This window comes from Microbacterium jejuense, assembly GCF_019511665.1.
Lineage (GTDB): Bacteria > Actinomycetota > Actinomycetes > Actinomycetales > Microbacteriaceae > Microbacterium > Microbacterium jejuense_A.
Map to the genome: position 1 here is coordinate 1 of NZ_JAEUAW010000016.1, position 57,671 is coordinate 57,671.

General features: G+C 72.0%; 43 protein-coding genes (1 of these 43 running past the window's edge). 21 read left to right on the forward strand and 22 right to left on the reverse strand.

The window, feature by feature from the left end:
- The coding region (locus tag JNB62_RS16325) for a beta-N-acetylglucosaminidase domain-containing protein (protein WP_220301960.1) at window positions 1-1,378 on the reverse strand (1,378 nt) is incomplete at its 3' end.
- A gap of 30 nt (window positions 1,379-1,408) precedes the next feature.
- Between JNB62_RS16325 and JNB62_RS16330 the strand changes: the two genes are divergently transcribed.
- The 9 genes from JNB62_RS16330 (at window position 1,409) to JNB62_RS16370 (ending at window position 14,077) form a co-directional block, all read left to right on the forward strand.
- Window positions 1,409-3,187, forward strand: a complete 1,779-nt coding sequence (locus JNB62_RS16330; protein WP_220301961.1) for a hypothetical protein — start codon at window positions 1,409-1,411, stop codon at window positions 3,185-3,187.
- On the forward strand, window positions 3,184-5,031 hold the full coding sequence (locus tag JNB62_RS19465) for an MBL fold metallo-hydrolase (RefSeq protein WP_220301962.1): 1,848 nt from the start codon (window positions 3,184-3,186) through the stop codon (window positions 5,029-5,031). The genes JNB62_RS16330 and JNB62_RS19465 overlap by 4 nt, the downstream gene beginning before the upstream one ends.
- A complete protein-coding gene (locus JNB62_RS16340) occupies window positions 5,028-6,047 on the forward strand; it encodes a LacI family DNA-binding transcriptional regulator (protein WP_220301963.1) in 1,020 nt (339 codons plus the stop codon). Before JNB62_RS19465 ends, JNB62_RS16340 begins: the two co-directional genes overlap by 4 nt.
- A 13-nt stretch (window positions 6,048-6,060) precedes the next feature.
- The gene (locus JNB62_RS16345; RefSeq protein WP_220301964.1) at window positions 6,061-6,936 is read left to right on the forward strand and encodes an aminoglycoside phosphotransferase family protein; all 876 of its coding nucleotides are present in this window, start codon (window positions 6,061-6,063) and stop codon (window positions 6,934-6,936) included.
- Between the two features lie 97 nt (window positions 6,937-7,033).
- The gene (locus JNB62_RS16350; protein WP_220301965.1) at window positions 7,034-8,023 is read left to right on the forward strand and encodes an ROK family protein; all 990 of its coding nucleotides are present in this window, start codon (window positions 7,034-7,036) and stop codon (window positions 8,021-8,023) included.
- Window positions 8,016-8,594, forward strand: a complete 579-nt coding sequence (locus tag JNB62_RS16355) for a D-sedoheptulose-7-phosphate isomerase (RefSeq protein WP_220301966.1) — start codon at window positions 8,016-8,018, stop codon at window positions 8,592-8,594. Before JNB62_RS16350 ends, JNB62_RS16355 begins: the two co-directional genes overlap by 8 nt.
- Window positions 8,591-11,365, forward strand: coding sequence for an alpha-mannosidase (locus JNB62_RS16360; protein ID WP_220301967.1), 2,775 nt, complete (start codon window positions 8,591-8,593; stop codon window positions 11,363-11,365). The genes JNB62_RS16355 and JNB62_RS16360 overlap by 4 nt, the downstream gene beginning before the upstream one ends.
- Window positions 11,362-13,224, forward strand: a complete 1,863-nt coding sequence (locus JNB62_RS16365; RefSeq protein WP_220301968.1) for a hypothetical protein — start codon at window positions 11,362-11,364, stop codon at window positions 13,222-13,224. The genes JNB62_RS16360 and JNB62_RS16365 overlap by 4 nt, the downstream gene beginning before the upstream one ends.
- Before the next feature lie 124 nt (window positions 13,225-13,348).
- Window positions 13,349-14,077, forward strand: a complete 729-nt coding sequence (locus tag JNB62_RS16370) for an alpha/beta fold hydrolase (RefSeq protein ID WP_220301969.1) — start codon at window positions 13,349-13,351, stop codon at window positions 14,075-14,077.
- Window positions 14,078-14,105: 28 nt separating this feature from the next.
- Here the strand turns inward: JNB62_RS16370 and JNB62_RS16375 are convergent, their stop codons facing one another.
- The 6 genes from JNB62_RS16375 to JNB62_RS16400 form a co-directional block, all read right to left on the reverse strand.
- On the reverse strand, window positions 14,106-15,134 hold the full coding sequence (locus JNB62_RS16375) for a Gfo/Idh/MocA family protein (protein WP_220301970.1): 1,029 nt from the start codon (window positions 15,132-15,134) through the stop codon (window positions 14,106-14,108).
- Window positions 15,131-16,138 (reverse strand): Gfo/Idh/MocA family protein, encoded by a 1,008-nt coding sequence (locus JNB62_RS16380; RefSeq protein ID WP_308291832.1) that lies wholly within the window; start codon window positions 16,136-16,138, stop codon window positions 15,131-15,133. Before JNB62_RS16380 ends, JNB62_RS16375 begins: the two co-directional genes overlap by 4 nt.
- Window positions 16,139-16,255: 117 nt before the next feature.
- Window positions 16,256-16,687 carry a nitroreductase family deazaflavin-dependent oxidoreductase gene (locus tag JNB62_RS16385; RefSeq protein ID WP_220301972.1) on the reverse strand — a complete coding sequence of 144 codons (432 nt, stop codon included), beginning with the start codon at window positions 16,685-16,687 and terminating at the stop codon, window positions 16,256-16,258.
- A 60-nt stretch (window positions 16,688-16,747) separates the two neighbouring features.
- Window positions 16,748-17,671 (reverse strand): S1C family serine protease, encoded by a 924-nt coding sequence (locus JNB62_RS16390; protein WP_220301973.1) that lies wholly within the window; start codon window positions 17,669-17,671, stop codon window positions 16,748-16,750.
- Window positions 17,672-17,771: 100 nt separating this feature from the next.
- Window positions 17,772-20,231, reverse strand: coding sequence for a X2-like carbohydrate binding domain-containing protein (locus JNB62_RS16395; protein WP_220301974.1), 2,460 nt, complete (start codon window positions 20,229-20,231; stop codon window positions 17,772-17,774).
- A gap of 103 nt (window positions 20,232-20,334) precedes the next feature.
- Window positions 20,335-22,521, reverse strand: coding sequence for an alpha-galactosidase (locus tag JNB62_RS16400; protein ID WP_220301975.1), 2,187 nt, complete (start codon window positions 22,519-22,521; stop codon window positions 20,335-20,337).
- A 133-nt stretch (window positions 22,522-22,654) separates the two neighbouring features.
- Between JNB62_RS16400 and JNB62_RS16405 the strand changes: the two genes are divergently transcribed.
- Genes JNB62_RS16405 through JNB62_RS16420 form a run of 4 tightly spaced genes read left to right on the forward strand, consistent with a single transcriptional unit; the run spans window position 22,655 to window position 28,349 of the window.
- Window positions 22,655-25,063, forward strand: coding sequence for a glycosyl hydrolase family 95 catalytic domain-containing protein (locus JNB62_RS16405; RefSeq protein ID WP_220301976.1), 2,409 nt, complete (start codon window positions 22,655-22,657; stop codon window positions 25,061-25,063).
- Complete coding sequence (locus tag JNB62_RS16410) at window positions 25,053-26,003, forward strand: acetylxylan esterase (protein WP_220301977.1); 951 nt, start codon at window positions 25,053-25,055, stop codon at window positions 26,001-26,003. The genes JNB62_RS16405 and JNB62_RS16410 overlap by 11 nt, the downstream gene beginning before the upstream one ends.
- Window positions 26,004-26,056: 53 nt before the next feature.
- Window positions 26,057-27,223, forward strand: a complete 1,167-nt coding sequence (locus JNB62_RS16415) for an ROK family transcriptional regulator (RefSeq protein WP_220301978.1) — start codon at window positions 26,057-26,059, stop codon at window positions 27,221-27,223.
- Window positions 27,224-27,260: 37 nt separating this feature from the next.
- Window positions 27,261-28,349, forward strand: a complete 1,089-nt coding sequence (locus tag JNB62_RS16420) for a mandelate racemase/muconate lactonizing enzyme family protein (RefSeq protein ID WP_220301979.1) — start codon at window positions 27,261-27,263, stop codon at window positions 28,347-28,349.
- A 28-nt stretch (window positions 28,350-28,377) separates the two neighbouring features.
- On the opposite strand, the gene JNB62_RS16425 is transcribed toward JNB62_RS16420, so the two are convergent.
- Window positions 28,378-28,971, reverse strand: coding sequence for a TetR/AcrR family transcriptional regulator (locus tag JNB62_RS16425; protein ID WP_220301980.1), 594 nt, complete (start codon window positions 28,969-28,971; stop codon window positions 28,378-28,380).
- Between the two features lie 74 nt (window positions 28,972-29,045).
- On the opposite strand from JNB62_RS16425, the gene JNB62_RS16430 reads away from it, so the two are divergent.
- The gene (locus JNB62_RS16430; RefSeq protein ID WP_220301981.1) at window positions 29,046-29,960 is read left to right on the forward strand and encodes an oxidoreductase; all 915 of its coding nucleotides are present in this window, start codon (window positions 29,046-29,048) and stop codon (window positions 29,958-29,960) included.
- Between the two features lie 88 nt (window positions 29,961-30,048).
- On the forward strand, window positions 30,049-32,661 hold the full coding sequence (locus JNB62_RS16435) for a penicillin-binding protein (protein ID WP_223231207.1): 2,613 nt from the start codon (window positions 30,049-30,051) through the stop codon (window positions 32,659-32,661).
- 59 nt (window positions 32,662-32,720) lie between these two features.
- Here JNB62_RS16435 and JNB62_RS16440 read toward each other — a convergent pair whose 3' ends face one another.
- The 10 genes from JNB62_RS16440 to JNB62_RS16485 form a co-directional block, all read right to left on the reverse strand.
- A complete protein-coding gene (locus JNB62_RS16440) occupies window positions 32,721-34,343 on the reverse strand; it encodes an extracellular solute-binding protein (RefSeq protein ID WP_220301982.1) in 1,623 nt (540 codons plus the stop codon).
- A 71-nt stretch (window positions 34,344-34,414) separates the two neighbouring features.
- Window positions 34,415-35,404, reverse strand: coding sequence for a carbohydrate ABC transporter permease (locus JNB62_RS19640; RefSeq protein WP_308291833.1), 990 nt, complete (start codon window positions 35,402-35,404; stop codon window positions 34,415-34,417).
- The gene (locus JNB62_RS16450; protein ID WP_220301984.1) at window positions 35,401-36,375 is read right to left on the reverse strand and encodes an ABC transporter permease; all 975 of its coding nucleotides are present in this window, start codon (window positions 36,373-36,375) and stop codon (window positions 35,401-35,403) included. Before JNB62_RS16450 ends, JNB62_RS19640 begins: the two co-directional genes overlap by 4 nt.
- A 182-nt stretch (window positions 36,376-36,557) precedes the next feature.
- Entirely contained in the window at window positions 36,558-37,040 is a 483-nt protein-coding gene (locus JNB62_RS16455; RefSeq protein ID WP_220301985.1) for a DUF892 family protein, read from the reverse strand.
- A gap of 95 nt (window positions 37,041-37,135) precedes the next feature.
- Complete coding sequence (locus JNB62_RS16460; protein ID WP_220301986.1) at window positions 37,136-38,767, reverse strand: glycosyltransferase family 39 protein; 1,632 nt, start codon at window positions 38,765-38,767, stop codon at window positions 37,136-37,138.
- Between the two features lie 55 nt (window positions 38,768-38,822).
- Window positions 38,823-40,367, reverse strand: a complete 1,545-nt coding sequence (locus tag JNB62_RS16465) for an ATP-binding cassette domain-containing protein (protein WP_220301987.1) — start codon at window positions 40,365-40,367, stop codon at window positions 38,823-38,825.
- Window positions 40,364-41,245 (reverse strand): ABC transporter permease, encoded by an 882-nt coding sequence (locus JNB62_RS16470; RefSeq protein ID WP_220301988.1) that lies wholly within the window; start codon window positions 41,243-41,245, stop codon window positions 40,364-40,366. The genes JNB62_RS16465 and JNB62_RS16470 overlap by 4 nt, the downstream gene beginning before the upstream one ends.
- A 1-nt stretch (window position 41,246) precedes the next feature.
- Window positions 41,247-42,278, reverse strand: coding sequence for an ABC transporter permease (locus JNB62_RS16475; RefSeq protein WP_220301989.1), 1,032 nt, complete (start codon window positions 42,276-42,278; stop codon window positions 41,247-41,249).
- Window positions 42,279-42,281: 3 nt separating this feature from the next.
- Window positions 42,282-43,832: an ABC transporter substrate-binding protein gene (locus JNB62_RS16480; RefSeq protein WP_220301990.1), complete on the reverse strand. Its 1,551-nt coding sequence runs from the start codon at window positions 43,830-43,832 to the stop codon at window positions 42,282-42,284.
- Window positions 43,833-43,972: 140 nt separating this feature from the next.
- On the reverse strand, window positions 43,973-44,788 hold the full coding sequence (locus tag JNB62_RS16485) for a DUF427 domain-containing protein (RefSeq protein WP_220301991.1): 816 nt from the start codon (window positions 44,786-44,788) through the stop codon (window positions 43,973-43,975).
- 181 nt (window positions 44,789-44,969) lie between these two features.
- Here JNB62_RS16485 and JNB62_RS16490 point away from each other — a divergent pair, with 181 nt between their 5' ends.
- Genes JNB62_RS16490 through JNB62_RS16510 form a run of 5 tightly spaced genes read left to right on the forward strand, consistent with a single transcriptional unit; the run spans window position 44,970 to window position 51,322 of the window.
- Complete coding sequence (locus JNB62_RS16490; protein WP_220301992.1) at window positions 44,970-46,022, forward strand: LLM class flavin-dependent oxidoreductase; 1,053 nt, start codon at window positions 44,970-44,972, stop codon at window positions 46,020-46,022.
- Complete coding sequence (locus JNB62_RS16495; RefSeq protein ID WP_220301993.1) at window positions 46,019-47,347, forward strand: LLM class flavin-dependent oxidoreductase; 1,329 nt, start codon at window positions 46,019-46,021, stop codon at window positions 47,345-47,347. Before JNB62_RS16490 ends, JNB62_RS16495 begins: the two co-directional genes overlap by 4 nt.
- Window positions 47,344-48,675 (forward strand): NtaA/DmoA family FMN-dependent monooxygenase, encoded by a 1,332-nt coding sequence (locus JNB62_RS16500; protein WP_220301994.1) that lies wholly within the window; start codon window positions 47,344-47,346, stop codon window positions 48,673-48,675. Before JNB62_RS16495 ends, JNB62_RS16500 begins: the two co-directional genes overlap by 4 nt.
- Window positions 48,672-50,000, forward strand: coding sequence for an O-acetylhomoserine aminocarboxypropyltransferase/cysteine synthase family protein (locus JNB62_RS16505; protein WP_220301995.1), 1,329 nt, complete (start codon window positions 48,672-48,674; stop codon window positions 49,998-50,000). Before JNB62_RS16500 ends, JNB62_RS16505 begins: the two co-directional genes overlap by 4 nt.
- Window positions 49,997-51,322, forward strand: a complete 1,326-nt coding sequence (locus JNB62_RS16510; RefSeq protein WP_220301996.1) for an NtaA/DmoA family FMN-dependent monooxygenase — start codon at window positions 49,997-49,999, stop codon at window positions 51,320-51,322. Before JNB62_RS16505 ends, JNB62_RS16510 begins: the two co-directional genes overlap by 4 nt.
- Window positions 51,323-51,406: 84 nt before the next feature.
- Here the strand turns inward: JNB62_RS16510 and JNB62_RS16515 are convergent, their stop codons facing one another.
- The gene (locus tag JNB62_RS16515) at window positions 51,407-52,321 is read right to left on the reverse strand and encodes a LysR family transcriptional regulator (RefSeq protein WP_220301997.1); all 915 of its coding nucleotides are present in this window, start codon (window positions 52,319-52,321) and stop codon (window positions 51,407-51,409) included.
- A gap of 76 nt (window positions 52,322-52,397) precedes the next feature.
- Between JNB62_RS16515 and JNB62_RS16520 the strand changes: the two genes are divergently transcribed.
- Window positions 52,398-53,420 carry a YeiH family protein gene (locus tag JNB62_RS16520; RefSeq protein ID WP_220301998.1) on the forward strand — a complete coding sequence of 341 codons (1,023 nt, stop codon included), beginning with the start codon at window positions 52,398-52,400 and terminating at the stop codon, window positions 53,418-53,420.
- Window positions 53,421-53,599: 179 nt separating this feature from the next.
- Here JNB62_RS16520 and JNB62_RS16525 read toward each other — a convergent pair whose 3' ends face one another.
- From JNB62_RS16525 to JNB62_RS16535, 3 genes are all read right to left on the reverse strand, one after another.
- Entirely contained in the window at window positions 53,600-54,607 is a 1,008-nt protein-coding gene (locus JNB62_RS16525; protein ID WP_220301999.1) for a zinc-dependent alcohol dehydrogenase, read from the reverse strand.
- A gap of 30 nt (window positions 54,608-54,637) precedes the next feature.
- Window positions 54,638-56,350 carry an IlvD/Edd family dehydratase gene (locus JNB62_RS16530; RefSeq protein WP_220302000.1) on the reverse strand — a complete coding sequence of 571 codons (1,713 nt, stop codon included), beginning with the start codon at window positions 56,348-56,350 and terminating at the stop codon, window positions 54,638-54,640.
- Window positions 56,351-56,780: 430 nt separating this feature from the next.
- Window positions 56,781-57,671, reverse strand: partial view of an aldo/keto reductase gene (locus JNB62_RS16535; RefSeq protein ID WP_220302001.1) — the 3' portion only. 45 nt of this gene lie beyond the right edge of the window; 891 of the gene's 936 nt are visible here — the last part of the coding sequence; its start codon lies off the right edge, out of view; the stop codon is at window positions 56,781-56,783.

Here is a 57,671-nt window from a genome sequence, read left to right on the forward strand (position 1 = left end):
CCCCAATCCCGACCCCGACCTCGACCTCGACCGACCCGGCCACCTCCGCCAGCCCGACGAGTTCCTCGAGCCGCGACCGCAGATGGTCGTCGCCGCGCCCGTCCAGCGCCTCATCGGCCGCGGCGGCGAGGTCGGCGTCCATCGCGGCCGACGGCGGCCAGGACGACAGCGTGCGCACGAGCGGCGCGAGGGCGGCGGCACCCTCTCCCGCCACGATCCGCAGTGACGCGGCCGCGGCACGCATGGGGTCGTAGGCGCCGGGATTCCACGCCCAGTCCGCGAACGCGGCGATGCCGAAGCACCCGGGCCAGAACTCGACCATCGGGTTCGACCACGCGCCGCGCAGTCCTGAGCCCGCGACGTCTGGCGTGCGGCCGAGGAGCGGGCCGAGGAACGCCCGGCCGCGGTCGAAGTCGTTGACGGGGAAGTTGTCCCACAGCAGCAGCCGGTCGCCGAACACCTCGGCGGCGGCGTCGATGTCGCCGCGCGTGACCTCGCCGACGACGATGTCGCGGCCCGTCCACCACACCAGCGCCTCGTCGGGCAGCCCCGCCGCGAACGCCGAGCGATACGGCGACGCGGCAGTCCCGGCGTAGTCGGTGGGGACGACGAGCAGGTCGGCTCCCGGTCGGCGTCGACGCAGCACCCGATCGGCGAACCGGCGCACCGTCTCGGCGTGCGCGGCGCCGAGGGCGGCGTCGCCCTCGCCGAAGCGCTCGCGATCGGCCGCGTGCCGGGGCTGCTGCGGGACGTCGTCGAAGAGCAGAGCGATCGCGGGGATGCCGGCATCCATGAGCTGCTCGGCCTTCGCAGCCAGCAGCTCGTGCTCCGCGTCGTCGGAGAAGACCATGGAGCCGGCGGGGTGCAGCGCGACGGTGACGTCGACGCCGACAGCCGCGCCGGCGGCCGCGAGCTCGACGAGCTGCGCGAGCTCGGTCGGCGGATACGGCTCCCGCCAGCGCTCCCGATGCCACGGATCGTCCTTCGGCGCGTAGACGTACGAGTTGAGCTTCAGCCGCCCCGCGAGCGCCAGCGCCGCCAGGCGCTCCTCGTGCGACCACGGCTCGCCGTAGAAGCCCTCGATGATGCCGCGATGCCGCAGCACCGGCGCATCCTCGATGCGGACGGCCGGCACCCGGCCGTCCGCCGCGTCCGCGAGTTCGTCGAGCGTCGCCCGCGCGTGACGCAGGCCGCGCGCATCGGATGCCTCGACCACGGCCCGGCCGTCGGCCACGGTCAGCCGGTACGCCTCCGTCGGCATCCCCTCGATCAGCCGTTCCTCGACCACGAGTGCGGGCGCGGGCCACTGGCCGATGCCCGTCTCGACGCGATGCGGGAGGGGGATCACGGGTGGCGAAGGTGCGGCGTCCTCGAGCACCTGGGAACGTTATCACATAGGATTCCAGGTATGGACACGCCCTCGCTGACGAGTGACCATCATCGACGGACCATCCGCGGCGCCCGCTACTCGCTGACCTGGCGCACCGACGCCAAGGGCATCGCGAAGTCTCCGTACTTCGAGCTCGCCGACGCCGACGGCGAGCGCTGGATGCGCCTGTGCGCGCTGTCGAGCATCCACACGAGCACCGCGCGCGACGAGAGCATGAGCCTCGGCGAACCGCACGTGCGGACAGAAGCGGATGCCGTCGTCGTGACGGTCTCGACCGAGTCCACCGCCTGGGACCGGCGCACGCTCGAGCTGCGCTGCACGGCCGACGCCGTGGAGCTCACGCTCGAGGCCCACGGCGGCGGCGACATCGCGGACGTCACGATCCTCGGCGGTGACGGCATCCTTCCCACCGGCGCGAGCGGAACGTTCCGCTCCGGCTTCGAGGCGCAGTCGCTCTACGTGCCGAGCCCCACCGAGCCGGTCGCGTTCGTGCGCCCGGTGTGGTCGGCCGCATCGCTCGGCGTCGTCGGCGACGCCGATCCCGGCCGCCTCAACGGCGTCTTCTCGCCGCCGCCTCTCGCGCTCGCGTTCGGCCGGGCTCCCGCCGACGACCCGTTCACCCCGGGCGAGGGACCATGGCTCGCGACCTGGCTGCGCGCGGCCGTCGAAGACCTGCGGTTCACGACCCTGCGGTTCGATCCGGTGGACGACGGCGGCCTCCTGCGCCTGTCGCACGAGGGCCACACGACCGTCGACGGCGTCTGGCGGTCGCCCACCGTCGTGATCCAGCCGGTCGCCTCCCCCGCCGAGGCCCTGCGCGACTACCGCGACGACCTGGTGCGCGCCGGCTTCGCCGGCGACGACGCACCCGGCGTCCGCCCGTGGTGGCTGGAGCCCATCTTCTGCGGCTGGGGCGCTCAGGTCGCCCGGGCAGGCAGAGAGGGCTGGGCGCCCGACCTCTGCCGCCAGGAGATCTACGACGAGTTCCTCGCGACGCTGGCCGCGGCATCCCTCGATCCCGGCACCGTCGTGATCGACGACCGCTGGCAGGCGCAGTACGGCAGCGCCGAGGCCGACACCGAGGCGTGGCCCGACCTGCGCGGCTGGATCGACGCTCGCCACGCCGAGGGTCGCCGCGTGCTGCTGTGGTTCAAGGCCTGGGATCCCGCAGGACTCCCCGTCGAGGAATGCGTGACGGATGCCGCCGGCCGGGCGATCGCGGCCGACCCCGGCAGTCCCGCCTACCTCTCGCACCTGGACGGGATCATCGAGCGACTGCTGTCGCCCGAGGGGCTGGATGCGGACGGCTTCAAGGTGGACTTCACGCAGCGGACGCCGAGCGGCGCGATGCTGCGCCCGGCACCCGACAGCGATGGGGTGTGGGGCATCGCCGCCCTGCACCGCCTGGTCGCCCGCATCCATTCCGCGTCCCAGCGGATCAAGCCCGAGGCACTCGTCATCACGCACACCGTGCACCCGTCGTTCGGCGATGTCACCGGCATGATCCGCACGAACGACGTGCTGGAGCACGACGCGTCGGGCCGGCCGGTGTCGGTGGCGGCACAGCTGCGCGCGCGCCACGAGATCGTCGCGGCCGTGCTGCCATGGCATCCCGTCGACACCGATCAGTGGCCCATGCCGAACCGCTCGGAATGGCTCGACTACGCGCAGACGCAGTCCGGACTCGGCGTGCCCGCGCTGTACTACCTTGAGTCCGTGGAGGACGAGCCGATCGATCCCGAGCACCTCTCGGTGGTCGGCCGCACGTGGGACGAGTACCGCAAGGGCCTCGCGTGACCGCGACCGAGATCGCACGGGGCGTGTGGCGCATCGCCGACACGTGCCACGTGTACCTCGTCGTCGACCCCGATTCCCCCGAGGGGGCGAGGGATGCCGTCGCGATCGACTTCGGGGCGGGCCGGGCGCTCGCGCACCTGGCCGAGCTCGGCATCGGTCGCATCACCGACGTCTTCATGACGCATCACCATCGCGATCAGGGCCAGGGCCTTCCCCTCGCGGTCGAGCACGGCGCACGCATCCATGTGCCGCCGGTCGAGCGCGAGCTGTTCGATCGCGTCGAGGAGATGTGGGAGGGCCGGCAGCTCGACAACGACTACAACCTGCGCCAGGACCGCTTCTCGCTGCTGGAATCGGTGCCCGTGCACGCCGCCGTGCCCGAGTACCGGCACGTCGAGGCGGCCGGCGTGCGCCTGCTGGTGGTGCCGACGCCCGGCCACACCATCGGTTCGGTGAGCTATCTGCTGGACCGGGACGACGAGCGCATCGCCTTCACGGGCGACCTCGTCTACGGCCCTGGCCAGGTGTGGTCGCTGGCGGCGACACAGTGGTCGTACACGCAGAACGAGGGCCCGGCCATGACCGTGCTGAGCGCCCTGTTCCTGCACCGCTACCGGCTGTCGGCGATCGCACCGTCGCACGGCGAGGTCATGCGCGACCCCGACCACGTGCTCGAGCTGCTCGCGCAGACGATGCAGGAGTACGTCGACTCGCGGCGCTCGTACCCGTGGGACCTTCGCGCCCGCCTCGAGGACCCGTTCGTCGCGCTCACCCCGCACCTGCTGCTCAACCGCACGTCCATGTCGTGCTCGTACGTCGTGCTGTCGGACACCGGCGAGGCGCTCATCGTCGACTACGGCTACGACATGACCACCGGCCTCGTGCTCGGCCAGGAGCGCGCCGCCCGCCGGCCGTGGCTCGCGTCGCTTCCCGCGCTGCGAGAGCTCTACGGCGTGACGCGCATCTCGGTCGCGCTGCCCACCCACTACCACGACGACCACATCGCGGGCATGCCGCTGCTGCGCGACGTCGAAGGGACCGCGCTGTGGATCCCCGAGAACGTGGCGCCGACGATGGCCGACCCGTGGCTCGAAGACCTCCCCTGCCAGTGGTACGACCCCATCGTGGCCGACCGCGTGCTGCCGCTGGGCGAGCCGTTCACGTGGAACGAGTACACCTTCACCGCGCACGAGCAGCCCGGTCACACCCTCTACGCCGTGGCGTACGAGCTCGACATCGACGGCGTGAAGGTCGTGTTCACAGGCGACCAGCAGGAGGGTCTCGGCGGCCGCGACGGCCGGCGCGACATCATGAATTACCAGTACCGGAACCTCTTCCGGCTCGGGGACTACGTGCGCAGCGCGGAGCTGTACCGCCACATCGGCCCGGGTCTCATGGCCAGCGGGCACTGGGATCCGCGCTGGGTCGACGACGCCTATCTCGACTACCTCGCCGAGTCGGGGCGGCTCGTGGACGACCTGCACGAGCGCCTGCTCCCCGCCGAGGCGCGCGCGATCGGACCGGACGGGCAGACCGCGAGCCTGCGCCCGTACCGGCGCAGGGCCGTCGCGGGCCACGCGGTGTCGTACAGCGTGCGCGTCCGCAATCCGCTGCCCGAGCGGGCCGTCGCACGGATGCGCCCCGTCGTGCCGCTAGGCTGGCGCACAGCCGAGCGCGAACTCGAGGTCGACCTCGAACCCGGCGAGGAGACCTCTGTGCAGCTGACCGTGACCCCGGCCTCACCCGGACGCCGACAGCGCATCGCGATCGACGTCGCGATCGGCGACCTCCTCCTCGGCCAGCACGCGGAGGCGATCCTCGACGTCGTGGCGGCGGGGTCGTGAGCGAGCGCACGCCCGCCGTGCGGGCGACGATCCGCGAGGTCGCAGAGGCGGCGGGGGTGTCGAAGTCCACGGCGTCGCGCGCGCTGTCGGGCAACGGCTACGCGGCGCCCGAGGTGCGCCAGCGCGTGCGCGACGTCGCGAAGGAGCTCGGATACGTCGTCGACGTGACCGCCCGCAGCCTCAAGCAGCGCACCAGCCGGTCGGTCGGCGTGCTGGTGTCGGACCTGCGCAACGTGTTCTACGCCGAGCTCGCCTCGGGCATCGGCGAAGAGGCCCGCGCCCACGGTCGCACGCTCGTGCTGGTCGACCTGCGCGGAGACGGCCGCGACGAGCTCGAGGCCGCCGAGGCGCTGGTCGCTTCGCGCGTGTCGGGCGTCATCGCGACCCCGGTCTCGCGCGAGCTGAGCGGCTTCCTCAGTCGCATCGGCGTCCCCCTCATCGAGGTCGACCGACGCTTCGACGCCGGGGCGACGGACGCCGTCGTGGTCGACAACCGGGCGGCGGCCCGCGACACCACCTCCCGTCTGCTGGCGGCGGGGCACGAGCGCATCGCCCTCCTCATCGACGAGACCGAGTGGACGACGGGTGACGAGCGCCAGCGCGGCTACCTCGACGCGCTGGCCGCCAAGAAGGTGCGCGTCGACGAGTCCCTCATCGTCCAGGCAGGGTGGGACGCCGACGAGGCGATGGCCGCAGCCCGGCGCATCCTGTCACGCCCCGATCGCCCCACCGCCGTGTTCGCGGCGAACAACGTCCTCACCGAGGGCACCTGGCGCGCCGCCGCCGCCCTGGGCCTGCGCATCCCCCGCGACGTGAGCCTCGTCGGCTTCGACGACGCGCCCTGGATGAGCATGGTCGAACCGGGCGTCTCGACGAGATTCCAGGATGCCGGCGCCCTCGGCGCGACCGCGATGCGGGCGCTGCTCGAACGCATCGACACTCCCGACGCCCCCGTGCGCACCATCGTGATGCCGACGAAGTTCGTCGACCGCGGATCCATCGCCGCGCCCGCGTAGGCGGAGGGTCACGATGGACGTGATCGACGCCGCGCGGATCGACGAAGACCTCGCGCGAGCCCTCGTCGCGGCGCAGTTCCCGCAGTGGCGCACGCTGCCGATCCGCCCCGTGGCGGCGGGCGGGAACGATCACCGCATCTTCCGCCTCGGCGACGACCTCAGCATCCGGCTGCCGAGCGCTCCCGGCTACGTGCCCCAGGTACGGAAGGAGCAGACCTGGCTGCCCCGGCTGGCGCCGGCGGTGCCGCTGCCCATCCCGACCGTCGAGGGCGCGGGCGAGCCGAGCGAGCTCTTCCCCGCGCCGTGGTCGGTGTACCGGTGGATGCCGGGGGCACCGGCATCCGCGTCGCCCGTCGACGACTGGCCGGGCTTCGCGGCGGATCTCGCCGGATTCCTGGTGCGGCTGCGCGGTGCCGACACGACCGCCGCGCCGGCGCCTGGCCTGCACAGCGCCTTCCGCGGGGGACCCCTCGAGCACTGGGACGACGAGATGGCGGTGATCGTCGATCGCGTGCACGGCCGGGAGCGGGATCTTGCCCGCGGCATCTGGCGGGACGCGCTCGCGGCGCCGTTCACGGGCGAGCCCGTGTGGTTCCACGGCGACGTGTCGCTCAACAACCTGCTCGTGCAGGACGGCACGCTGCGCGCGGTCATCGACTTCGGGTGCTCGGGTGCGGGCGACCCGGCGTGCGACACCGTGTTCCGCTGGACGTCGGTCCACGCGTCCGCGCGCGAGCAGTTCCGCAGGGACTACGACGTCGATGACGGGACGTGGGCGCGTGGTCGCGGCTGGGCGCTGTGGAAGGGCCTCATCATGATCACGAACAAACCGCCGGGTCAGGCGGAGTTCGCGCGCCACGTGCTGGACCAGCTCTTCGCCGACGTCTGACGCAATCCGGCGTTGTCAGCGCGCCAGGCTTTGCTACTATGTGGGAACGATGTCACATCGGGCGCGATCAGGGTTGTCGCGCAGCTCGGAGGAACGAATGGCAACGCAGCATCCCGTGCTCGCGCTCGATATCGGCGGCACGAAGCTGGCCGTCGCGATGGTCACGCCCGACGGGCGGACACACGGCTTCCTGTCCGAGCCGACCGAGAAGCACCGAGGTCCGGACGCGGTCATCGCGCACCTCTTCGACATGGGCCGGCGCAGCGTCGAGAGCGCCGGCGTCGGCACGCCGGCGGCTGTCGGGATCAGCTGCGGCGGCCCGCTCGACGCGGCCGCCGGCATCCTCACCGGTCCCCTTCACCTGCCGGGCTGGATCGACGTCCCGATCGTGGCGATGGCGACCGAGGCGTTCGGGGTGCCCGCGGTCGTCGAGAACGACGCGACCGCGGCGGTGCTCGGCGAGCACCGCTTCGGCGCCGCACGGGGCGCCGACATCGCGCTGTACCTCACACTGTCGACGGGCGTGGGCGGCGGCTCCATCATCGACGGCCGCCTGCACCGCGGCGCGGCCGGCAACGGCGGCGAGTTCGGTCACGTCATGGTGCGACCGGGCGGGCGCCGCTGCGAGTGCGGACGCCACGGATGCCTCGAGGCCTACGCGTCGGGCACGAACATCGCCGTGCGCGCCGGCGAGCTGCTCGCCGATGACGACCGCGCATCGTCGCTGCGAGCGCTGCCCGTCGTGCGCGCCGAGCACGTCTCGGCTGCGGCCGCCGCCGGCGACCCCCTCGCGCGGGAGCTGTGGGACGAGACCATGGCCCTGCTCGGCCAGGCGGTCACCGATCTGGTGAATGTCTTCGAGCCGAACGTCGTCGTGCTCGGCGGCGGCGTGACGCGCTCGGGCGCGCTGCTGCTCGACCCGGTGCGCGACATCGTCGGCCGCACCGCGATGCCGCCGGCGGCGGCGCGCGCCGTCGTCACGCTCGCCGGCCTCGGCGACGAGGTGTGCGTGGTGGGTGCCGGGGCGCTCGCCCTCGACCTCGATCTCAGCCTTCATCTCGACCTCAAAGGATCCGCCCGTGTCTGACTGGCTCGACGCACAGCTCGACGACCACATCCGCACCGCGCGAGACGCGCAGCCGCTGCTCGACGAGGTCCGCACCGTGGGAGCGGTGCTGATCGACGCCTTCGAGAAGGGCGGCACGCTGTACACGTTCGGCAACGGCGGCAGTGCCGCCGACGCGCAGCACTTCACCGGCGAGCTCATCGGCCACTACCGGCGCGACCGGCGGCCGCTGCCCGCCGTCACGCTCACTACGGACGCGACCGTCTCGACCTGCATCGCGAACGACTACGCGTTCGAGGACGTGTTCTCGCGCCAGGTCGAGGCGCTCGCGCGGCCGGGCGACGTTGTCGTCGCCTTCACCACGAGCGGACGGTCGGCGAACGTCGTCAACGGCCTCACCGCGGCCCGCGCGAACGGCGCGACGACGCTGCTCTTCGCGGGCGGCGACGGCGGGCCCTCGCGCCCCCTCGCCGACCATGCGCTCCTCGCGCCGTCGCGCGAGACGCCCCGCATCCAGGAGCTGCACACCTTCCTGCTGCACGCCCTGTCCGAGATCCTGGACGGGTGGGCCGCGGGGGAGGAGACGGCATGAGCGATCCCACGACGCCGAGCGAGCGCGCCGGGGTGGCCGAGCACTTCGGCACCGACGACACGGCCTCCGAGACGACCGCCGCCCAGGCGACGGAGGCACACGGCGAGGCCGCCCTCGCAGACGCCTCGGTCGTCGACGCCTCCGCACCCGGCCGCGTCGCCCCCGACGACCCCTCGGTGACCGAGCAGTCCCGCCGCGCCCCCGTCGCCAATGCGCCGTCGGGCGAGCAGCCGCGCGGCATGGCGCCGGTGCCCCGGCCCGCAGCCACCCCCGATCGCACGCTGCACATGATCGGCAACGCCCACCTGGATCCGGTGTGGCTGTGGCCGTGGCAGGAGGGCTACCAGGAGGCGCGGGCGACGTTCCGCAGCGCACTGGACCGCATGGACGAGTACCCCGACTTCGTCTTCACGTGCGATCAGGTCGTGCTGCTGTCATGGGTCGAGGAGCAGGACCCCGACCTGTTCGCCCGCATCCAGGAGCGCGTCGCCGAGGGCCGCTGGGTCAACGTCGGCGGCTGGTGGGTCGAGCCGGACTGCAACACGCCCATGGGCGAGTCGTTCGCCCGCCAGGGGCTGTACGGCCAGCGCTACCTGCAGTCGCGGTTCGGCCGGATCGCGACGGTCGGCATGAACGTCGACCCGTTCGGCCACAGCGCCGCACTCCCCCAGATCCTGCGCGGGCAGCGCATGGACACGTACTGCTTCCTGCGGCCGGGCCCGCACGAGGGCGACCTCGACGAGACCCTGTTCCAGTGGGAGTCCCGCGACGGCTCGCGCGTGCTGGCGTACCGCATCCCGTTCGAGTACTGCAGCCCGCCGGGCGACGTGTCGGGCCAGACCGAGAAGTCGCTCGCGCAGCTGGACCGCTCCCTCGGCGAGATGATGGTCTTCTACGGAGTCGGCAACCACGGCGGCGGACCCACCAAGGCCAACATCGAGTCGATCCACCGCTACGACCGCATGGGCAGCTTCGGGAGGATGACGATGTCGTCACCGCGTGCGTACTTCGACGAGATGCTCGCCCGCGGCGACGCGTTCCTCGACGGCCTCGCGGTGCGCCGCGACGACCTGCAGCACCACGCGCCGGGGTGCTACTCGTCGCACTCGGGCATCAAGGCGTGGCAGCGGCGAGCGCAGTGGGCGATCCTGTCGGCCGAGCGCTGGGCGGCGGTCGACTCGGCGCTCTCGGGAGCCGAGTACCCGCGCGAGGACTTCGAGCGCGCGTGGAAGCAGATCCTGTTCAACCAGTTCCACGACATCCTGCCCGGCTCGGCGATCGAGCCCTCGTACGACGACGCCCGCGATCAGCTGGGCGAGGCGGTGGCGATCTCCAAGCGCATCATCGCTCGCGCCCACAACCGCATCGCGCGCCGCATCGACATCCCGATGGATGCCGCCACCCAGCCCGTCATCGTCTTCAACCCCCACCCGTGGCCGGTGTCGGTCGACGTCGACATGCAGTACGGCGCGCAGCCGCGCGGCGTGCGCATCGTCGACCACGACGGAGCGCCGGTCGTGTCACAGGCCACGCAGTCGACCGCGACGACAGGAGACCTGAGCCGGGGCGCCGTCACGTTCCGCGCCGACGTGCCCGGCCTCGGCTACGCGCTCTTTCGCATGCTCCCCGGCCCCGCGCTGCCGGCCGAGACGAGCCTGCGCGTCTCGGACGACGGCACGGTCATCGAGAACGCCCACCTCCGCGTCGAGCTCGACCCCGCGACGGGCGATGTGATCTCGCTGCTCGACAGGGCGAGCGGGGTGGACCCGCTGGCCGGCACGCGCGGCCAGCCGCGCACCGCCGTGTGCGACGACCCCACCGACACGTGGGGGCACCGCGTCATCTCGTACGCGTGGCCGGGCGACGCCATGACGCTGGACCGCATCGTCGTGCGAGAGACCGGCCCGCTGCGCTCCCGTGTCCGCGTGGAGCGCTCGTGGGGCGCGAGCACGCTGGTCGAGGAGTACCTGCTCGCGCACGACGCACGCGCCGTGCGCGTGGACGTGACGATCGACTGGCGCGAGAAGGCCCACCTGCTGAAGCTGCGCTTCCCCGTCGGGCTCGACGACCCGACCGCGACGTACGAGATCCCGTATGGCACGATCGAGCGCCCGGTCGACGGCGCCGAAGAGCCCGCGCAGTCCTGGGTCGACCTCACCGGGACCCTCGACGGCGCGCCCGCCGGGCTCACCGTGATCGCGACGACGAAGCACGGCTGGGATGCCTCGCCCGCCGGCTCCGCGGGCACCGAGGTGCCGAGCATCGGCATCACCGCCGTGCGCAGTCCCGTGTACTCGTGGCACGACCCGCGGCTGCTGGAACCGGACGGCGTGTACGCGTTCCAGGACCAGGGCGTCCAGCGCTTCAGCCTCGAGCTGGTGCCCCACGCCGGTGACTGGCGGGCGGCGCAGCCGACGCGCCGGGCCGCCGTCCTCGGCGCCCCGGTGCGTGCGCAGCTCGAGTCGTTCCACGACGGCGACCTGCCGCCGCGCGACGGCTTCGCCCACGACGGCGGCGGCGCCGTCATGGTCACAGCTGTCAAGGGCAGCGAGGACGCACCCGACATCGCACCGGCCGACCTCATCGTGCGCGCGGTCGAGACCCGCGGCGAGCCGGCGACGGCCCGTATCGACCTCCCGCTCGTGGGACGCACGATCGAGGGCGACTTCGGCCCGCACCAGGTGCGCACGTTCCGTGTGCCGCTGGATCCCGCCGCCGACATCGTCGAGGTGGACCTGCTCGAGTGGCCGCTGGGCGAGCAGCCGACGTGACCGAGCGGGCCGGGGCGCCGGCATCCACTCGCCTTCGCGTGACGGTCCTCGACGCGGAGCCGAGCGCCTTCGCGACCCGGGTGGAGCGCGACGGCGAGGAGCATCGCGTGCGCGTGCGGTACACCGGCGACGGGCCCGTCGAGGCGGCCGTGCGCGTGTCGGTCGGAGTGGAGGACGCGAGCGATCCGTGGTGGCTGATCCCCGGCCTGTTCTACGGCGAGAACCGCCCGGCGGCGAACGACCGGCTGTACCCGCGCTTCGAGCCGGGTGCCCGCGGCGCCGAGCAGCACGCCGCGTTCGTGAGCGACGAATGGCACTTCCGGTCCGACCGCGCGGCCACTCCGGCGGTCTTGGTGTGGCCCGCGCCCGACGCGCCCGGTCTCGCCCTGTCGGCCGACCCGGTCACGCCGCTCGGCCTGACCGGCGTCGGGTTCGCCCACCGCGACGGCGGAGCCGAGCTCGCCGTCACCTTTCCGGCACGCGAGTTCCCCGTCACCTACTACGGCGACGCCGCCCCTCGTCCCGCGGAGGTGCAGACGCACCGCTTCGAGCCCGGCGACGAGGTCGAGCTCGCGGTGCGCGTGCACGCGCTGCACCCGGACCGCCACGACTACGCGCGCGTCCTGCGGATCCTGCATGCGGCGTCCGCTCCGACGGCTCCCCTGCGGCCGTGGATCGACGTGCCGACGGCCGCACGACTCAGCGCCGAAGGCCTGCTGCGCTGGCACTACGACCCGGACCCCGGCGTGCTGCTGGAGACCGTGGGGTTCGACCGCGAGGTCTCGGGGCGCGACGGCCGGTCGGTGGATCGCCAGGCCATGCACGTGGGCTGGGTCTCGGGCATCCCGTGGGCGTACGCCATGCTGCGCCATGCCGAGCGGACGGATGCCGCGGCCCTGCGCGCGGCGGCGGTGTCGGTGATCGACTTCTGCACGGCGGAGCTGGCGCCCAGCGGCACGCTGTGGGGCGTCTGGTACCGCGACCGGGGCTGGACGCAGAGCTGGACGACGCGCAGCCGCGGTCTGCACAGCCGCACGCTGGGCGAGGCGACGCAGTTCCTGGTGCGGGCGCTGGCCCTCGCCGACCGCGCCCAGTGGCGTGCCGCCGCCCGGTCGAACCTCGACGCGGTCGTGGCACGGCAGCGCGAGGACGGCAACCTCGGCAGCATCCACCACGCCGAGACGGGCGAGGTGCTGTCATGGGACGGCACGGCGGGACTCGCGTGGGTCGGCGCCCTCGTCGAGGCCGCGGACTGGGACGAGCGCTACCTCGCGGCCGCGGAGCGGGCCGGAAGCCACTACGCGCGCTTCGTGCTCGACGAGTATCTGCACGGCGCGCCGGAGGACGTCGACCTCGCCGTTACGAGCGAAGACGGCTACGTCGCCGTCATGGCGTACATGGCCCTCCACCGCGCGACCGGAGCCGCGCACTGGCTCGACCTCGCGCGGCGGGCCGCCGACTTCGCGCTCACCTTCCGCTACACCTATGACGTCGAGTTCGCGCCGTCCTCGATGCTCGGCGTGTTCGACTTCGGCACGCGCGGAGCGGACCAGGCGTCGGCATCCAATCAGCATCTGCACGCCTACGGGCTGGTCTGCACGAGGGAGCTGCTCGAGCTCGCCGCCGCGACCGGCGACGACCACTACCGCGAGCGCGCACACGAGACGCTGGCGTGCTTCCGGCAGTTCGTGGCGCGGTTCGACGGCGACTTCAACGCCTACCGCGGCATGGTCACCGAGCGGTACTACCAGACCGAGTGCTTCCAGCCGAAGGGCATGCTGCTCACGCTGTCGCACGCGTGGAGCGCGGGCGTGCTGCTGCTCGGCTGCGAGGACGCGCTCGCGGCCGGCGAGATCTGACGCCCCGCGCGACAGGGTGCGGGCCGGGCGCTGCCGGCAAGCACAAAGGCACCGCACAATCAAGCCCCTGCGCACGGGACGGCGGGCGGGAGAGCATGGCGTCTCGGCAACCGCGGAGGTGTGGATGGACGTCATCCTGGTGCCGGGACTGTGGCTCGACGCATCGTCCTGGCAGGACGTGTGCGAGCGCGTATCGGCAGCGGGTCATCGGACGCATCCGCTCACGCTGCGCGGGCTCGACAGCCGCTCGGCCGACCGGCGCGGCAGCATGCTCGCCGATCATGTCGCCGAGGTGGTGGCGGCGATCGACCGGTGCCCGGGGCCGGTCGTCCTCGTCGGGCACGCGGAGTCGTGCGGCCTCGTCCATGCCGCCGTCAACCGGAGGCCCGGCCGCGTCGCGCACGCGGTCCACGTCGGCGGGCTGCCGAGCGCCGACGGAGCGCACGTGCTGAGCGGGTTCACCGTCGACGCCCGTGGCACCACCACCAACACGGCCGGCTATCGCGCGGTCGACGCGACGCTGGCATCGCTGCATCGCCGCATGTCCGAGAACGCGTCGCACGTCCTCGACCAGGTCCAGCGGCTCACGGATCCGCGCCGCTTCGACGTGCCGGTCACGGTCGTGGCGACCGAGTTCACCGCCGACGACGTGCGCCGGTGGGCCGCCGCGGGCATCGATCCGGCGCGCGAGCTGCCGCTCATCCGCGACGTGACGATCGTCGACCTCCCCTCGGGCCGGTGGCCCCAGATCGAGCGGCCCGACGACCTGGCGCGCATCGTGCTGGGCGTCGTGCCCGCGGCGGACCCTGCGGCCGTGGACGCGCCGTCGGCGCCGCTCGTGCCGGGCGCCTGAGCGCACCGGCCCGCGTTCGACCGGCCGCTCAGGCGACCGACGCCGACGTGCGCACGGCGGCGATGGAGCCCGTCGTCGCCGACTCGTACGCCGCGAGGATGACCCCGAGCACATCGATGCCCTCGACCTCGGTCTGGATCGGCCGGCGACCCTCGAGGATGCAGTCGGCGAAGTGCCCGAGCTCGGCGCCGAACTCGTGCACGGGTTCGAACTCGAGGGTCTGCGGCTCCTCACCACGGATACGCGACACGAGGGTCTGTCCGTCCGAGCTCAGCGAGCCCCGCTCGGCGACCAGCGAGAACTTCTCGGTGCCGATCGCGGGCTCGTACGCCCAGCTCGTCGTCACGTGGCCGACCACCCCGTTGTCGTAGCGCACGAGCACCTGCGCCGAGTCCTCGCCCTCCATGAACTCCAGTCGGTGCCGCGAGAGCATCGCCGCGACCTCGACCGGCGTCCCGCCCGCGAAGTGCTGCAGCAGGTAGAGGGGGTGGTAGCCCGTGTCGATCAGCTCACCACCGCCCGACGTGGCCGCCTGCGCGCGCCACCCCATGTTCTCGAGCGTGAAGTCGTTGAAGAAGCTGTCGGTCGTGCGCACCTCGTACACGCGGCCCAGGGCGCCGCCGTCGACGAGCTCCTTCGCCGCGGCGACGGCGGGCTGGAACAGCTGATTGTGCGCGCACATGATGGTCACGCCGTTGCGCTCCGCCGCCGCGGCGATGGCGTCGGCCTCGTCCAGCGTCAGGCACAGCGGCTTCTCGCACAGGACGTGCAGACCGGCGTCCGCCGCCGCGATGACGGCCTCGGCGTGGAGGTGGTGCGGCAGGCAGATGTCCACGGCGTCCAGCCCGCCGTCGGCGATCATCTCGCGATAGTCCGCGAAGATCCGGATGCCGTCGTCCTCGCCGCGCCGCTTCTCGGCGCTCTCTCGCACGGGGTCGGCGATGGCGGCGAACTCGATCGTCTCGGGATTGCGCCGGTAGCCGGCGACGTGGGCGCCGGCGATGCCGCCTGCGCCGATGAGTCCGATCCGCACTCTGCGGCCGTCGTGCCGGGTCATGATCGTCCTTCCGGGTCGAGGTCGACCGCGCCGCCCGTCGCGGCCGCGGTGTTGGCGGCGGCGACGAACCGGGTGAGCTCGACCGCCGCGCGCTGGTTGTCGGAGGGGTCGGCCGCGCCGCGCATGGCCGCCACCCACAGGTCGAAGGGCTGCGGCACCGGCTCGCCGAGGGCGACGGGCGTCCAGTCGTCGCCGAGCGCACCGCCCTTGCCGATGAGCTCCTCCCGCCCGAAGCCGAACAGCAGCGAGGCGGTCGTGCCGCGCACCTCGAAGGCGAACGCGCCGGGGGTCGTGACGAAGCTCGCCTCGGCTACTCCGAGCGCGCCGTCGTCGTAGCGCGCGACCACGACGGCGTTGTCCTCCACCGCGCGACCGGTGACCCGGCCGTAGGCCGCGGTGACCTGCGCGGGACGCGCGCCGATCAAGCGCTGCACCAGATACGCGGGGTGGCAGCCCAGGTCGGCGAAGGCTCCCCCGATGGCCGCGACGGGGTCGGCGAAGCGCTCCGGCAGCCACCCGCCGAGCCAGCCGTCGTGCGCCATGCGCACGCGGGCGTACGTCACCGTGCCGAGGACGCCCGCGTCCACCAGTGCGGTGGCGGCGACGATCTCGGCCTGCGACAGGCGGGGCAGCGACACCACGAGGGCGACGCCGGCGGCGTGCGCCGCGGCGACGAGCCGCTCGGACTCGGCGACGGTCGGCGCCAGCAGCTTCTCGGTGAAGACATGCGTGCCGGCGGCGATGGCGCGCGAGATCACGTCGGTGTGGTCGGCTGTCGCGGTCGTCACGGTGACCGCGCCCACGTCGGGTCGCGCCAGCAGCGCGTCGAGCGAGTCCTCGGCGTCGACGCCCAGCGCCCGTGCGCCTTCGGCGGCAAGACCGGCGTCGGCGTCCCAGCCGGCCACCACCCGCGTGCCCTCGTGCGCGGTGGCCTCCCGCGCGTAGTCTCCCGCATGCACATGCCAGAACCCGGCGATACCCACCCCGATGACGTCGTCTGCCACGCTGTCCACTCCTTCGTGTGCCGCTGAGACGGCCGGCGCTCTCATCGCGCGGTCCGACGTGTGGCAACGTTACCAGGTGTGCGCGAGCGGAGTGCCCGCGACGCCCGGGGACGCTCGTCAGTCCCGGAGACGGTGGAGGGCCAGCACCGGGATGGTGCGGACGCCGCTCGTCTTCACCTCGTACTCTCCGAAGCCCGGGAAGCGGCTCACCTGCTCGGCGTAGATCCGGTCGCGGTCGGCGCCGACCACCTCGGTGACGGTGACGGGGTACTGCTCCTCGCCGATCTCGACGCTGCCCGCGCCCGCGTCGCGGAGGTTGTAGTACCAGCCCGGGTTGGTAGGCGCCCCGGCCTTGCTCGCGAAGACGTACACGGTGTCGGGATCGGATTCGTCGGCGAGGTACATCACCGGCGTGACGTGCTCGGCGCCCGTCTTGCGTCCGCGGTGGTGCAGCAGCACGATCGGGGCGCCTTCGAAGTAGCCGCCGACCTTGCCCTTGTTCGCGCGGAACTCCTCGATCGTCTTCGCGTTCCAGTCGTGGTCAGACACTCGTCCTCCGTCTGTTCGTTCGGTGGTACCGAGCGTAAGGGGCCCGGCGATGGCGGGCGGTCAGGCCACCCGCAGCTCCTCGGGTTCGACGACGACGTCGACCAGCGCGCCGCCCCGCCACACGGTCATCTCCATGCGCCGCCCGATGGCGCCCTCGACCATGCGCCGCTGCAGGGCGGTGGGGTTCGCGATCGGCACACCGTCGAGCGACAGCACGATGTCGCCCACCCGGGCACCGGCCGACGCGGCAGGGCTGTCCGGCACGATCGAGACGACCTGCATGCCGACCCGGGATCCGGCCTTGGCGGCGACCTCGGGGCTCAGCGGGACCGTCGACCCGGCGATGCCGAGCCAGGCCCTGCGGACGCGCCCGGTGGTGCGCAGGGCGTCGATGATCTCGCGCGTGGTGGCGTTGATGGGCACCGCGAGCCCCAGTCCGACACCCGCGACCGCGGTGTTCACACCCACCATCCGCCCGGCGCTGTCGGCGAGGACGCCACCGCTGTTGCCGGGGTTCAGCGCGGCGTCGGTCTGGATGACTTCGTCGATGACACGGCCGGACCGCGTCGGCAGGGACCGTCCGAGCGCAGAGACGATGCCGGCGGTGACGCTGCCCGACAGTCCGCGCGGGTTTCCGAGCGCGACCACGAGCTGGCCCACGCCGAGGGTCGCGGCATCCCCCATCCGCACCGGCGGAGGCGTCCCACCGTGCGCACGGAGCACCGCGAGGTCCGACAGCGGATCGGCGCCGAGAACGGATGCCTCGACCACGACGCCGTCGGGGAACGCGAGCTCGACACCGACGGCGCCCTCGACGACATGCGCGCTCGTGAGGAGATGGCCGTCGGCGGTGATGACCGAGGCGCTGCCGGCGCCGGCGCCGTGACGGGTCCGCACGCTCACCGCGGCCACCGACGGCAGCACCGCCTGGGCCACGCGCATCACGGTCGAGGAGTAGGCGTCGAGAGCCTCGTGATCGTCCACGCACCCAGTGTCGCGCCGCCGTGAGATGCGGGGCCCGAGTTCGCGCACGGCGGACGGGCGGCCGAGCCGGGGCGGCGCCGCGACGCCGCCCCGGCCGGGATCAGCCCGTCACGTACGACAGGGCGTCGACGCGGAGCACGTCGCCCGACGCCTTGACCAGCCGCACCGTGTGCTGCCCCTTCTTGAGGCCGCTCTTCTCGAAGAGCTTCTGCTGCGTGAGCCGCGCGTCGCCCTGGACGTCGACGGTGTCGACGAGCGTGCCGTCCAGGTAGACCTCCATCTCACCCTGGTCGGGCGCGATCGGCCCCGTCACGGTGACGGCCGTGCCCGAGAACGTCAGCGACACCGCGGCGCCGTCGTCCTTCGCCCCGTGCACATCGCCCTGCACATCGCCGCGGAAGCGGAACTCCAGCGCGGTGTCGCCGTCGGCGAGCGCCGCGAGGAACGCCGAGCCGAAGACGACGGCATCCCCGTCGATCGTGTAGTCGGTGCCGCTCTTGAGCGCCGCGCCCTCGCGATACACGCCGAGCAGCTCGCCCGGGTCGCGCAGAACGTGGACGATCGCGTCCGCGGGCGCCGCACGATCGAAGGCGACGTGGTCTACGTCGAGCAGGCTCTCTTGCATGACGTCGAGACGGTCGAGCAGCATGAACTGGCCCGACTTCTTCACGACGCGGATCGTGTGGCTGCCGTTCTCAAGGTCGCGCGTGCTGAAGACCACCTGCTGCGCCCCGCGGCCCTCCGCCTGATACGTGCTCACCGTGGCGGCCAGCACCCCGTCGATGTACACCTCGGCGTCGCCCTGCGACTCGTGCGTCTCGGTGATCCAGTCGATGCCGGTGCCCACGAACGAGTACTGGAACGCACTGCCGTCGGCTTCGGCGTAGTGCACGTCGTCCTGATAGTCGCCGAGGCCGCGGCCCGTGCTGTGACCCCAGTTGCCGCTGTACGCGATGCCCGGATCGGTGTCGTTCACCGCGACGACCCGCGACGACCCGGTCTCGGGCGCGGCGCCGCCCTTCGACGAGTCGAACACCGAGACGGTCAGCGACTGCGAGGCCGCCACCTGCTCCAGGCCGCCGTTGCGCGTCCACGCACCCTCGTAGGTCAGCTGCGCGTCGTCGTCGTTGAGCGCGACCGTCGTGCCCTTGGCGGGGGTGAAGGTGAACAGCCGTGTGCCGTGGACGGGCACGTCCGTCGCGACGAACGACCCCTCGGCCTTGCCGACGTCCTTCTTCGCCCACAGGTCGCGCACCTTCACCGAGCCCGAGAGGCCGACGTCGGCCAGCGACACCGTCATGTCGGCATCCGTCTGCCCCAGGTTGAACACCGCGACCGTGACCGACCCGTCGGGGTTGGCGGCGTACCAGGTCTGCTGCGGGGATGCCGTCGAGACGGGGTGGGCCGGGCGCCCGGCCTGGTTCACCGCGATGACCTCGGGGTTGGTGAGCAGCTGGATGCCGTAGTCGTCGAGCTGCGTCAGGTCGTTGCCGACGTACATCGGCGCCGCCGACACCGCCCACAGGGTCGCCGCCGTGCGACGCTCGTCCTTGGTCAGCCCGTCCATCTTGCCGTTGCCGACGTTGAGCGAGTCGAAGTCGTTCCAGCCGCGGTCGGGCCCGGCGTACCGCCACCAGTCCGTCGCGCGGGGGAACAGCCTCGCGATGTTGTTCCAGTTGGTGAGGGCCGTCTTCTCGCAATAGCACTCGACGTCCCACTCCACGCGCCAGCCGTCGGCGTACTGCGCCCAGTAGTCGGCGTAGCGGATGTCGAGCGCCCACGACAGCTCGAACCAGATGTCGTTGCGCTCGAGCGCCTGCGACCACGCCTTGACGTCGTCGCGGGCATCCAGCGACAGGTCGCTGATCCCCGAACCGGGCGTCACGCTGTCGAACTTGAGAAAGTCGATGCCCCACTCGCCGAACATGTCGGCGATCGAGTCGACGTACTTCTGCGCGCACGGGTTCGAGAAGTCGATCCGGTAGCCGATGCCCCAGTAGTCCGCCTGCTGGATCGGCTGCTTCACGATGTCGCCGGTCGAGCAGTCGGGGGCGCCGTAGATCGGCAGGTCGGCCTCGTACACCTGCGGCGAGATGCCCGGGATGGCGTAGAGCCCGACCTTCTGCCCGTTGGCGTGGATGTGGTCGATCACGGCCTGCAGGCCGTCGGGGTACAGCTTCGAGCTGGGCGTCGGACGGCCGTACTCGTCGACGCCGTCGTTCCAGGCGGCGTCGATGTTGATGTACTCGTAGCCCGCGGACTGCAGCTTGTCGTGCATGGCATCGGACTGCGCGATGATCCGGTCGGCCGTGATCCACGTCGAGCCGTTGCCCGCGTAGACCTGCATGCTGTAGCTGCTCCATCCCATGTACGGCCGCGCGCCGGGGGTGTCGTCGTCGGTCGTCGCCATGGGTGCGACGGCGGGAGCGGGAGTGGATGCCGCGGCCCGGGGCTCCGCGGCGGCCGCGGCTCCTCCGATCCCGATGGTCGTGCCGACGGCAGCGACAGCCAGCGCCGCGAGCCACCGTCGCCCGAGGGCGTGGCGGTTCCTGGTGTTCATGGTTTCCTCTCTGCGGTGGGTTCGACGGTGAACCCCGCGCCAGCCCTTCCGGTGGGCCCTTCGGGGCGCGCGGTCCCCTGGAGTGCGTGCGGACGTCAGCGGGTCATGCGACCTTCACGACGTCGAAGAGCAGCGCCTGCTGCGGGTTGAGGGTGGGAAGCGGCACGCCGGCGACGGCGAGCACGGCGCCCGGAAGCTCGATGCCGCCGTCGACGGCGGGGCGCATCCACTCCGGGTCGGCGACCTCGTGACGGCTGGCGGCGCCGAGCTCGGGCCGGACGCGCACACGGTAGAGCGCCCCGGCGTCGAGGCCGGGGAAGCGCACGCGGCCGCTCTGGCCGTCCGGCGACGTCGTGAGGCGGGCCCACGTGAACAGGGCCCGGCTGCCGTCCTGGGCCACGATGCCGGTGAGCATCGCGGCGTCGTCGGCGAGGTCGGCGTTGACGACGCGACCGGTGTGGATCAGCTCGCGCAGCTCGCGGTACAGCGCGGACCACGCGGTGATCGTCTGCAGGTCCTCGGGTGCCGCGACGGTGAGATCGGACTCGATGCCGGCGTGCGCCGTGAGTGCGACGGCGAGGCGGAACGACAGATCGGTCTCACGCGACGTGGTGTGCGACCGCTGGGCGCCCAGGTGCGAGCCGATGAGCTCCGGCGGCACGAGCAGGCGCGTCCAGCGCTCGATGCGGGCGCGCTCGACGGGGTCGTTGCAGTCCGACGCCCACACGCGGTCGGTGCGCTCGAGGATGCCGAGGTCGACGCGGCCGCCGCCGCCCGAGCAGGTCTCGATCTCGAGGCGGGGATGGCGGCTGCGCAGCTCGTCGAGCAGCCGGTACAGCGCGAGCGTCTGGTCGTGCACCAGGGGGCGGTCGCCCGCGCCGCGGCGGCCGACGGGCTCGACGAGATCGCGGTTGTGATCCCACTTGAGGTAGTCGATGTCGTACTCGGCGACGAGCGTGCTGATGCGCTCGAGCACGAGCGCATATGCCTCGGGATTCGCGATGTCGAGCACGTGCTGGCTGCGCGCGGTCGGACCGACGCCCTCGCGCGGCGCCAGCACCCAGTCGGGGTGCGCGCGGGCGAGGTCGGAGTCGGGGCTGATCATCTCGGGTTCGAACCACAGTCCGAACTGCATGCCGCGGGCGCGGACGGCGTCGACGAAGGGACCGAGGCCGTCCGGCCAGACCTGATCGTCGACGAGCCAGTCGCCCAGTCCCGCGTTGGCGTCGCGGCGCCCCTGGAACCAGCCGTCGTCGAGCACGATGCGCTCGACGCCGACGTCGGCGGCACGGTCGGCGATCTCGATCAGCCGATCGAGATCGTGGTCGAAGTACACCGCCTCCCACGTGTTGAGCACGAGCGGCCGCGGAGCGGCCGGGTGCGTCGGGCGCGCGCGCAGACGCCGGTGGAACCGCGCCGACAGGCCGTCGAGTCCTCGGTCCGACCACGTGAACAGCACGGTGGGCGCGTCGTAGCGCTCGCCCGGCTGCAGCACGACCTCCCCCGAGCGCAGGAGCTCGCCTGCGCCGAGGACGCGCGACAGCGCGCCCGCCCCCTCGGGGAGGCGTTCGGCGAGGTACTCGCCGTCGCCGCTCCACGCGAGGTGCACGCCCCACACCTCACCGTGCCCGAATCCGAACGCGGGGGTGCCGGCGGCGAGCAGGAACGGCGTGTCGTGGCCGGGCTTGCCCCGCCGCGCGCGCCGGGCGTGCGTGCCGAACGCGAACGGCAGGCGCTGCGGGGAGCGCTCGCGGCACCACTTGCCGGTGAAGTCGAGCAGTTCGCCCGCCCTATCGGGCAGGGGCAGGAGCGCACGGAGCCCGTCGACGAGGTACGGGGATGCCGCCTCTTCGGGATTCTCGATCGACAGGTCGACCGACAGCACCCCGGCGGCGTCCAGCCCGTACTCCAGGCGCGCGCGGGTGCCGGCCACCGCGTCGTCGAAGCGGAGGGCGATGCGACCGCCACCGGCCTCGTCACGGGTGACGTCGGCCGCGACGAGGCAGGGGCGCGGTGTCGTGGCGGTGCCGTCGCGGTGTCCGGCCTGCGCGGGCGTCCCGGCCCAGCCGTCCTGCTCGCTCGGCCACACGGAGAAGATCCGAGGCACGTCCGGCGAGTTGTTGAGCACCGCCGGCACCGCCGTCGCGCGCAGGGCAACGGCCGTGTGCGCACCGACCTCGCCGAGGTCCGCACCCCAGTGCAGCACGCGCGGATGCGCGCCCGACAGGTCGACGACCAGCGCGACGCCCGCGGCCCGCAGGGTGTGGACGGCACCTTCACCGTTGACCATTCGAACTCCTCCATCGAGTTTCTTGACATCGGTAATTAATCATGTTTACGCTGGCATCGCAAGCAAAGATCCGAGGTCTGCGGCGAAGACGCCCGGCACCCGGGATCTCCGGGCCGAGACCTTGAGGACCGAGATGAGCGACACGCTGCGACTGTCGTGGACCGCCCCCGCCGACCGGTGGGAGGCCGCCGCCCCGCTGGGCAACGGCCGCATCGGGGCCATGGCGTACGGCGGCGCGACGGCGCGGTACGCGCTCAACGACGCCACGGTCTGGTCGGGCACGCCCGACGGCCCTGCCACCGCCCTGCGCGACGTCGTCGCCGGGGGCGCCGGCCCCGAGCGGCTCGCTGAGGTGCGCACCGCGCTCGACGCCGGCGATGTCCGACGGGCCGAGCGGCTGCTGATGTCGTTCGAGGGGCCGTACTCGCAGGAGTATCTGCCGCTGGCGGATCTGACCGTCGCGATCGAGGGCGCCCAGGCCGTGGCCCCGGCACGCGTGCTCGACCTCGACGAGGCGGTCCTCACCGAGACCCTGCGCATCCCCGGCGGCACCCTCGTCCGCCGCTCGTGGGTGTCGGCGCCGGCGCAGGCCCTGATCGTCGAGCTGACCGCCGACGTCGCGTTCGCGGCATCCCTCTCGCTCTCGTCCCCGCTTCGCGGAACGCCGAACGGACGAGGTCTCGATGTCGAGATCCCCGTCGACGGCGCCCCGCTGCACGAGACCTCCGCCGAACCGCCGCTGCGGTACGCCGGGGCCGGCGACGACTTCGACGCCTTCGCGGCGATCGCGGTCGCGCTGGACACCGACGGTTCCGTGGATGCCGCGCCCGCGGGCGCGACCGTCCTCGGGGCTCACCGGCTGCTGATCGCCCTCTCCACTTCGTCCCGCGCCGAGTTTTGGTGGGCCGACGCGGACGGGGAGTGGCGGATCGCCTCCCGTGGGGCGATCCGGGACCGCGCCAGGCAGCGCGTGGATGCCGCGGCTCGCCGCGCTCCGGCCGCGCTGCTCGACGAGCACGTCGCCGACCGTCGGCGGCATGCTCGGGCGCGGTTCGCGATCGGCGGTCGCCGGGAGGGGGTGTGGGACGTCGACCGCGACATCCTGCACGGCGACGACCCGCGGCTGCGCGCCACGGTCATCGCCGAGTACGGCGCCTATCTTCTCGCGTCGTCGTCGCGCGCCGGTGGACCGCCCGCCAACCTGCAGGGCATCTGGAACGACCAGCTGCGACCGGCATGGTCGTCCAACTACACGATCAACATCAACACCCAGATGAACTACTGGGCGGCGCCCGTGCTGGGCCTCGACGACGCGTTCGAACCGCTCATCGCGCTCGTCGAGCACCTCTCGCGCACCGGGGCCGACGTCGCGCGCGAACTCTACGGCGCACGCGGCTGGGTCGCGCACCACAACTCCGACCTCTGGGGATGGAGCCTGCCGGTCGGCGGCGGCCACGGCGCCCCCAGCTGGGCGATCTGGATGATGGGCGGCGTGTGGCTGACCCACAACCTCTGGGACGCCTACGCGTTCGGCGGCGACGTCGAACTGCTCCGCACGCGCATCTGGCCCGCCATGCGCGGCGCCGTCGAATTCTGCCTCGACTGGCTCGTCCCGGGACCGGACGGCACCCTGCAGACATCGCCGTCGACCTCGCCCGAGAACTCGTTCGTCGCCCAAGACGGCGAGAACACGGCGATCGGCCTGACGGCGGCATCCGATCTCTTCCTGATCCGCGCCCTGTTCGAGCGGGCGCTGGCCGCGATCGCGGTGCTCGGCGTCGACGACCCGCTGACCGACGAGATCGATCGCGCGCTCGCGGCCCTCGCACCGGTGGGAATCGGCGCGGACGGGCGGCTCATGGAGTGGTCGGCCGAGGTGGTCGAGGCCGAGCCGCTGCACCGGCACCTGTCGCCGCTCATCGGCATCCACCCGCTCGACGTGCTCACGCGCGAGCGCGACCCCGAGCTGTTCGAGGCCGGAGTGCGGCTGCTCGATGCCCGCGGCCCGGGGGCGATGGGTTGGTCGTGGGCGTGGAAGATCGCCATGCGGGCGCGCATGGGCGACGGCGACACGGCCGCCGCGCTGCTCGACGAGGCGCTCGCCCCGTTCGAGGGCGACGCAGCCCGCCACGGACCCGTCGACGGCTCGGAGTGGGGCGGGCTGCTGCCGAACCTCTTCAGCACGCACCCGCCGTTCCAGATCGACGGCAACCTCGGCTTTCCGGCGGGCATCGCCGAACTGCTCGTGCAGAGCCACGGCGATGTCGTCCGGCTGCTGCCCGCGCTGCCGTCCTCCTGGACGCACGGCGACGCGCAGGGTCTCGGCGCGCGCACCGGTCTGGTCGTCGACCTGGCGTGGCGCGACGGCGAGCTCGCGTCGGCGACGGTCCGCAGCATCCGCGGCGAGGATCGCGTCGTAACCGTCGCCCACCGCGATCGGCGCATCGCGTTGCGCGTGCCGGCGGGTGGCACCGTCGAGGTGCCCCTGGACGGACTCGTGGATGCCGCCACCCTGGCGATCGGGGCGCGCGATGCGCGGTGAGCTCACGCTCGTCGACGAGCCGACCACGCAGACCGAGCCCGCCGACTTCGACGCCTTCTGGGCCGACACCCTCGCCGAGGCGCGGCGGCACCCCCTCGACGTGACGGTGACGCCGCGACCGACGCGCCTCGCCGTGCTCGAGGTCTTCGACGTGACCTTCCGCGGGTTCGGCGGCACGCCCATCCATGCGTGGCTGCGCGTGCCCCGCGGCCTGGCCGGCCCGCTCCCCGGGCTCGTGCAGTTCTTCGGGTACGGCAACGGCCGCGGGCACGCCCTGCGCGACCTCCGGTGGGCCGCGGCCGGCTACGCCCATCTCGTGGTGGATGCCCGCGGCCAGGGCCACGGCGACACCGACGACGACCGCCCCGACGGCGGCCCGTCGGCGGGCGGGTTCCTCACGCGCGGGCTGCGCTCGCCCTACGAGTACTACTACCGCGCCGTCTACGCCGACGCCGCGCGCGCCGTCGAGGCTCTGCGCTCGCTCGACCTCGTCGACCCGGCGCGCGTCGGGGTCGTCGGGGCCAGCCAAGGCGGCGGCATCGCCCTGGCGATGGCAGGACTCGTGCCCGACCTCGCCGCGGCGATCGTGCAGGCGCCGTTCCTGTGCGAGCTCGACCGCGCCGCCGACCTCAGCGACGAGCACCCGTACGCCCTGCTGACGCAGTACTTCGCCGACCGGCGTCTCGACACCGCGGCGGCCCTCGACACGCTGCGCTACTTCGACGGCGTCAACCACGCCAAGCGCGCGACGGCTCCGGCGCTGCTCAGCACCGGGCTGAGGGACGGCATCGCTCCCCCGGGCACCGTCCTGCCCGCGTTCACCGCGTACGCGGGACCCAAGCAGATCGTGCTGTGGCCCTACAACGGGCACGAGGCCGGCGGCGACCTCGATGAAGAGAACGCGCTCGAGTTCGCCGCCACGCGCCTCGCACCGCCCTGACGCCCGCCGACCCCGCAGATTCGCTACCGTAACCACAACGACCGAGGGAACCGATGGACCACGACACCGCCGCGCGCACGACGCTCATCCGCACGGCGTCCGAAGCCGGATCGAGGGTCTTCGCCACCATCCTGACGCGCAGCCCCATCAGCCGCATCGACATCGCGCGGCAGACGGGGCTGTCGCAGGCGGCCGTCACCAAGGCCGTCTCCCCCCTCGTGGCCGCCGGGCTCGTCGATGCGCCGCCCGCCACACAGCGCGACGGCAATCCCGGCCGCCCCGCGGCGCCGGTGTCGATCGTGCCCGATGCGATGGTGATGCTCGGCGTCAAGGTCAACGTCGATGAGGTGATCGGCGTCGCGACCGATCTCGCGACCAACGTGCTGGTGAGCGCGAGCCGGCCGCTCGCCGCCCACGACCCCGCCGCCGCCGCTGACGCGATCGCCGCCGTCGTCGCGGCGCTCGAGGAGGGCCTCGGCGACAAGACCGACGCCATCGCCGGGATCGGGGTCTCGGTGTCGGGCGACGTCGACACGTCGTCGGGGGTGGTGCGCGAGTCGGCCATCATGGGCTGGACCGACGAGCCGTTCGGCGCCGATCTGCAAGAGCGCCTCGGCCGCCCCGTCACGCTGGAGAACGACGTGCACGCGCTCACCGTCGGCGAGCACTGGTTCGGCGTCGGGCTCGGCACCGAGTCGTTCGCGATCGTCACCATCGGCCGCGGCATCGGCAGCGGCCTGCACCTGAACGGCCAGGTCGTGACGGGCGCGTACGGGGTGTCGGGCGAGATCGGCCACCTCCCGCTGGCCGACCCGTCGCGCATCTGCCCGTGCGGCCGCCGCGGCTGCGTCGAGGCCGTCGCGTCCACGCCCGCGATCGAGGCCACGCTGTCTGCAGCGCTCGGACGCGACGTCGGCATCGACGAGGCCGTGCGGCTCGCCCACGCCGGTGACCCGGCCGCCGACGCCGCCTTCCGGGAGGCCGCTGCGCTCGTCGGCACCGCCATCGCGACGCTCGTCAACCTCACCGGGCCGGAACTCGTCATCATCGGCGGCGAGGGCGTCGCGGACTTCGACCTGTACGACGCGACGCTGCGCGACGCGTTCGCCGCGCACGCCTTCGGAGCCGCCGCCCGGTGCCGCATCGTGGTGCGGCCGCACACCTTCCAGGACTGGGCCCGCGGAGCTGCCGCGGCCGCCATCCAGTCGCTGGTCCGCTGACGCCGCGCCGCGGCATCCAACCGGTTCCGGAGGAGCCATGTCCGTCATCACGCACGCCCGGGCCATGCTCGTCGACATCCCCGTCGAGACCGTCCGCACCGACGCCGTGCAGTCGTTCGTGAAGCAGGAGACGATCGTCGTCGACCTCGAGACCTCCGACGGCGCACCGGGCCGCGGCTATTCGTACACGATCGGCACGGGCGGGCGTGCCGTGCTGTCGATGCTGCGCGATCACCTGCTCCCCGCGATCATCGGGCAGGACGTGCGGCGTCCCGAAGCGGTGTGGCGTCACGCCTTCACACAGACGCGCGCCACCACCGTCGGCGCCATCACCTCGCTCGCGCTGGCCGCCATCGACACCGCCGTGTGGGATGCGCGCTGCCGCCGCGACGGCGAGCCGCTGTGGCGCGCGGCGGGCGGCGCGAACCCCGACGTGCCGCTGTACGACACCGAGGGAGGCTGGCTGCACATCGACACCGACACGCTCGTGGCCAACACGCTGGCGGCCCGCGACGGCGGCTGGCACGGCTCGAAGCTCAAGGTCGGCTCTCGCGATCCGCGGCGCGACGTCGAACGTCTCGCCGCCGTGCGCGAGGCGGTCGGCCCCGGCTACCGGCTCATGGTCGACGCCAATCAGGGTCTCACCCTCGCCGATGCGCGGGCGCTCGCGCGCGCGATCGAGCCATCGGGCATCTCGTGGCTCGAGGAGCCGCTGCCGGCCGACGACGTGTCGGCGCACGCGCGACTCGTCGAGACGACGTCGATCCCCATCGCGGTGGGCGAGTCGCTGTACTCCGTCGGTCAGTTCAAGGAGTACCTCGCGAGGGATGCCGCCACCATCGTGCAGCCCGACGTCGCGCGGGTGGGCGGCATCACGCCGTGGCTGAAGATCGCGCACCTGGCCGAGGCGTTCAACGTCCCCGTGTGCCCGCACTTCCTCATGGAGCTGCACGTCGGTCTCGTCGCCGCCGTGCCCAACGGCCGCATCGTCGAGTACATCCCGCAGCTGCGCGCCGTGACCGCCGCCGACCTGGTCGTCACCGACGGGCGCGTCACCGCGTCCGATGACCCGGGCATCGGCATCGCGTGGGACGACGACGCGCTGGAGGACCTGCGGGTCGAGTGACGGATGCCGTCACCCCGCGCCCGCCGGGTCAGGCGGCCGCGCAGCCCTGCACGGCTGCGGCGATCACGTCGTCGAGCCCGGCCTCGGCGAGTTCGGGGGGCAGGTTGCCACTGACCCTGAGCATCGCGAACCCGTGGAGGGCTGCGAAGACGGGGAGCGCGACCCGCTCGCGAGGGCCGGCCTTAACCTCGCCGCGCCGCTGTCCGTCGTCGATGAGCTCGAGCATCCGCTCGAACCAGCCGTTCGCGGCGGCCGCGAGCTCCGGCGACGGCACACCGTCGTGCTTGGCCGCGAACATCAGCGCGAGCAGCTCGGGGTCGGCCACTGCGAAGTCCACGTAGGCGCGGGCTGCCGCATCCAGTCGCGAGGCGAACGTGTCGCCCGCCCCGCCCATCGCCGCGGAGGTCACCCGGTCCAGACGCTCGTACCCGCGGAGCGCGAGCGCCGCGAGCAGCTCCTGCTTGCTCTCGAAATGACGCCCCGGTGCGCCCGGGCTGACGTCGAGGTCGCGGGCGAGCTCTCGCAGCGAGAGTCCCGCGACACCGCGCTCGCGCAGCCTGCTCTCGGCCTGCACGAGGAGCGCGGCGCGGAGGTCCCCGTGGTGGTAGCGGCCGTGCCTCATGCGTCCAGACTAGGCGAACGGCGGAACAAATGTAGGCATTGCATACAATGTAGTCATCGCATACATTGGTGCACATGGCCCGCACAACGAAGACTCCCCAGTGGAGCACCGCAGACATCCCCGACCAGACCGGACGCACCATCGTCGTGACCGGCGCGAACAGCGGGCTCGGGCTCGCGACCACGCGCGCCCTCGCCGCCGCGGGCGCCCATGTGGTGCTCGCCGTGCGCGACACCGCCCGCGGCGAGGCCGCGGCGGCAGGCATCCCCGGCAGCACGGAGGTGCGCCGGCTCGACCTCGCCGACCTGGCGTCGGTGCGCGCGTTCGCCGCAGGCTGGGACAGCCCGCTCGATGTGCTCATCAACAATGCCGGCGTCATGAACCTCCCCGAATCGCGGACGGCCGACGGCTTCGAGATGCAGTTCGGCACCAACCACCTGGGGCACTTCGCGCTCACCAACCTGCTGCTGCCGCACGTCACGGACCGCGTCGTCACCCTCTCGTCGGGCCTGCACCGGGCGCGGGGAACCCGCATCCACTTCGAGAACCTCGCGCTCGACGGCATCTACACACCCGGCGCCGCGTACAGCCAGTCCAAGCTCGCGAACCTGCTGTTCACCCTGGAGCTCCAGCGCCGCCTCTCCGAGGCAGGATCGCCCGTGCGCGCTGTCGCCGCGCACCCGGGCTGGGCCGCCACCGAACTGCAGGGGCACGACGCCAACGGCGTCCGCCGCGCACTCATGCTCGTCGGCAACCGCTTCTTCGCGCAGGACGCCGCCGGCGGCGCGCTGCCGACGCTGTACGCGGCCGTCGCCGACCTGCCCGGCGCGAGCTACGCCGGTCCGGGCGGGCGGCTCGAGCTGCGCGGCGCGCCCGTCCTCGTCGATCGCTCCCCCGAGGCCGCGGACGCCGACGTCGCCCGCCGCCTCTGGGACGTCTCGCAGGAGCTCACCGGAGTCGGCTTCCCCGCCTCGCTGCCGAGCCGCTGATCCGCCGGACGAGCTCTGCGTGCGGCATCCACCCCGCACATAGGCTGCGCTCCGCGAGCGTCCAGGACGGCTTCCTACGCTCGACCCCATGCCTCATCCGTCGCGCCCGAAAAGCGGCATCCTCACCGGACTGGCCGGACTCGTGGGGCTCAGCGCCGCCACCGGCGTGCTCATCGCCGCCGCGGTGACCCCCGCCGTCGCGCTCACGAGCAGCGCTGCGGGCGGGGCGATCACGCTGTTCGACGATCTGCCGAGCACGCTCGAGATCGACCAGCTCATGCTGCCCAGCAACTTCTACGCCACCGACCCCGAGACGGGCCAGCCGGTGCTGCTGGCCACGTTCCTCGAACAGGACCGCACACCGGTGACGCACGATCAGATCGCCTCGGTCATGTACGACGCGATCCTCTCCAGCGAGGACCCGCGCTTCTACGACCATGGCGGCGTCGACGTCGTCGGCACGACCCGGGCCGTGCTGTCGAATCTCGCCGGCGGCGGCGAGACGCAGGGCGGCTCGACGATCAGTCAGCAGTACGTCAAGAACGTCCTGGTGCAGCAGTGCGAGGCGACCGCCGAGACCTCCGACGAGAAGTACGCATGCTGGTCGGACGCGACGACCTCCAGCGGCGCCGAGGGCATCGAGCGCAAGCTGCAGGAGATGCGGTACGCGATCGCCCTGGAGCAGAAGTACTCCAAGGACGAGATCCTCCTCGGCTACCTCAACATCGCGAACTTCGGCGGCACGACCTACGGGATCGAGTCGGCCGCACGGTACTACTTCGGGACGACGGCCGCGAACCTCACGCTGGGGCAGGCCGCGACGCTGGCCGGCATGGTGCAGAACCCCAACAGCTATCGCATCGACCGCCCCGAAGGCTCCATCACCGCTTCTGACGGCACGAAGCTCAACAAGGCGCCGGACGGCGCGGTCGACGACGTGCAGGGCAACGAGCTCGCGGCGCTCGACTCGCTCCTGGGGGACGGCACGATCACGCAGGACCAGTACGTCGCCGCCGCCGACGGGTACACGTCGACCAAGGGCCGGCAGCTGTACGTGCTCAGCCGCATGCTCGACGACGGCAAGATCACGCGCGACCAGTACGTGGCCGCCGCGCTCGAGCCCATCACGCCGGCGATCACGCCGACGGTGACGGGGTGCGCGGCCGCAGGCGGCGCCGCGTACTTCTGCCAGTACGTCAAGGACACCATCCTCGACGACCCCGCGTTCGGCGAGACGCCGGCCGAGCGGCAGCAGACCCTCCAGCGGGGTGGCCTCGACGTCTACACGACGCTCGACTCGCGCGTGCAGGCAGCCGCGGAGCAGGCCATGACGACCTATGCGCCCGCGTCGGCCGACATGCCGACGGCGAAGGATGCCGCGACCGGACGGTTCGGCTCCACGACGGTGAGCATCGAGGCGTCGACCGGCCGCATCCTCGCGATCGCCCAGAACACGACGTTCAGCGAGGATGCCGCGCACGACGGCGACCCCGCGTACTCCTCGCTCGTGTTCGCGGGCGATCTCGCCACGGGCGGTTCGAGCGGCTTCAACGCGGGATCGACGTTCAAGCTGTTCACGCTGCTCGACTGGCTCGAGAAGGGGCACTCGGTGAACGAGTCGCTGGACGGCCGGCTGCGGGTCTTCGAGCACCTCACCAACTCATGCCAGGGGGACTGGACGAACACGTCGAACACGCTCGTGAACAACTTCGGCAAGGCAGCCGGCAAGGTCGGCACGCCGCTGCAGTTCACCGCCAGCTCGCTGAACACCGGCTACTTCGCGATGGCCGAGAAGCTCGACTTGTGCGACATCGAGAAGGTCGCGAGCCGCCTCGGTGTCACGCAGGCCGACGGCGAGCCCATCACGATGGAGAACCTCAACTCGATCATCGGCACGGCCGCCGTGTCGCCCATCGCGATGGCCGCCGCCTACGCCACGGTGGCCAACGGCGGGACGTACTGCGAGCCCACCCCGATCGACCGCGTGATCGATGCCGACGGCAAGGAGGTCGCAGGGCTGGAGCACTCGTGCACCGCCGCGCTCGATCCCGGCGTCGCCGCCGCCGCGGCCTACGCGCTGCAGGGCGTCATGGCCTCGGGCGGCAGCGGAACGCAGGGCAATCCCTGGGACGGGACGCCGGTGCTCGGCAAGACCGGCACGCACGAGGCATGGCAGACGTGGCTCATCGAGTCGAGCACCAAGGTGACGACGGCGACGTGGGCGGGCAACGCGGACGGCTTCGGCGACGTGTTCAACACGCGGTACAACGGCAACCGCCTGTCGGACATCCGCTACCGCATCGGCAAGGCCGTGCAGTCCGCCGCGAACGACGCCTACGGCGGCGACGCGTTCCCGAGCCCCGACGCCGACCTCGTCAAGACGGCCCAGGCGACGCTCCCCGACGTGACGGGCCTCAGCCTGACCGACGCGCAGAGCCGCCTCGAGGCCGCCGGCTTCACGGTGACGGTCGGGGAGCCCGTCGAGTCCGACGTGGCCGCCGGGCTCGTCGCGAGGCAGGAGCCGGGCGCCGGCCGCGTCACCGCCGGAGCGACCGTCACGATCCACCCGAGCACGGGCCCCACGGCCGTGCCCTCGCCCGGCGCCGGTGACGAAGGCGGCGGGAACACGGGCGACGCCGGCGGAGGCGGCTCCGGCAACGGCAACGGCAACGGCAACGGCACGCCCGGCGCCGGCGGCTGACACAGCGAGACGAGTGGATGCCGCGGGCCGCGGCATCCACTCGTCCCGTGCTCGTGCGGCTACTTCAGGGCGTCGTAGAGGTCCTGCTCCATCTGCAGGTACTGGGACAGCCCCAAGCCCTCGAGGTCGTCCAGGTACGCCTGCCAGGCGCCGTCGTCGTCGATGTCACGCTGACCGGTGACGAACTCGGCCTGCGCCTGGGTGACGTAGTTCGCGATGTTCGTCTGCAGGTCGGCGAGGTCGGCGGACGTCTCTTCGTTCGGCCAGAGCTTCTCGGACGGGAACAGGATGCTCTCGTCGGGCTTGTACGGGTCGTACGCCTGCGTCGCGATGAGCAGTCGTCGCTCGTACCCGTCGGGCGAGTACACGTCCTCGGGGACGACCTGCGAGTTGCGGTACTCCAGCGAGTCCCAGTACTGCGCCATCGAGCGCCACGCGGCGTTCGACGTCTCGTCGTACGTGAGCGGCTTGAACGTCGGCTCGAGCTCGGGGTCGAGGGCGACGTCGCCCGGCTCGGCCGGCACCCACGCCTCACCCTCGGGACCCATCGCACCACGCTTGTCGCCCTCGTCGGTGACGAGATAGTCGATGAGCTTGATCGCCTTGATGCGCTCGTCCTCGGTCGACTTGTTGGTGAGCGCGAACATGCCCAGCGGGTTCACCGGCGAACGCCACGTGGCCGTCTGCGTGCCGTCGGGACCGGCGACCGGCGCGACCGCGTCGTAGTGCGTGTCGCGGCCGTCCGGCGAGTCGGCCGTGACGAAGTCGTACGGGTGCAGGTCGACGGCCGACCCCAGGATCTCGGTCCCGGCGTTGTCGCCCAGGGCCTTGAGCGCATCGCCGTTCTGCGTGAACGCCGCGGTGTCGAGCAGCCCCTCCTCGGCGAGCGAGTTGATGTACTGCAGGCCCGCGCGCCACTCGTCCGACCCCGCGGCGAGCGTGACCTCGCCGTTCTCCATGACCATGGGCGGCGGGGTCCCGGGCGCCGTGTAGGGCGCGTACGTGAACGCCCCCATGAGGTAGTTGACGATCGGCTGCGTGGCCGAGCCGCTCAGCGGCACCTCGTCGGCGACGCCGTTGCCGTTGGGGTCGTCGTCCTTGAACGCGCGCAGCACGGCGCGCAGCTCCTCGGTGGTGGTCGGCTGCTCGAGGCCGAGCTTGTCCAGCCACGCCGTGTTCATCCAGAGCTTCGAGGGGAAGCTGCAGTGGTAGCACTCGCTCCACTGCGTGATCGCGTAGATGTGCCCGTCGGGAGCCGTGACCGACTCCTTCCAGTCCGGCTTCTCCTCGAAGCGCTCCTTGAGCGTCGGCGCATACTCGTCGATGAGGTCCTCCAGGGGCAGGAGCACGCCCTGCTTGCCGTACTTGAGGATCTCGCTGCGCGAGAAGGCGTCGACCCACGGCACGAGGAAGTACGCGTCGGGGTAGTCGCCGCTCGCCAGCGACACCTGTCGCTTCTCGCCCGCGACGCTGCCGTCGTACGTCGTGGTCTGCCAGTCGAAGTCGATGTCGAACTTCTTCTCGACCTCCTTCGTGAAGGAGTTGTCCTTCAGGGTGCCGTTGTCTCCCTGCGGGCCGAACGCGACGAGCTTGCCGTTGTCGGCGTCGCCCGCGGGCGCGCACGCCGCCATCGCGATCGTCATCGCCACGACAGCACCGACGGCGGCGACGCCTCGGATCATGCTGTGTTTCATTGCCGGAATCTCCTTTGCCCGGGTCATTCGTGTGGTGGTGGGTCTGTGGGTAGGACGGGTCAGCCCTTGACGGCGCCGACCATGATCCCCTTGTTGAAGTACTTCGCGACGAACGGGTAGACGACGAGCATCGGCACGGTGGCGATGACGACGGTCGAGTACCGCAGGAGGTCGGCGAGCTCACGTCGGCGCAGCTGCTCGGCGACGTCGCCTCCGCCGCCGCTGTCGTTGAGGACGAGCAGACCGCGCAGCACCAGCTGCAAGGGCTGGAGGTCGGCGTTGCGCAGGTAGAGCAGGGCGTCGAAGTAGGAGTTCCACTGCATGATCGCGTACATCAGTGCGATGACGGCGATGAGCGGCTTGGCCAGCGGCAGCACGATGGTCCAGAGGATCCGCAGCTCGCTCGCGCCGTCCAGCTGCGCCGCCTCGTACACCTCGTCGGGGATCGACGAGCGGAAGAACACCATCGCGATGATGACCTGCCACACGCCGATCGCGTTGGGAAGCAGCATCGACCAGCGGGTGTCGAGCAGACCGAGGGACTGCACGACGAGATACATCGGGATCACACCGCCGCTGAAGAGCATCGTGAACACGACGGCGCCGGTGAGCACCTTGCGTCCGAAGAGGTTCTGCCGCGAGAGCGGGTAGGCGATGGCGACGGTGCCGGCGACGCTGATGAGCGTGCCGACGACGGTGTAGAAGACCGAGTTGGCGAAGCCGCGCACGATGGCGGGGTTGCCGAGCGCCTCGGTGTAGCCCCGGAACGTGATGTCGATGGGCCAGAAGAGCACCTGACCGGACGACACCGCGTGTGGGCTCGACAGCGAGCTCGCGACGATGTTGAGCAGCGGAAGCAGCACGACCAGCAGGAACACCGTCAGCAGCACGTAGGCCACGACGACGAACGCGCGGTCGGCGCGGGTCTCTTTGATCTTGACGCCCCGCGACGCGCGGCGCCCGCGGCCACCGCCGAGCGACGGCGCGGCTGCCGCGCCGACGGCCGCCTCCTCGACGAGCTCGGCCTGCTTGCTGATGACGCTGCTCACCACAGCCCGCTTCCTGTGACCCGCTTGGACACGGTGTTGACCACGAGCAGCAGCACGAGGCTGATCACGGCGTTGAAGAGCCCGATCGTCGCGCCGAGGCTGAAGTTCGCGTTGAGGATGCCCGTCTTGTAGACGTACGTGGGGATGATCTCGGACGTCGAGAGGTTGAGCGCGTTCTGGAACAGGAACGCCTTCTCGAACCCGATGGCCATGATGTTGCCGACGCCGAGGATCAGGATGATCGTCGCGGTCGGCATGAGTGCGGGGAGGTCGACGTGGCGGATCTTCTGCAGCCGCGACGCGCCGTCGATCTTCGCCGCCTCGTACAGCGACACGTCGACCGACGCGAGCGCCGCGAGGTAGATGACCGCCGAGTATCCGGTGGTCGTCCACAGATCGGTCGCGACGTAGATGTGGCGGAAGAAGTCGGCGTCGGCGAGCAGGTCCACCTGCCCGGCGCCGAAGAAGCTGAACGTGCGGCCGAGGAGTCCGACGCGCGGCGAGAGAAGCAGGATCGTCATCGACACGATCACCACGGTGGAGATGAAGTACGGCGCGTACGTCACCAGCTGCACGGTGCGCTTGAAGAAGCGCAGCCGCACCTCGTTGAGCGCGAGGGCCAGGACGATCGGCAGCGGCAGGCTGGCGATCAGCGTGTACGCCGCGAGGATGAACGTGTTGGCGACCAGGCGCGGGAAGACGGGGTTGCGGAAGAGCCGCTCGAAGTTGTCGAGACCGACCCACGGGCTCCCCCACACGCCGTCGATCGGGTTGTAGTTCTTGAACGCGATCACGGCGTTCGCCATCGGCACGTAGCGGAACACGATGAACCACACGATCGGCAGCAGCAGGAGCAGGTACAGCTGCCAGTAGCGCCGCAGACTGCGGGCGAATCTGCTGCGGCTGGTCGCGCGCCTCGGCTGCTCGATCACCGCCTCGGTGGGCGGGGCGGGCTCGACACTGAGCGTCATCTGGATCCTCCGGAGAGTTACTTTACGTCGTAATATTATGTTGTCAATCCGGATTCCGCTACCGAATCATCCGACGTTTTTCGCGCGGGCCCTCCCTCCGCCGCCGCAAGGCGCCGCGATCGGACGGGCGCTGCTCCGCGTGCCCGGCCCCGGACGCTGCGGGCCCGTCGGATCGTGCGGCGTCAGCCGATGAGCTCTTCGAGCTTCTTGGCCAGCTCCTCGCTCGTGTGCGTCTCCTGGTCGAGGTTGTCGGTGAGCAGGGCGACCGCATCGGCCGCTCCCTGGGCGCGCGTCGCCAGGATGAGCGACTGGTAGGCCGAGATCTCGTAGTGCTCGTTGCCGAGCGCGGCCGACAGGGTGACCTGGTCGCGCAGTGCCGGCGCCGACCGCGCGATCAGCCCTTCCGCCTGCTTCGAGATGCCCTTCGTGCTGGGCGAGGCCGCCGTCGACTCCGGGATCTCGAGCACCGCGAACACCTTGCGCAGATTCTCGATCTGCTCCTTCGTCTCGTCGGCGTGATGGCGGAACATCTTCTTGACCTCGGGCGACTTCGCCGCCTGCTCCAGCTCCGCGAGCGCCGCGAGCGAATCGTCCTCCATCGTCATGGCGGTGCGGAGCTGGAAGCGGAGGAGGTCGGTGGGGGTTTCGAGCGTGGTCTGCGACATGTGCGATTCCTTTCCGGATGCCGCGACACTACGGTGCCGGCGCGAGCCCGCCCTAGGGGTTGCACGATCCCGGTGCCGTGGGGTATCCCGCCCCGTCATCGGGTGAGCAGATACACGTCGCTGCGATGCAGATCGATGTGCTCGGTGACCTGGAAGCCGAGCGCCTCGAGCTCGGCGACGCCCCACGAGCCGGGTCCCGCGCCCGCGTCGTATTCGACCAGCCACACACGCGAGACGCCCGCGAAGCGGCCCAGCCGCGCGGCGTCGGGGATGCTGTACGTCGTGGCGTTCCACAGGTCGCTCTCGGCGTACGGCGTCTCGACGAGCACGTCCCGCAGGCCCGCGAAAGGGACCGGATTCGTATCGAGGGCCAGCCGCGGCCGACGCGACGGGCGCACCGAGTCGTCGAACACGATCGCATCGCCGGGCTGCGCGTGCTGCTCCATCGTGGCGGCGATGTCGTTCCAGTCCGACTGGTTCTTCGCGTACGGCGTGCGCTGCTCGACGTAGACGGGCGCGGCCGTCGCGAGCACCGCGACCAGGGCGAGGCCTGCGAGCAGGGCGCCCGGCATCCTTCTCGAGAAGCGGATGCGGCCGATCCGACGGATCCCGGCAGCCACGAGCATCGCGGCGGCCGGTGCCGCGAAGGTGCCGTAGCGCGGGGTGTACCCGGGGATCAGGGCGTTGACGACCAGCAGGGTTCCGCTGGGGATCACGAGCCACGCCAGCGCGATCGTCTCGAGGTCGAGCCTCACAGGCGCAGAGCGCCGGCGGATCAGGGCGCTCGCCCAGCCCACGACCGCCACGAGGATCAGCGCCCACGCGATCAGCGCGAAGGGCCATTCGCCGAACCACATCTTGACGAGCACCATGTCGAACGACACCCTGTCGCGGTCGGCGAGGAACGCGATCTGCTTGTGCTCGAGGGCAGCCAGCACGAGCAGCGGGGCGGTGGCGGCCAGCCCCGCAGCGGAGGCGACCGCCCAGTGCCGCAGGTGTCGCCGGCGCTCCGGGGCCAGCGCCAGCACGAGGCCGACCGCCACGACGAGCAGCGCCAGGTACAGGAAGACGTAGACGCCGACCGCCAGCACCGCCGCGTACACCGCCCAGCCGTGGCGTGACGGCATCCCTCGGCGAAGGATCTCGACGACGACGACCCACAGCAGCGTCGCCAGCATCGCCGAGAACGCGTAGCTGCGGGCCTCTTCGCCGGCGTACGTGAGCCGCGGCAGGATGGCGGTGACGACGCCGGCGAGCACGGCGAAGCCGACCGACGGCCCGCGACCGCCCCCGGTGAGCCGCCCGCACAGCCACGTGACGGCCGCGGCGCACGCGCCGATCGCGAGCGCCGACGGCAGGCGCACCGAGAACGGGCTCGATCCGAACAGCCGCACCCACTCGTGCAGGCCGAGGTAGTACGCGCCGTGGACGGCGTCGACGTGGAGGAACATCGCGAACAGGCTGCCGAGCGGCCGCGTGGCCGACAGCACGCTGGCGGCCTCGTCGCCCCACAGGGACGGGATCCACGATCCGGCCAGGCTGACCAGCGCGGCGAAGACCCCCACGATCGCAGCGGCGCGTCCCAGCCGGAGGGGATCGACGCGGGGCGCTTCATGCGGCGCCCACGCGCGCTCCCGCAGCGAGTCCGCCGCCGGCGTCCGGTCCGCCGCCGGCGATCCGGTGGCCGCGACCGGGCCCCGCTCGAACCTCTCCGGTGAGACGCTCACCCTTCCAGACTGCGCCGGAACCTCTGAGAACGGGCCGGGAATCCCGGATCGGCTCTCAGACCGGGGCGGCCGCGGTGCGCTCGTCGCGGCGGGCATGCCCGGCTGCGGCGATGAGACTCTGCGTGTACGGATGGCGGGCAGCGCCGAAGATCTCGGCGGCGGGGGCCGTCTCGACCAGGCGGCCGTGCTGCATGACGGCGACGCGGTGCGAGATGCGCCGCACGACGGCCAGGTCGTGCGAGATGAACAGGTACGAGACCCCGGTGCGCTCCTGCAGGTCGATCAGCAGGTCGATGACGGTCGCCTGCACGGTGACATCGAGCGCCGACGTCGGCTCGTCGCACACGATGAGCGGCGAGCGGCCGGCGAACGCGCGGGCGATCGCGACCCGCTGCTTCTGCCCGCCCGACAGCTGATGCGGCAGCTTGTCGAGCGCGTCGACCGGGAGGCCCGTCTGCTCCACCAGCTCCTCCGGGGTGCCGTCGCCGTGCAGCAGCTCGATCGCGCGTCGCAGCGTCTGGCGCACCGTGCGGCGCGGGTTGAGCGACGCGTCGGGGCTCTGGAACACGATCTGCACCGGTGGCGGCGCGGTCGGGGCATCGAGCACGAGCTCGCCCTCGAAGGCGGTGACGCCGGCCACGACCCGCCCGAGCGTGGTCTTGCCGCTGCCCGATCCGCCGACGATGCCCAGCGTCTCGCCGCGGCCGATGCGCAGGTCGACGCCGTCGAGCGCCGCGTGGCCGGCGTAGTGCTTGCGCAGGCCGGAGGCGACCAGCAGCGGCGGGGCGGCGGCATCCACTCCCCCTCTCACGATCCCGTCGACCGCGGGGATCGCCGCGACCAGCCGTCGCGTGTAGTCGTGCGCCGGGGCGGCGACGAGGTCGGCCGACGTGGTGGTCTCGACCAGGCGGCCGCCCTCGAGCACGCCGATGCGGTCGCTGTGCGCGGCGACGAGCGGCAGGTCGTGGCTGATCAGCAGGCTCGCGAACCCCAGCTGCTGCTGCAGGCGCGCGATGAGCGCCAGCACCTCGGCCTGCACCTGGCTGTCGAGCCCGGTCGTCGGCTCGTCGAGGATCAGCAGGCGCGGCCGGGCGGCGAGCGCCATCGCGATCATGACGCGCTGCTGCTGCCCTCCCGACAGCTCGTGCGGGTAACGGGCCGTCAGCCGCTCGGGGTCGGGCAGCCCGACCTCGGCCAGCGACGACACCGTCGCGTCGCGGGTCGCCGTCGCCGACAGCCCGCGGAGGCGGTGCGCCTCGGCGACCTGCGCGCCGACGGATGCCGTCGGGTTGAGCGCACGCGACGGCTCCTGGAACACCACGCCGATGTCGTCGCGGCGGTACTGCCTGAGACCGGCGGCATCCAGCGACAGCACGTCGCGACCGGCGACCCGCAGCTGGTCGGCACGCAGTCGGGTGCCCGTGGGCAGATACCTCGTGAGGGCCAGCGCGATCGTGCTCTTGCCCGATCCCGACTCCCCCACGAGGCCGTGCGCCTCTCCCTCCGCGATGTCGAGGTCGACGGCGTCTACGGCGGTCCGCCACCCACGGGCCACGCGATGCTCGACCGTCAGTGCGCGCACTGAGACGAGTCCGCTCATCCGCGCAGCACCTCCTTCAGGTTGTCGGCCACGAGGTTGACCGAGACGACGAGCGACGCGATCGCCAGGGTGGGGAACACGAGCGTCCACCACGCACCCTGCAGGTACGCACGGTTCTCGTTCACCGCGAGCCCCCAATCCGGCGACGGCGGCGCTGCCGCCAGACCCAGGAACGACAGCGACGACGCCACGAACACCGCACCGCCGATGCTCAGCGCCGCCTGCACGGCGACCTGCGGCCAGACGTTGGGCAGCAGCTCCCTCGCGAGGATGCGGCCCGTGCGCTCACCCTGCACCTGCGCGCTCGTGACGTAGTCCTTGCCCATCTCGACCAGCACCTCGGCCCGGATGATGCGCGCGATGCCGGGGGCGAACAGCACGCCGATCGCGGCCGCCAGGACGAGCGGGCTGCTGCCGAAGGCGCCCACGATCACCAGCAGGAAGATGAGCGTCGGCAGCGCCAGGAACACGTCGAACGTGCGCATGAACAGCTGGTCCACCCATCCGCGCCGGTACCCGGCCACGAGTCCCAGAGCCGTGCCGAGCGCCGTTGCGATGAGGGTCCCCAGCGGGCCGATCAGGAGCGCCGACTCGGCGCCCGCCAGCACCCGCGCGAACACGTCCCGTCCGATCCGGTCGGTGCCGAACCAGTGCTCGGGACCGGGCGGCGCGAGCTTCACGCCGGTGTCGGCGAACGGATCGAGCCCGAGCCAGCGCCACGCGATCGCCACGAACACCCACCACACGATCACGACGGCCGACAGCGTGAACGTGGGGCGCCGCAGCAGCAGGGCCCAGACGCCGCGGGAACGCGGGGGCGCGGCATCCAACGTCCTCGCAAGGTCGATGCGGTCTGCCAGCAGCACGTCGGCGGCCATGTCAGTCCCCTCCTGTGAACCGCACACGCGGGTCGACGACCATGAACGCGATGTCGGTCAGGAGCAGCGCGCACAGCGAGATGAGACCGGTCACCATGACGCCGGCCGCGAGGATGAAGACGTCCTTCTTCTGGGTGGCCGTCACGATCAGCTCGCCGAGGCCCGGATAGCCGAACAGCGTCTCGACCACGGCGCTTCCGCCCAGCAGCGCTCCGAGATACACCCCGATGAGCGAGAGGGACGGGATCAGCGCGTTGCGCGCCACGTGCCGATGGAACAGGCCACCGCCGTGAGCGCCCTTGATCACGGCCGTGCGGTAGAACTGCGAGCCCGTCGCCTCGACCACCCCGGCGCGGGTCATGCGCGCGAGCACCGACACGTACGCGAGGGCGAGCGTCACCGCCGGCAGCGTCATCGCCCGGAGTCCGGGCAGCAGGCCGGCGCCGACCGCGTCGCCGGACTGGATCGGCAGCACGGGGAAGATGAGCGCGAAGACGATCAGCAGCAGAACCCCCACGACGAACTCGGGCACCGAGGCCAGCGACATCAGGCCGACGGTGACCGCGCGGTCGGTGCGCGAGCCCTCGCGACGGGCCTGCCATGCGCCGAGGCCGATCGCGAGCGGCACGAGGATCACGAAGGCGTAGAGCCCCAGCAGCACCGAGTTCCCGAGCCGCTCCAGCACCAGCGGCGCGACGGGCTCGCCGTACACGAGGCTCGTGCCCCATCGCTCGGTGACGAAGCCGGCCAGCCACGACAGATAGCGTTCGACGAGCCCGCCGTCGAGGCCGTGGGCGGCGTTCCACTCCTGCACCTGCGCGGCCGTCGCATACGGGCCGAGGGCGTTGCGGCCGGGGTCGCCCGGCACCACCTGGATGAGCCAGAACAGCAGCACCGACACGACGAGCAGCACCGCGGGGATCTGGATCGCACGCTGCCCGACGAGGCGGCTGATCGCACGGTGGCGATCGCGCAGCACCGCCGGCCCCCGCGCGAGGCGGGGACCGCTCTCGAGGCGGGGACCGGCGGTCATGCGTCAGTCCTCGATCGAGATGCCGGAGAAGTCGTAGCCGGTGTAGAAGTCCAGCGCCCCGGCGAACTCGCCCTGGACCCGCTTGTCCTGCAGCGACTGCGCCTTCGAGAAGGCCGGCACGATGACGGGCAGGTCGGTCCACTGGATCTCGGCGATCCGGTCGGCCAGCTGCTGGCGCTCGGCGGCGTCGGTGGTGGCGTCGAACTGCGCGGTCACCTGCTCCAGCTCGGGGTTGGAGTAGTGCGACGCGTTCCACGCCGAGTCCGCCGCGTAGATGAGCGACACGTACTGCGACGGCACGCGCTTGGCCCAGTTGGTGACCGTCACGCCGGCCGTCAGCCACGGGGTGTCGTCGCCCTCGGCGTAGTACTGCTCGCCGGTCAGCACGTCGAGGTCGACGTCGAACCCCGGCACGGCGTTCAGCTGCTGCTGCAGCACCTCGCCGAACAGCTGGTTGTCGGTCGTGATCGTGAACGAGAGCGTGCGGCCGTCGAGCAGCTCGGCGACCTTGTCGAGATCCTGCTCGCGCTGCTCGAGCCCGGCCGGCTGCGGCTCGTAGTCGGGGAAGAAGGTGACGTCGTCGGCGATGTCGGCATTGCCCTGGTAGACGTCGTCGACGAGACCCTGGCGGTCGATCGCCCACGCGAGCGCCTCACGCGCGGTCGGGTCGTCGAAGGGCGCGGCGGTCACGTCGAGGAAGATGCCGTCGATCTTGTTGTAGCCCGACGAGATCGTGTCGTACTTCGACGCGTCGACCGTGGCCGCGACGTCGGAGGTGAGTCCGATGCGGTCGATCTCGCCCGCCTGGAAGGCGAGCAGCGTCGCCTGCGTGTCGCCGTAGACCTTGAGCTCGACGCCGTCGAGCTCGATCGCGTCGGCGTTCCAGTACTTCGGGTTCTTGACGTACGTCGCCCCCTTGCCCACGGAGTAGTCCTCGAGCAGGAACTGGCCGGCGCCGACCGGGTTGTCGAGCCACGTCCCGGGCTCGTAGTCGGCGGGGAGGATGCCGGTGTTCGTGCCGGTGAGCAGCAGGGGGAAGTCCGAGAACGGGCGCAGCAGTGTGAAGAGCACCGCTTCGTCGCCGTCGGGGGCGACCGTGTCGAGGATGCCGTCGAAGGCGCTGCGACCGGGTGACTGGCTGTCTTCGGCGGTGATGGCCTGGAACGTCGCGACCACGTCGGCCGAGGTGACGGGCGTGCCGTCGTTGAAGACCGCGCCGTCGCGCAGCGTCACCGTCCACGTGAGGCCGTCCTCCGAGGCCGACCACTCGGTCGCCAGACGCGGGTGCAGGTCGCCGGCTGCATCGAGGCTCACGAGCGGCTCGGTGACAAGGCCCGAGATGATCTGCGCGTTGTAGTCGGCGACCGTCAGCGGGTCGATCTCGCTGCCGGGGTCGGTGATCGGAAGCCGGTAGACATCGTCGGATGCCGCACCCGAGGCGGTGCCGCCGGCACCGCCGGTGGCGCACGCGGTGAGGCTCAGCGCGAGGGCGCCGGCCGCGAGCGCGGCGAGCGCCGCACGCAGCGGACGTCGGGGGTGGATCGAAGGGGCCATGGTGTGTTCCTCTCGGCGGGGGGCGCGGCACGACCGATGTGACGCAGGCTGTGGTGAGCGATCGTGGACCGGGTGCCGCGGCGCCGCCAAGCGGCACGTGACGCGCCGCGACACCCTCGGTCACGATCTGTCACGGGACGTCATGCAGAGCCCACGGGGATGCCGTCGACCTCGACCGTGACGCGCTCCGAGTAGAACGCGACGCGACCGGCGATGGCCGCGACGGCCGGGAGCGGCTCGGGGTACGACCACGCGATCTCGCGCTCGGGCCGGTCCGCGGCCGCCCAGTAGTCGGTCGCCTCCCCCTTGTACGGGCACTCGCTCCACCGGTTGATCTCGCGCAGTGCCGACCAGTCGACGTCTTCGCGAGGCAGGTAGTAGCGGGGCACGAGCCCGGTCTCGTAGACGACGACGGATGCCGTCGAGTCGGCGAGGACGCGGTCGCCGTCGGTCACGACGATCCGGCGCGTGGACGGCAGCGTGTCGACGCGGTTGCGCGGGTCCCGGGGATGAGCGAAGACGCGCTCCTCCTCCTCGGTCCAGCGGTCGAGCACGCCGGGGTACCACGTGAACGCGATGAAGCCGTCGAGCGCATCGACGTCCCAGGTCCAGGCGGCGGCCTCGATGCGGCGGTCGCCGACGACCAGGTCGTACCACTGCCGCGCGGGGACCCGCGGCCGGTAGTACGACGAGGCGGGCGGCTCGCCGGGAACGAGCAGGTCGCGCCACGCGTCGGCGAGCGGGTAGCCGTACTCGGGCACCTTCGCGCCCGGCTCCCACACGAGGATGGGTCGCCGGGAGTCGACGACGGCGAGGTCGCCGACCCAGCCGCGCACCCAGCGCTCGCTCGGCTCCCACGTCCACGTTGCGGCCTGCACGGGGCGGCGGCGCTCCAGCCCCTCGTCGGCGCGGGGCTCGACGCGATCGGCGACGGCGGGACTGCTCTGACTGGTCACGGACACGGTTCCTCCTGCGGGCGGGGTCGGCGGCGTTGCGACGCCACCATGAAAGCCGTCGAGCGGTTGCGCCGCGCCGGGGTTGCCGTCGATGAACGCACATGACGTCCGATGACGACACATGCCGTCGCGTGACAGGGGGCCGGCGGCCGGCCCCGGCGCCGCGCCTAGCGTGACCGCTATGCCTCACTCCGACACCGCGCCCGCCGTGCGCCCGCCGCTGCACCGGCGCCCTCCCCTGCACGTGGGCCTGTTCGCGCATCTCGCCGAGCACCGCGGCACGGTCGAGCAGACCTATCTCGACTACCTCGACCTCTTCGAATTCTCGGAGTCGGTCGGGGTCGAGTCGGCGTGGGTGCGGCAGTTCCACCTGGCCAAGCCCGACGCCGGGCGGCTGGGCGGCCTGCCGTCGCCGTTCGTGTTCCTGGGCGTGCTCGCCGCCCGCACCTCGACGCTGCGGCTCGGCACCGCCGCCATCACGCTCCCGCTCGAGCGCGAGCTTCGAGTGGCCGAGGATGCCGCCGTGCTCGACGTCCTGAGCGACGGCAGGGTCGAACTGGGCCTCGCGAACGGCGGGCAGCCGCAGGTGGCCGCAGCCCTCGGGGTGCCCCGCATCGACGACCGCGAGCAGAGTCGTCGCGCGTATCTGGAGGCGGTCGACCGGGTCGCCGCCGCGCTGCGGAGCGAACCCGTCTCGCCCGACGGCGAGGTGCTCGCGCCGGCTCGCCCTCCGCTGGCCGAGCGCATCTGGCACGCGACGCTCACCGAGCACAGCGCGTTCGAGACCGGCCGACGAGGCGAGGGCGTGCTCATCGGCACGACCCAGGTGGTGCCCGCCGAGGTGTCGGCAGCGGCGTACCATCGCGGCCTCCGCGAGGGAGCAGCCCCGCGCTTGGGCCTGTCGACGTGGATCTTCCCGGGTCGCTCGCGCGAGGACGCGCTGCGCCGAGCCGAGCCGGGCCTCCTCGCCAAATGGCAGTGGGCCAAGGACTTCCTGCCGGCCGCCGACACACCGGCAGACGTGGCCGAGCGCCTCAACCTCCACTACGGCACGGCTGCCGACATCGCGGCATCCATCGCCCAGCACCCCGCCTTCGCCTACACGACGCACGTGCAGCTGCAGCTCGACGGGCTGTACCGCGACGTCGAGGAGCAGAAGGAGGCGCTCGCCCTCTTCACGGGCGAGATCGCCCCGCAGCTGGCGTCGGCCGACCGCACGGCGGTGGCCGCATGAGCCGGGCACCCCTCGTGTTCGCGGCGGGCATCTTCTATCCCGGCGGCGAGCACATCACGGGCTGGCGCGCGCCCGGTTCCGAGCCCCACGCGTATCTCGACCTCGACTACTACACGCGCTTCGCGCAGACGGCGGAGGCAGGACGGTTCGCGACGCTGTTCCTCGCCGACGAGCTGTACGTGTGGGATCGCTTCCGCTCCGGGATCGACCACGGCGTCAACGTGCGGCTGGAGCCCTTCACGCTGCTGAGCGCGCTCTCGCAGGTGACGAGCCGGATCGGCCTGGCCGCCACCGTGTCGACCACCTACAACGAGCCCTATCACGTCGCCCGCAAGCTCGCGTCTCTCGACCACATCAGCGGCGGTCGCGCGGCCTGGAACCTCGTCACGAGCGCGAGCGACGAAGAGGCCCGCAACTTCGGCCGCGACGCCCACCTCGAGCACGGCCTCCGCTACCGCCGCGGCGCCGAGTTCGTCGACGTGGTCAACGGCCTGTGGGACGGGTGGGAGGACGACGCGTTCCTCTTCGACAAGCAGTCCGGCTACTACGCCGACCGTGCCAAGCTGCACGTGCTCGACCACCGGGGCGACCACTTCGCGGTGCGCGGACCCCTGAACATCCCGCGGCCCGTGCAGGGGCATCCACCCCTCTTCCAGGCGGGCGCGTCCGAAGCCGGACGCGACCTCGCGGGCCGCACCGCCGACGCCGTGTTCACGCTCGGCGGCGGATCGCTCGACACCGCGCAGGGCATCTACGACGACTACAAGCGCCGCGCCGTCGCCGCGGGACGCGGCGCCGACGACCTCAAGGTGCTGCCCTGGTTCTCGCCGATCATCGGCGACACGCAGGCCGACGCCGAGGAGCGGTTCCACGAACTCGCCGCCCTCACACCCGACCGCGTGCAGATCGATCTGCTCTCGCACTACCTCGGCACCGACCTCGGCGAGCGCGACCTCGACGAGCCGTTCACTTTCGAGTTCGACCTCGACGGCTTCAACCAGTCCAAGTCCGGCTATCAGTCCATCGCGGCGCTGCTCGCGCAGCGTCCGTACTCGATCCGCGAGCTCGCGTGGGAGGTGCTGCGCCGACGCTTCACCCTCGGCACTCCCGACACGCTGGCCGCGCACCTCGTCGAGCGGTATGAGAAGCGCGCCGCCGACGGGTTCATCCTCATGGCTCCGACGCTGCCCGACACGCTCGTGCGCTTCGTCGACGACATCGTCCCGCGCCTCACCGACGCCGGCGTGTACCCCCGCGAGTACGCCGGAGACACGCTGCGCGAGAATCTCGGACTCGCCCGCCCCGCAGGAAGGTACGCCGCATGACCCGCCGACTGCTCCTCGGAGCGTTCCTGTTCCACCCCGGCGGCTCGCACGTGTCGGGATGGCGGCATCCGTCGGCCGAGCCGCACCGCCACGTCGACATCGAGTACTACGCGCGCTTCGCGCAGACAGCCGAGCGCGGCGTGTTCGACACGATCTTCCTCGCCGACGGCCTGTACTTCTGGGACCGCTTCCCGTCCGGCGTCGACCACTACGGCCAGACGCGGCTGGAGCCCCTCACGCTGCTGTCGGCCCTGGCCGCCCGCACGAGCCGCATCGGCCTGGCGGCGACCGTGTCGACCACCTACAACGAGCCGTACCACGTGGCCCGTGCCATCGCGTCGCTCGACCACATCAGCCGCGGGCGGGCCGCGTGGAACCTCGTGACCTCGCGCTACGACGAAGAGGCCCGCAACTTCGGCGGCGACGACCACCTCGACCATTCGCTGCGCTACGAGCGCGGGGCCGAGTTCGTCGACGTCGTCCACAAGCTGTGGGACAGCTGGGCCGACGACGCGATCCTCGCCGATCGCGAGAGTGGACTGTTCGCGGATGCCGGCGGCCTGGCCGTGCCCGACCACCGCGGTCCACACTTCACGGTGCGGGGGCCGCTCAACGTCTCGCGCCCGCCGCAGGGATACCCGGTGCTGTTCCAGGCAGGCGGCTCGGAGGCGGGCCAGGAGCTCGCCGCTGCGACCGCGGACGCCGTGTTCGCCCGTCCTCTTCCCCTCGCCGACGCGCAGGCTTTCTACGCCGGACTCAAGGCGCGTGTCGTCGCGCACGGGCGGCAGCCCGACGAGGTCGCCATCCTTCCTTCGCTGCGGCCCGTGGTCGCCGAGACCGAGGCCGATGCCCGCGCACTCGCGGCCGAGATCCTCGCATCGACGCCGGACGCCATCATCGTCGAGGACGTCGCGCACTCCATCGGGCAGACGCTGCCCGCCGACCCGGACGCCCCCATCATCCCGGCACCGGACACCGACATCGCGAACGAGTCGAAGTCGCCGAACCGGCGGCTCGCGCGACTTCGGTCCGGCGAGAGGCTCACGGCGCGCGACCTCTACGCCGAGTCCTTCTGGGAGTCCGTCTCGGTCGGCACCGCCGCCACGATCGCCGACGACATCCAGCGGCGCTTCGAATCGGGGGCCGCCGACGGCTTCGTCGTGCAGGCGCTCACGCAGCCCCTCGGGTTCGAGTCCTTCGTCGACCTCGTCGTGCCCGAGCTGCAGCGGCGCGGTCTCACCCGCGCCTCGTATGAGGAGACCACCCTGCGCGAGCGCCTGGGTCTCGCCCGTCCGTCCCGTCGTGTCGCCGAGCCGGTGACGGCATGACACGCGACGATCACGCCCGGCTCGCCTTCGCCACCCGGCAGCTGCATGCCGGCGACCGCACGCCGGGTCCGCATCGGCCGCGCGCCACGCCCATCTACCTCACCGCGGGCTTCGAGTTCGACGACTTCGACCAGGCGCACGCCCGCTTCGCCGGCACCGAGGAGGGGTTCAGCTACACCCGTGTCGGCAATCCGACCAACGTGGCCGCCGAAGAGCGCATCGCCGATCTCGAATCGGGTGTCGGCGCCCTGCTGCTGGGCAGCGGCCAGGCGGCGGTGGCGACCACCGTGCTGGCGCTCGTGTCTGCCGGCGATCACGTCCTGGCCTCGTCGAGCATCTACGAGGGCACGCGCGAACTCCTGCGCGACGACCTCGCGCGCCAGGGCGTCGCCGTGGACTTCATCGGCGATCCGAACGACGCCGCGGCGTGGGATGCCGCCGTCCGGCCGACGACGAGGCTCCTGTTCGCCGAGTCCATCCCCAATCCCAAGAACGATGTTCTCGACGTCGCCGCGATCGCGGCGGTTGCGCATCGCCACGGCGTGCCGCTCGTCGTCGACAACACGCTGGCGACGCCGTACCTGCTGCGCCCGCTCGAGCACGGCGCCGACATCGTCGTCCACTCGGCGAGCAAGTTCCTCGCCGGGCACGGCACGGTGCTCGGCGGCGTGATCGTCGACGGCGGCACCTTCGCCTGGGCGGACCACCCCGACGCGTACCCTCAGCTCGCACGCCAGCGCGGACTCGATGGGCTCACGTTCGCGGAGCGCTCGCCCCGCACGGCCTTCCTCGACTTCGCCCGCCGCGTGGCCATGCGCTACGGCCCCGTGCCGTCGCCTCTCAACGCGTTCCTCATTATCCAGGGGATCGAGACGCTGTCGCTGCGCGTCGCCCGGCAGTCGGCCACCGCGCTGCAGCTCGCGACCTGGCTCGAGCGGCAGCCGGGTGTCGAGAGCGTCGACTACAGCGGCCTGCCGTCGAGCCCGCATCACGCGGTGGCGGCGCGCTACCTGCCGCTCGGGCAGGGGTCGGTGTTCGCCGTCACGATCCGCGGCGGACGCGAGGCCGCGCGGATCTTCACCGACGCCCTGCGCCTGTTCACCCGCATGACCCACCTCGGCGATGTGCGATCGCTCGTGCTGCACCCGGCGACCACGACGCACGTGCTGCGAGACGAGGGGCAGCTCGCCGCCGGCGGCATCGGACAGGGGCTGCTGCGCCTGTCGATCGGGCTCGAGGAGCCCGAAGACCTCATCGCCGACCTCGACCGCGCCCTCGCGGCGGTCGCGGCGGCCGACCTCTTGAGCACCGTAGGAGCGTCATGACCCGACCGCAGCACTTCGGCTGGTTCCTCTCGCGAGGCTTCGGACCGCATGGCTGGGCACGGCCGTACCACGAGTGGAACTGGGCGTGGCAGCGCCCCGACCTCTACCAGCAGTCCGCGCGCGAGCTCGAGCAGGCGGGATTCGACTTCGTGCTCATCGAGGACGCCCTGTCGGTCGGCATCACGCCCGAGACGCTGAACCTCCGCGTCCGCAAGGCGTACGGGGGCCCCAAGCACGACCCCTGGACGCTCGCGCCCTATCTGTTCGCGGCCACGCGGCATCTCGGCGTCATCCCGACGGCGAACCCCGTGTCGCTGCATCCCTATCAGGCGGCGCGTCAGTTCGCCTCGCTGCAGCATCTGAGCGGCAGCCGCGTCGGCCTCAACGTCGTCACCGACGTCGGCAGCGCCCATCATTTCGGCCAGCCCCGGCTGCCGCACGACGCCGCGTACGACCGCGCCCAGGAGTGGCTCGACGCGCTGCGCCTGCTGTGGCACAGCTGGGACGACGACGCCCTGATCGCGGATCCCCAGACCCAGATCTACGCCGACGGCACGAAGATCCACGCGGTGCAGCATCGCGGCGAGTACTACTCGTTCGACGGGCCGCTCAACGCCGAGCCGTTGCCGGCCGGCGACCCGATCGTGGCCTCGCCCGGCGGCTCCCCCCGCGGCATCGGCTTCGCCGGGCGCAACTCCGAGATCCAGCTCGCACTGTCGAACCTCGACGTCGACGCGGTCCGCACGTACCGCGAGCGCGTGCGCGAGGCCGCGGTCGCCGCCGGGCGTAGCGCCGACGACATCAAGACGCTGTTCGTCTTCAAGCCGATCGTCGCAGCGAGCAGCGAAGAGGCGGACCGCATCGTTCGAGCCTCCGAGACGCCCACCGACGCGACGCTGCTCGAAGTGGCCGAAGCGTGGTCGAGCGACCTCGAGACCGACCTCACCGCCCTCGACCTCGACCGCCCCCTGGACCCGGCGATCTTCGGCGACCATGTCTCGCAGGGGACGATCAAGGGCCTGCGCGGCCGGTTCGACAGCTTCGCCGACGTGCCGCTGCGCGCGATCCTCGCCGGCAAGGCACGGCTCGGGCGGATCGGCGACGGGATCAGCGGCACGGTGGGCACGGCCGACGAACTGGCCGACCTCATCGAGGAGCTGGGTGAGGATGCCGGCAACGACGGCCTCATCTTCTCCGGCGATCTGCATCCCGTGACGATCCACCGCACCCTCGACGAGCTCGTGCCCATCCTGCGGCGTCGCGGCATCCTCCGTGCCGAGTACGCGGACGGCGGCCTCCGCGCCAACCTGTCGGCCTTCTGACGCGCACTCCGACCGTCATCGTCTTCGCCCGCGGGACGAAGGACCGCACCGCCGTCGACCGAGTCCCGCGCCGCACGGCCCTGCTCACGTGGCGCGAGCGGCCTCGAGCAGCTCGCGCGCGACCGGGGCGAGGTCACGGGGCGTGCCGCGCCAGATCGCGGTGATGGGGCGCAGGATCGGATCGGTCGCGACCGCCACCTGCGCCAGGCGACCGAGGCGGAGGTCGTCGGCGACGACGCGACTCGACAGCACGGCCGGCGCCAGGCCGCTCGCCACCGCCGACCGGATCGCCGCAGCGTTCGCGAGGACCAGCGCGGGCTCGGCGGGCGGGTGGCCGAGCCGCCCCTCGACGACGAGCTCCCACGCGCGCCGCGTCCCGCTGCCCCGCTCGCGCGCGACGAGCCCGGTCGCGGCGACCTCGTCGAGTCCGACCGTGTCGCGCGACGCCCACGGGTGATCGGTCGCCACGACGACCACGAGCTCGTCACGGGCGACGACGCGACTCCACAGGTCCGTCAGCGGCTCGGGACTCTCGATGAATCCGATGGATGCCGCACCGCTGCGCACCCGTTCACACGTGTCGGCGCTGTTCGCGGTGAGCAGGCGCACCTCTGTCGGCTGACGGCCGGCCGCCAGCTGCGTCGTCCGCAGGGTGACCAGCCAGTGCGGCAGCAGATGCGCCGCGACGGTCTGGCTCGCGGCGACGGCGAGCTCGCGGCCCGATTCCCCGCGCAGCTGATCGACCCCGGTCTCGAGCCGGTCGGCGGCGTGCAGCAGGTCGTCGGCCCACGAGGCGAACACCTCGCCCGCCGGGGTGGCGGTCACGCCGTGCGGGGAGCGCAGCAGCAGCTCGAGCCCGAGGGCACGCTCCATGGCCCGCAGCCGCGCCGACGCCGACTGCTGGGTGACACCGCGCTCTCGCGCCGCGGCCGAGATGGAGCCGGTCTCGAAGACGGCGCGCAGCAGGCGGAGCGACTCGACATCGGGCACATATCCCACAGGTACAGCCTATGCCTGTACCCCTACGCGTCCCGCGGGGATACCCGCCGCGCGGTCGAGGAGCGAGCGTTGAAGGGTGTTCCGCCCCTCCCCGCTCGCCCACCGCACCGCGCAGCTCCTCCCCGGCGTCGCGCTGTGCCTCGCGATCGGCGGCGTCTCGCTCGCGATCGGCGCGGCTGCCCCGGTGGTCGGCACGGCGCTGCCGGCCATCGCTCTCGGCGTCGCGGTGGCCGCGTTCCGCCGTCCGGGCGCTCGCACGGGCCCAGGCATCGCGTTCTCGGGCAAGTGGCTGCTGCAGGCGGCTGTGGTGCTGCTGGGAGCGCACCTGTCGCTGCAGGACGTGCTCGCGGTCGGCGCGGAATCCCTGCCCGTCATGCTCAGCACCCTGACCGTGTGCCTCGTCGCCGCGTGGGGGCTCGGCCGGGCCCTGCGGATCGACGGGCGGCTGCGCACCCTCATCGGGGTCGGCACCGGCGTCTGCGGCGCGTCCGCGATCGCCGCCGTCGCTCCGGTCATCGCGGCGACGAGCGGAGAGATCGCGTACGCCGTGTCGACGATCTTCGTGTTCAACATCGCCGCGGCGGTCGCGTTCCCGCTGCTCGGGCACGCGCTGGGGCTGGACGCCCACGCGTTCGGGCTGCTCGCCGGCACCGCGATCAACGACACGAGCTCGGTGGTCGCGGCGGCCACGACATTCGGCGCGGGAGCCCTGGGCTTCGCCGTCGTCGTGAAGCTCGTGCGCACGCTCATGATCGTGCCGATCTGCGTGGGACTGGCCCTCCGTCAGCCCGGCTCGCGTAGGCGCGAACTCATGCGCCACCCGTGGCGCATCGTCACGCTCGTGCCGTGGTTCATCGTCGGCTTCGTCGTGATGACCCTCGCGAACTCCGCCGGTCTCATCGCCGGCCCCGTGCGCGACACCTTGCTCGCTCTGAGCGGCATCCTCATCGCCGCCGCACTCGCGGGCATCGGCCTGTCGACGGACCTCGGCGCCATCCGGCGCGCGGGCTGGCGCCCCCTCGCACTCGGCGGGGTGCTCTCGGTGCTCGTCACGGCCACGGCGGTGGGCGCGCTCGCCCTGACCGGACAGCTCGCCTGAGCCCCGGCATCCCTCCCTCCCCCCTCGTCAACAGGTCAACCGCGCCTGCGTAGGACGCGCGGGCCGGATTCCTCTTGTACAAACGCGGTTGACCTGTTGAACGAGGGACGAGGGATGCCGCCACTCGGCGCGACCCGACCGCCCGGGCGCGGGCCGCGCCGACCGCCCCGATGCCCCGGCTACAGGGCGACGTGGAACTTCGGGCCGGGCCCGGCCCCGGGCGGACGCGAGCCGGCGAGGATCGCGGGCAGCTCGTCGAGTGCCACGGTCGCGGCGACGAGCGGACGCGGGTCGACGATGCCCGCGGCGTACGCGTCGATGGTTCCCGCGAGGCCCGGCGAGGCGCTCAGCACGCCGACGGCCGTGACGTCCTTGAGGGCGAGGTCGCGCGTGTCGATGACACTGGGCGTGCCCGCCAGTCCGATGTACACGACGCGTCCGCCCGGTTCGACGAGCTCCAGGGCGCGTGCGGGCAGAGTGGGCGAATTGGATGCCTCGATCACCGCGTCCCAGGGCAGCCCGGGCAGGTCGGCCTCGGTCCAGACCTCGTCGAAGCCCAGCGAGCGCGCGAATCCCGCCGACGCCGCGTCGCGGGCCAGCAGGTGCACCTCGGCGCCCGCGGCGCGGGCGAACAGCGCGCACAGCAGGCCGATCGTGCCCGGCCCGAGCACGAGGCACCGGTCGCCGGGGCGCAGCGCCGCGCCCTCCACGGCGCGGAACGCGTTTCCGCCCGGCTCGACGAGCGCCCCCATGGCGTCGTCGACCACGTCCGGCAGCCGGTGCAGCGAGCGCACCGGCGTCGCGACCCGCTCCGCGAGCGCACCGGCCTTGCCTCCGCGGATGCCGAGCTCGAGCCGGCGATCGCACACGTGCTGCCGGCCGTGCTCGCAGCGGCGGCATGCGCCGCAGCCGAGCATCGTGTCGCCGGTGACGCGGCGTCCGATCCACGACGGGTCCACGCCGGGGCCGACGGCTGCCACCGCACCCATCCACTCGTGACCGATGCGCATCGGATACGCGGCGTGTCCCGAGTGCAGGTATGCCATGTCGCCCGTGAAGAACTCGACATCGGTGCCGCAGATGCCCGCGCGCCGCACGTCGACGACGACCTCACCGGGCGCGGCGACGGGCTCGGCCACGTCGTGCACCTCGGCGTGGCCGGGTGCCGTGATGACGAGCGCCTTCATCGCCGGGCTCGCGGGGGCAGCAGCTGCAGCTCAGTGGGATTCACGGCGGACCTCGGATCCGGATGCGCCGACGAGGAAGTCGAGGTCGGCGCCGCGGTCGGCCTGCAGCACATGGTCGACGTACAGCCGCTCCCACCCGCGACGCGGGTTCGCGTACCCGTCGACGGTGGCCTGGTTTGGGGCGCGTCGGGCGAGCTCGTCGGCGGGAACGTCGAGGTCCAGCCGGCGGGCGCGCACATCGAGGCTGATCCAGTCGCCCGTCTGCACGAGGGCGAGCGGTCCGCCCGCCGCGGCCTCGGGGGTCACGTGGAGCACGACCGTGCCGTAGGCGGTGCCCGACATGCGTCCGTCGCAGATGCGGACCATGTCGCGCACGCCCCTCTCCAGCAGCTTGGTCGGCAACGGCATGTTCGACACCTCCGGCATGCCCGGATACCCCTTCGGTCCGCACCCGCGCAGCACCATCACCGAGTCCTCGTCGATGTCGAGGTCGGGGTCGTCGATGCGCGCGTGGAAGTCCTCGATCGAGTCGAACACCACCGCCCGCCCCCGATGCTTCAGCAGATGCGGCGATGCCGCCGCGGGCTTGATGAGCGCCCCGCCGGGGGCGAGCGACCCGCGCAGCACCGAGATCCCCGCGTGCGACTGCAGCGGGGATTCGCGCGGCGTGATGACGTCGGCATCCCAGATCTTCGCGTCCTCGAGGTACTCGACCAGCGGACGCCCGGTGATGGTCAGCGCCTCCGAGTCGAGCAGGTCGCGCACCTCGCGCAGCACCGCGAGGAACCCGCCTGCCCGGTAGAGGTCGTCCATGAGATACCTGCCCGCCGGCTGCAGGTTCACCAGCAGCGGCACCTCCGCACCGATCCGGTCGAAGTCGTCGACAGTCAGGTCGATGCGCAGGCGCCCGGCGATCGCCAGCAGGTGCACCACCGCGTTCGTCGACCCGCCGATCGCCGCCAGCGCCACGATCGCGTTGTGGAAGCTGCCCTTCGTGAGGAACGACGACGGACGCCGATCCTCCGCGACCAGCTGCACCGCGAACCGACCCGTGTCATGCGCGGCCTCCAGCAGCCGCGCATCCGCGGCCGGCGTCCCGGCGAGCCCCGGGATCACCGTGCCGAGCGCTTCGGCGACCAGCGCCATCGTCGAGGCCGTGCCCATCGTGTTGCAGTGGCCCTTCGAGCGGATCATCGACGACTCGCTCTTGAGGAACATCGCCTCTGACAGCGTGCCGGCCCGCACCTCTTCGCTCAGGCGCCAGACGTCGGTGCCGCATCCCAGCGCCTCTCCCCGGAAGTGGCCGGTGAGCATCGGCCCGCCCGGCACCACCACCGCCGGAAGATCGACGGATGCCGCCGCCATCAGCAGCGACGGGATCGTCTTGTCGCACCCGCCCAGCAGCACCACCCCGTCGATCGGGTTGGCACGCAGCATCTCCTCCGTGGCCATCGCCGCCATGTTGCGCCACAGCATCGCCGTCGGCCGGACGTTCGTCTCACCCAGCGACACCACCGGCAGCTCCAGCGGGATCCCGCCCGCCTCGTACACGCCGTTCTTCACCGACTGCGCCACCTCCGACAGGTGCGCATTGCACGGCGTGAGATCTGACGCCGTGTTCGCGATCGCGATCTGCGGACGCCCCGTGAACGCACTGTCAGGCACACCCCGCCGCATCCACGCGCGATGGATGTACGCGTTGCGGTCATCCCCCGCATACCAGTGCGCACTGCGAAGCGTCATCGTCGACCTCTCGTCCCGGCCACGCGCAGCCGCACGGCCCTTCCGCCATCCTCCCCGATCCTCCGCCCGGCGCGCCCGAGGCACGGCCCTGTGAGAAATGGCCTGCCCACCGCGCCGGCCGCGGCCGCTGGCATCCCTCACCCTTCAACAGGTCAACCACGCTTCCACAGGACCGATTCAGCCCGTTCCTCCTGCGCAACGCCGGTGACCTGTCGGACAAGCCACACCGGGCGCCACCCGAGACGAGTGAATGCCGCGACCCGGCCGGCTCCGCCGGCCGCGCCCCCCCGGCATCCCTCACCCCTTTCAACAGGTCAACCACGCCTCCACAGGACCGATCCACCCCGTTCCTCCTGCGCAACGCCGGTTGACCTGTCGAACAAGCCACACCGGCCGCCGACCCGAGACGAAGGGATGCCGCGACCCGGCCTCAGGGAACGCGATACCCCGCGGCGCGGAAGAGCTCGTACCACTCCGCGCGCGTGAGGACCACGTCCGAGCCCTGCGCGGCCCCGCGCACGCGCTCCGGCGTCGTCGTGCCGAGCACGACCTGCATCGCGGCGGGGTGGCGCGTGATCCACGCCACGGCGATCGCGATCGGGGGCACGTCGTACGCCGCGGCGAGGCGGTCGACCACGGCGTTCAGCTCGGGATAGTCGGGCGAGTCCAGGAACACGCCGGTGAAGAAGCCGGCCTGGAACGGCGACCACGCCTGGATGGCGATGTCGTGCAGCCGGCAGTAGTCCACGATGCCGCCGCCGTCGAGGGTCAGCGACTGGTCCTCGCCCTGCATGTTCGCCGCGACGCCCTGCGCGATGGCCGGGGCGTGCGTGATCGACAGCTGGATCTGGTTGGCGACGAGGGGCTGGCGCACCGACTTCTTGAGCAGGTCGATCTGGCGCGGCGTGTGGTTCGAGACGCCGAAGGCGCGCACCTTGCCCGCGGCTTCGAGGTCGTCGAAGGCCCGCGCGACCTCGTCGGGCTCGACGAGCGCGTCTGGACGATGCAGCAGCAGGATGTCGATGTAGTCGGTCTCGAGAGCACGCAGCGACCCCTCGACGGACTCGACCAGGTGCTCGTACGAGAAGTCGAAGTACGGGCCCTCTCGCACGATGCCCGCCTTGGTCTGGATGGTGAGCTGCTCGCGGTCAGACGGGCTGAGCCGCATGGCCTCGGCGAACCGTCGCTCGCACCCGTGCAGGTCCCTGCCGTAGACGTCGGCGTGGTCGACGAAGTCGATCCCGGCGTCGCGGGCCGTGTTCACCAGCGTGCGCACCGCGTCGTCGTCGAGGTCCTGGATCCGCATCAGTCCGAGCACCAC

What these genes read in the sequence shown, in the direction of transcription:
- JNB62_RS16330 (WP_220301961.1), top strand. Translation starts at nt 1,409, where the DNA reads ATGGACACGCCCTCGCTGACGAGTGACCATCATCGACGGACCATCCGC.
- JNB62_RS16345 (WP_220301964.1), top strand. Translation starts at nt 6,061, where the DNA reads ATGGACGTGATCGACGCCGCGCGGATCGACGAAGACCTCGCGCGAGCC.
- JNB62_RS16350 (WP_220301965.1), top strand. Translation starts at nt 7,034, where the DNA reads ATGGCAACGCAGCATCCCGTGCTCGCGCTCGATATCGGCGGCACGAAG.
- JNB62_RS16360 (WP_220301967.1), top strand. Translation starts at nt 8,591, where the DNA reads ATGAGCGATCCCACGACGCCGAGCGAGCGCGCCGGGGTGGCCGAGCAC.
- JNB62_RS16370 (WP_220301969.1), top strand. Translation starts at nt 13,349, where the DNA reads ATGGACGTCATCCTGGTGCCGGGACTGTGGCTCGACGCATCGTCCTGG.
- JNB62_RS16375 (WP_220301970.1), bottom strand. Translation starts at nt 15,134, where the DNA reads ATGACCCGGCACGACGGCCGCAGAGTGCGGATCGGACTCATCGGCGCA.
- JNB62_RS16395 (WP_220301974.1), bottom strand. Translation starts at nt 20,231, where the DNA reads ATGAACACCAGGAACCGCCACGCCCTCGGGCGACGGTGGCTCGCGGCG.
- JNB62_RS16400 (WP_220301975.1), bottom strand. Translation starts at nt 22,521, where the DNA reads ATGGTCAACGGTGAAGGTGCCGTCCACACCCTGCGGGCCGCGGGCGTC.
- JNB62_RS16405 (WP_220301976.1), top strand. Translation starts at nt 22,655, where the DNA reads ATGAGCGACACGCTGCGACTGTCGTGGACCGCCCCCGCCGACCGGTGG.
- JNB62_RS16410 (WP_220301977.1), top strand. Translation starts at nt 25,053, where the DNA reads ATGCGCGGTGAGCTCACGCTCGTCGACGAGCCGACCACGCAGACCGAG.
- JNB62_RS16415 (WP_220301978.1), top strand. Translation starts at nt 26,057, where the DNA reads ATGGACCACGACACCGCCGCGCGCACGACGCTCATCCGCACGGCGTCC.
- JNB62_RS16420 (WP_220301979.1), top strand. Translation starts at nt 27,261, where the DNA reads ATGTCCGTCATCACGCACGCCCGGGCCATGCTCGTCGACATCCCCGTC.
- JNB62_RS16425 (WP_220301980.1), bottom strand. Translation starts at nt 28,971, where the DNA reads ATGAGGCACGGCCGCTACCACCACGGGGACCTCCGCGCCGCGCTCCTC.
- JNB62_RS16430 (WP_220301981.1), top strand. Translation starts at nt 29,046, where the DNA reads ATGGCCCGCACAACGAAGACTCCCCAGTGGAGCACCGCAGACATCCCC.
- JNB62_RS16435 (WP_223231207.1), top strand. Translation starts at nt 30,049, where the DNA reads ATGCCTCATCCGTCGCGCCCGAAAAGCGGCATCCTCACCGGACTGGCC.
- JNB62_RS16440 (WP_220301982.1), bottom strand. Translation starts at nt 34,343, where the DNA reads ATGATCCGAGGCGTCGCCGCCGTCGGTGCTGTCGTGGCGATGACGATC.
- JNB62_RS16450 (WP_220301984.1), bottom strand. Translation starts at nt 36,375, where the DNA reads ATGACGCTCAGTGTCGAGCCCGCCCCGCCCACCGAGGCGGTGATCGAG.
- JNB62_RS16455 (WP_220301985.1), bottom strand. Translation starts at nt 37,040, where the DNA reads ATGTCGCAGACCACGCTCGAAACCCCCACCGACCTCCTCCGCTTCCAG.
- JNB62_RS16465 (WP_220301987.1), bottom strand. Translation starts at nt 40,367, where the DNA reads ATGAGCGGACTCGTCTCAGTGCGCGCACTGACGGTCGAGCATCGCGTG.
- JNB62_RS16470 (WP_220301988.1), bottom strand. Translation starts at nt 41,245, where the DNA reads ATGGCCGCCGACGTGCTGCTGGCAGACCGCATCGACCTTGCGAGGACG.
- JNB62_RS16475 (WP_220301989.1), bottom strand. Translation starts at nt 42,278, where the DNA reads ATGACCGCCGGTCCCCGCCTCGAGAGCGGTCCCCGCCTCGCGCGGGGG.
- JNB62_RS16480 (WP_220301990.1), bottom strand. Translation starts at nt 43,832, where the DNA reads ATGGCCCCTTCGATCCACCCCCGACGTCCGCTGCGTGCGGCGCTCGCC.
- JNB62_RS16490 (WP_220301992.1), top strand. Translation starts at nt 44,970, where the DNA reads ATGCCTCACTCCGACACCGCGCCCGCCGTGCGCCCGCCGCTGCACCGG.
- JNB62_RS16495 (WP_220301993.1), top strand. Translation starts at nt 46,019, where the DNA reads ATGAGCCGGGCACCCCTCGTGTTCGCGGCGGGCATCTTCTATCCCGGC.
- JNB62_RS16500 (WP_220301994.1), top strand. Translation starts at nt 47,344, where the DNA reads ATGACCCGCCGACTGCTCCTCGGAGCGTTCCTGTTCCACCCCGGCGGC.
- JNB62_RS16505 (WP_220301995.1), top strand. Translation starts at nt 48,672, where the DNA reads ATGACACGCGACGATCACGCCCGGCTCGCCTTCGCCACCCGGCAGCTG.
- JNB62_RS16510 (WP_220301996.1), top strand. Translation starts at nt 49,997, where the DNA reads ATGACCCGACCGCAGCACTTCGGCTGGTTCCTCTCGCGAGGCTTCGGA.
- JNB62_RS16525 (WP_220301999.1), bottom strand. Translation starts at nt 54,607, where the DNA reads ATGAAGGCGCTCGTCATCACGGCACCCGGCCACGCCGAGGTGCACGAC.
- JNB62_RS16530 (WP_220302000.1), bottom strand. Translation starts at nt 56,350, where the DNA reads ATGACGCTTCGCAGTGCGCACTGGTATGCGGGGGATGACCGCAACGCG.